General features: G+C 50.5%; 51 protein-coding genes and 1 pseudogene (1 of these 52 running past the window's edge). 33 read left to right on the top strand and 19 right to left on the bottom strand.

The window, feature by feature from the left end:
* From VFS25_RS20115 to VFS25_RS20100, 4 genes are all read right to left on the bottom strand, one after another.
* The coding region annotated (locus tag VFS25_RS20115; RefSeq protein ID WP_326463972.1) for a class I SAM-dependent methyltransferase crosses the window boundary (this coding region is incomplete at its 3' end): on the bottom strand, positions 1–170 show 170 of its 409 nt. Its footprint begins 239 nt before the window's first position.
* A 104-nt stretch (positions 171–274) separates the two neighbouring features.
* Positions 275–952, bottom strand: a complete 678-nt coding sequence (locus VFS25_RS20110) for a DUF3823 domain-containing protein (RefSeq protein ID WP_326463971.1) — start codon at positions 950–952, stop codon at positions 275–277.
* Between the two features lie 6 nt (positions 953–958).
* The gene (locus VFS25_RS20105; protein WP_326463970.1) at positions 959–2,845 is read right to left on the bottom strand and encodes a RagB/SusD family nutrient uptake outer membrane protein; all 1,887 of its coding nucleotides are present in this window, start codon (positions 2,843–2,845) and stop codon (positions 959–961) included.
* 11 nt (positions 2,846–2,856) lie between these two features.
* Positions 2,857–6,051 carry a TonB-dependent receptor gene (locus VFS25_RS20100; RefSeq protein WP_326463969.1) on the bottom strand — a complete coding sequence of 1,065 codons (3,195 nt, stop codon included), beginning with the start codon at positions 6,049–6,051 and terminating at the stop codon, positions 2,857–2,859.
* Between the two features lie 359 nt (positions 6,052–6,410).
* Between VFS25_RS20100 and VFS25_RS20095 the strand changes: the two genes are divergently transcribed.
* Positions 6,411–7,475 (top strand): PLP-dependent aminotransferase family protein, encoded by a 1,065-nt coding sequence (locus tag VFS25_RS20095; protein WP_326463968.1) that lies wholly within the window; start codon positions 6,411–6,413, stop codon positions 7,473–7,475.
* Positions 7,476–7,535: 60 nt separating this feature from the next.
* Here the strand turns inward: VFS25_RS20095 and treA are convergent.
* Positions 7,536–9,062, bottom strand: a pseudogene (gene treA, locus VFS25_RS20090) (alpha,alpha-trehalase TreA); the annotation flags it as partial.
* A gap of 53 nt (positions 9,063–9,115) precedes the next feature.
* Positions 9,116–9,763 carry a response regulator transcription factor gene (locus VFS25_RS20085; protein WP_326463967.1) on the bottom strand — a complete coding sequence of 216 codons (648 nt, stop codon included), beginning with the start codon at positions 9,761–9,763 and terminating at the stop codon, positions 9,116–9,118.
* 384 nt (positions 9,764–10,147) lie between these two features.
* On the opposite strand from VFS25_RS20085, the gene VFS25_RS20080 reads away from it, so the two are divergent.
* A complete protein-coding gene (locus VFS25_RS20080; RefSeq protein ID WP_326463966.1) occupies positions 10,148–10,330 on the top strand; it encodes a hypothetical protein in 183 nt (60 codons plus the stop codon).
* Between the two features lie 106 nt (positions 10,331–10,436).
* Here VFS25_RS20080 and VFS25_RS20075 read toward each other — a convergent pair whose 3' ends face one another.
* From VFS25_RS20075 to VFS25_RS20065, 3 genes are all read right to left on the bottom strand, one after another.
* Positions 10,437–11,174, bottom strand: a complete 738-nt coding sequence (locus VFS25_RS20075) for a sensor histidine kinase (RefSeq protein ID WP_326463965.1) — start codon at positions 11,172–11,174, stop codon at positions 10,437–10,439.
* Between the two features lie 133 nt (positions 11,175–11,307).
* Entirely contained in the window at positions 11,308–11,916 is a 609-nt protein-coding gene (locus tag VFS25_RS20070; protein WP_326463964.1) for a hypothetical protein, read from the bottom strand.
* Between the two features lie 82 nt (positions 11,917–11,998).
* Positions 11,999–12,529: a hypothetical protein gene (locus VFS25_RS20065; RefSeq protein ID WP_326463963.1), complete on the bottom strand. Its 531-nt coding sequence runs from the start codon at positions 12,527–12,529 to the stop codon at positions 11,999–12,001.
* An 814-nt stretch (positions 12,530–13,343) separates the two neighbouring features.
* Here VFS25_RS20065 and VFS25_RS20060 point away from each other — a divergent pair.
* The 7 genes from VFS25_RS20060 (at position 13,344) to VFS25_RS20030 (ending at position 20,407) form a co-directional block, all read left to right on the top strand.
* Positions 13,344–13,952, top strand: a complete 609-nt coding sequence (locus VFS25_RS20060; protein WP_326463962.1) for a TetR/AcrR family transcriptional regulator — start codon at positions 13,344–13,346, stop codon at positions 13,950–13,952.
* Positions 13,953–13,999: 47 nt separating this feature from the next.
* Positions 14,000–15,262, top strand: coding sequence for a TolC family protein (locus VFS25_RS20055; RefSeq protein ID WP_326463961.1), 1,263 nt, complete (start codon positions 14,000–14,002; stop codon positions 15,260–15,262).
* Positions 15,263–15,296: 34 nt separating this feature from the next.
* Positions 15,297–16,196 carry an HlyD family secretion protein gene (locus VFS25_RS20050; protein ID WP_326463960.1) on the top strand — a complete coding sequence of 300 codons (900 nt, stop codon included), beginning with the start codon at positions 15,297–15,299 and terminating at the stop codon, positions 16,194–16,196.
* Positions 16,197–16,199: 3 nt separating this feature from the next.
* Entirely contained in the window at positions 16,200–17,132 is a 933-nt protein-coding gene (locus VFS25_RS20045; protein ID WP_326463959.1) for an ABC transporter ATP-binding protein, read from the top strand.
* A 3-nt stretch (positions 17,133–17,135) separates the two neighbouring features.
* The gene (locus VFS25_RS20040; RefSeq protein WP_326463958.1) at positions 17,136–17,876 is read left to right on the top strand and encodes an ABC transporter ATP-binding protein; all 741 of its coding nucleotides are present in this window, start codon (positions 17,136–17,138) and stop codon (positions 17,874–17,876) included.
* A gap of 306 nt (positions 17,877–18,182) precedes the next feature.
* The gene (locus VFS25_RS20035; protein ID WP_326463957.1) at positions 18,183–19,289 is read left to right on the top strand and encodes an ABC transporter permease; all 1,107 of its coding nucleotides are present in this window, start codon (positions 18,183–18,185) and stop codon (positions 19,287–19,289) included.
* Positions 19,289–20,407 (top strand): ABC transporter permease, encoded by a 1,119-nt coding sequence (locus VFS25_RS20030; protein ID WP_326463956.1) that lies wholly within the window; start codon positions 19,289–19,291, stop codon positions 20,405–20,407. The genes VFS25_RS20035 and VFS25_RS20030 overlap by 1 nt, the downstream gene beginning before the upstream one ends.
* 128 nt (positions 20,408–20,535) lie before the next feature.
* Here the strand turns inward: VFS25_RS20030 and VFS25_RS20025 are convergent, their stop codons facing one another.
* A complete protein-coding gene (locus VFS25_RS20025; protein WP_326463955.1) occupies positions 20,536–21,138 on the bottom strand; it encodes an RNA polymerase sigma factor in 603 nt (200 codons plus the stop codon).
* Between the two features lie 135 nt (positions 21,139–21,273).
* Here VFS25_RS20025 and VFS25_RS20020 point away from each other — a divergent pair, with 135 nt between their 5' ends.
* The 4 genes from VFS25_RS20020 to VFS25_RS20005 all read left to right on the top strand — a co-directional run bounded on the left by VFS25_RS20020 (position 21,274) and on the right by VFS25_RS20005 (position 28,707).
* Positions 21,274–22,425 carry a FecR family protein gene (locus VFS25_RS20020; RefSeq protein WP_326463954.1) on the top strand — a complete coding sequence of 384 codons (1,152 nt, stop codon included), beginning with the start codon at positions 21,274–21,276 and terminating at the stop codon, positions 22,423–22,425.
* Between the two features lie 178 nt (positions 22,426–22,603).
* Positions 22,604–25,975: a TonB-dependent receptor gene (locus VFS25_RS20015; RefSeq protein WP_326463953.1), complete on the top strand. Its 3,372-nt coding sequence runs from the start codon at positions 22,604–22,606 to the stop codon at positions 25,973–25,975.
* An 11-nt stretch (positions 25,976–25,986) separates the two neighbouring features.
* Entirely contained in the window at positions 25,987–27,927 is a 1,941-nt protein-coding gene (locus VFS25_RS20010; RefSeq protein ID WP_326463952.1) for a RagB/SusD family nutrient uptake outer membrane protein, read from the top strand.
* A 27-nt stretch (positions 27,928–27,954) separates the two neighbouring features.
* The gene (locus tag VFS25_RS20005) at positions 27,955–28,707 is read left to right on the top strand and encodes a DUF3823 domain-containing protein (protein ID WP_326463951.1); all 753 of its coding nucleotides are present in this window, start codon (positions 27,955–27,957) and stop codon (positions 28,705–28,707) included.
* Between the two features lie 11 nt (positions 28,708–28,718).
* On the opposite strand, the gene VFS25_RS20000 is transcribed toward VFS25_RS20005, so the two are convergent.
* Positions 28,719–30,149 carry a PLP-dependent aminotransferase family protein gene (locus VFS25_RS20000; protein WP_326463950.1) on the bottom strand — a complete coding sequence of 477 codons (1,431 nt, stop codon included), beginning with the start codon at positions 30,147–30,149 and terminating at the stop codon, positions 28,719–28,721.
* A gap of 102 nt (positions 30,150–30,251) precedes the next feature.
* On the opposite strand from VFS25_RS20000, the gene VFS25_RS19995 reads away from it, so the two are divergent.
* Complete coding sequence (locus tag VFS25_RS19995) at positions 30,252–30,722, top strand: DinB family protein (RefSeq protein ID WP_326463949.1); 471 nt, start codon at positions 30,252–30,254, stop codon at positions 30,720–30,722.
* A 92-nt stretch (positions 30,723–30,814) separates the two neighbouring features.
* Here the strand turns inward: VFS25_RS19995 and VFS25_RS19990 are convergent, their stop codons facing one another.
* Complete coding sequence (locus tag VFS25_RS19990; RefSeq protein WP_326463948.1) at positions 30,815–32,245, bottom strand: PLP-dependent aminotransferase family protein; 1,431 nt, start codon at positions 32,243–32,245, stop codon at positions 30,815–30,817.
* A gap of 94 nt (positions 32,246–32,339) precedes the next feature.
* On the opposite strand from VFS25_RS19990, the gene VFS25_RS19985 reads away from it, so the two are divergent.
* The 11 genes from VFS25_RS19985 (at position 32,340) to VFS25_RS19935 (ending at position 40,846) form a co-directional block, all read left to right on the top strand.
* A complete protein-coding gene (locus tag VFS25_RS19985; RefSeq protein WP_326463947.1) occupies positions 32,340–32,783 on the top strand; it encodes a carboxymuconolactone decarboxylase family protein in 444 nt (147 codons plus the stop codon).
* Positions 32,784–32,980: 197 nt separating this feature from the next.
* Positions 32,981–33,511 (top strand): metalloregulator ArsR/SmtB family transcription factor, encoded by a 531-nt coding sequence (locus tag VFS25_RS19980; RefSeq protein WP_326463946.1) that lies wholly within the window; start codon positions 32,981–32,983, stop codon positions 33,509–33,511.
* 4 nt (positions 33,512–33,515) lie between these two features.
* Entirely contained in the window at positions 33,516–34,415 is a 900-nt protein-coding gene (locus VFS25_RS19975) for a DNA-3-methyladenine glycosylase family protein (RefSeq protein ID WP_326463945.1), read from the top strand.
* A gap of 181 nt (positions 34,416–34,596) precedes the next feature.
* Entirely contained in the window at positions 34,597–35,082 is a 486-nt protein-coding gene (locus VFS25_RS19970; protein WP_326463944.1) for a methylated-DNA--[protein]-cysteine S-methyltransferase, read from the top strand.
* Positions 35,083–35,349: 267 nt separating this feature from the next.
* Positions 35,350–36,267 (top strand): EamA family transporter, encoded by a 918-nt coding sequence (locus VFS25_RS19965; protein ID WP_326463943.1) that lies wholly within the window; start codon positions 35,350–35,352, stop codon positions 36,265–36,267.
* Positions 36,254–36,727: a DinB family protein gene (locus VFS25_RS19960; protein WP_326463942.1), complete on the top strand. Its 474-nt coding sequence runs from the start codon at positions 36,254–36,256 to the stop codon at positions 36,725–36,727. Before VFS25_RS19965 ends, VFS25_RS19960 begins: the two co-directional genes overlap by 14 nt.
* Before the next feature lie 85 nt (positions 36,728–36,812).
* On the top strand, positions 36,813–37,253 hold the full coding sequence (locus VFS25_RS19955) for a GNAT family N-acetyltransferase (protein ID WP_326463941.1): 441 nt from the start codon (positions 36,813–36,815) through the stop codon (positions 37,251–37,253).
* A 12-nt stretch (positions 37,254–37,265) separates the two neighbouring features.
* Positions 37,266–37,826, top strand: a complete 561-nt coding sequence (locus VFS25_RS19950) for an NUDIX hydrolase (protein WP_326463940.1) — start codon at positions 37,266–37,268, stop codon at positions 37,824–37,826.
* 163 nt (positions 37,827–37,989) lie between these two features.
* Positions 37,990–38,769, top strand: coding sequence for a 23S rRNA (guanosine(2251)-2'-O)-methyltransferase RlmB (gene rlmB / locus VFS25_RS19945; protein ID WP_326463939.1), 780 nt, complete (start codon positions 37,990–37,992; stop codon positions 38,767–38,769).
* Positions 38,770–38,963: 194 nt separating this feature from the next.
* Positions 38,964–39,818: a hydroxymethylglutaryl-CoA lyase gene (locus tag VFS25_RS19940; protein ID WP_326463938.1), complete on the top strand. Its 855-nt coding sequence runs from the start codon at positions 38,964–38,966 to the stop codon at positions 39,816–39,818.
* 56 nt (positions 39,819–39,874) lie between these two features.
* Positions 39,875–40,846, top strand: coding sequence for a GSCFA domain-containing protein (locus tag VFS25_RS19935; protein ID WP_326463937.1), 972 nt, complete (start codon positions 39,875–39,877; stop codon positions 40,844–40,846).
* A 3-nt stretch (positions 40,847–40,849) separates the two neighbouring features.
* Here VFS25_RS19935 and VFS25_RS19930 read toward each other — a convergent pair whose 3' ends face one another.
* A complete protein-coding gene (locus tag VFS25_RS19930; RefSeq protein ID WP_326463936.1) occupies positions 40,850–42,328 on the bottom strand; it encodes an MFS transporter in 1,479 nt (492 codons plus the stop codon).
* 152 nt (positions 42,329–42,480) lie between these two features.
* On the opposite strand from VFS25_RS19930, the gene VFS25_RS19925 reads away from it, so the two are divergent.
* Positions 42,481–44,727 carry a patatin-like phospholipase family protein gene (locus tag VFS25_RS19925; RefSeq protein ID WP_326463935.1) on the top strand — a complete coding sequence of 749 codons (2,247 nt, stop codon included), beginning with the start codon at positions 42,481–42,483 and terminating at the stop codon, positions 44,725–44,727.
* A gap of 101 nt (positions 44,728–44,828) precedes the next feature.
* Here VFS25_RS19925 and VFS25_RS19920 read toward each other — a convergent pair whose 3' ends face one another.
* Positions 44,829–45,425, bottom strand: a complete 597-nt coding sequence (locus tag VFS25_RS19920) for a tRNA-(ms[2]io[6]A)-hydroxylase (RefSeq protein ID WP_326463934.1) — start codon at positions 45,423–45,425, stop codon at positions 44,829–44,831.
* Positions 45,426–45,665: 240 nt separating this feature from the next.
* On the opposite strand from VFS25_RS19920, the gene VFS25_RS19915 reads away from it, so the two are divergent.
* Entirely contained in the window at positions 45,666–46,775 is a 1,110-nt protein-coding gene (locus VFS25_RS19915) for a pyridoxal phosphate-dependent aminotransferase family protein (protein ID WP_326463933.1), read from the top strand.
* A 100-nt stretch (positions 46,776–46,875) separates the two neighbouring features.
* The gene (locus tag VFS25_RS19910) at positions 46,876–49,308 is read left to right on the top strand and encodes a penicillin acylase family protein (protein WP_326463932.1); all 2,433 of its coding nucleotides are present in this window, start codon (positions 46,876–46,878) and stop codon (positions 49,306–49,308) included.
* Here the strand turns inward: VFS25_RS19910 and VFS25_RS19905 are convergent.
* Complete coding sequence (locus VFS25_RS19905) at positions 49,305–49,739, bottom strand: ester cyclase (RefSeq protein ID WP_326463931.1); 435 nt, start codon at positions 49,737–49,739, stop codon at positions 49,305–49,307. The two genes, VFS25_RS19910 and VFS25_RS19905, sit on opposite strands and share 4 nt — an antisense overlap.
* 179 nt (positions 49,740–49,918) lie before the next feature.
* On the opposite strand from VFS25_RS19905, the gene VFS25_RS19900 reads away from it, so the two are divergent.
* Complete coding sequence (locus VFS25_RS19900) at positions 49,919–50,764, top strand: oxidoreductase (RefSeq protein WP_326463930.1); 846 nt, start codon at positions 49,919–49,921, stop codon at positions 50,762–50,764.
* A gap of 271 nt (positions 50,765–51,035) precedes the next feature.
* Here VFS25_RS19900 and VFS25_RS19895 read toward each other — a convergent pair whose 3' ends face one another.
* Positions 51,036–51,953: a sugar phosphate isomerase/epimerase family protein gene (locus VFS25_RS19895; protein ID WP_326463929.1), complete on the bottom strand. Its 918-nt coding sequence runs from the start codon at positions 51,951–51,953 to the stop codon at positions 51,036–51,038.
* 70 nt (positions 51,954–52,023) lie between these two features.
* Positions 52,024–52,404, bottom strand: coding sequence for a helix-turn-helix domain-containing protein (locus VFS25_RS19890; RefSeq protein WP_326463928.1), 381 nt, complete (start codon positions 52,402–52,404; stop codon positions 52,024–52,026).
* A gap of 98 nt (positions 52,405–52,502) precedes the next feature.
* Here VFS25_RS19890 and VFS25_RS19885 point away from each other — a divergent pair, with 98 nt between their 5' ends.
* The 3 genes from VFS25_RS19885 (at position 52,503) to VFS25_RS19875 (ending at position 55,509) form a co-directional block, all read left to right on the top strand.
* Positions 52,503–53,171, top strand: a complete 669-nt coding sequence (locus VFS25_RS19885; RefSeq protein WP_326463927.1) for an NAD(P)H-dependent oxidoreductase — start codon at positions 52,503–52,505, stop codon at positions 53,169–53,171.
* A 96-nt stretch (positions 53,172–53,267) separates the two neighbouring features.
* Positions 53,268–54,497: a BamA/TamA family outer membrane protein gene (locus VFS25_RS19880; protein WP_326463926.1), complete on the top strand. Its 1,230-nt coding sequence runs from the start codon at positions 53,268–53,270 to the stop codon at positions 54,495–54,497.
* Between the two features lie 31 nt (positions 54,498–54,528).
* On the top strand, positions 54,529–55,509 hold the full coding sequence (locus VFS25_RS19875) for a GlxA family transcriptional regulator (RefSeq protein ID WP_326463925.1): 981 nt from the start codon (positions 54,529–54,531) through the stop codon (positions 55,507–55,509).
* Between the two features lie 46 nt (positions 55,510–55,555).
* On the opposite strand, the gene VFS25_RS19870 is transcribed toward VFS25_RS19875, so the two are convergent.
* Together VFS25_RS19870 and VFS25_RS19865 are read right to left on the bottom strand one after the other, a co-directional pair.
* Positions 55,556–56,098 carry an SMI1/KNR4 family protein gene (locus tag VFS25_RS19870; protein ID WP_326463924.1) on the bottom strand — a complete coding sequence of 181 codons (543 nt, stop codon included), beginning with the start codon at positions 56,096–56,098 and terminating at the stop codon, positions 55,556–55,558.
* 137 nt (positions 56,099–56,235) lie between these two features.
* Positions 56,236–56,970 (bottom strand): DUF481 domain-containing protein, encoded by a 735-nt coding sequence (locus VFS25_RS19865; protein WP_326463923.1) that lies wholly within the window; start codon positions 56,968–56,970, stop codon positions 56,236–56,238.
* 232 nt (positions 56,971–57,202) lie between these two features.
* Here VFS25_RS19865 and VFS25_RS19860 point away from each other — a divergent pair.
* Positions 57,203–57,671, top strand: a 469-nt coding sequence (locus tag VFS25_RS19860; protein WP_326463922.1) for an ABC transporter permease, incomplete at its 3' end; no start/stop codon positions are given.

Here is a 57,671-nt window from a genome sequence, read left to right as displayed (position 1 = left end):
GCAGGGCCAATTTCCAGCACCGTATCATTTTCCCTGCATTGCAGCAGGTCAATGGTACGCTGTATAAGGCCGCCGTTATTCACCTTCATGTTAGCGGCTACCTTAATGCCTGTTTCACCCTGTGGATTGCTAAGCTGCCGGGCTATGCCCTGTAAATCTGTTTCGTTCATCCTGTAATTTTCCCGCGGTTTATTGCTATGCTGCACCGCCGGATCAGCGCTGCCGTTTACGGTAAGCGGCCCGCTGCCCGGCGGCTGCAGTATAGCAGCTGTTGTTATTGAAGATCTATTTTCTGTGGCTGGTTATATAACATCTCGGCTATGCCGGCTGTTTTTACGCCTACGCGGGCATATACATACCCTTTGGCGGAAAGAGACGGCGGTATGGCCACGGTTAAGGTAACCGGCTGTGTAATATCTGTAATGTCTGCGGCTGCCACAGTGGCGCCGGCCACGCTGTTCACCTGGTCTACAATAGTGGTGGAGCCCAGGTACACAGATACCGCATCCAGCGGAAGGCTGTTGTTCACCTGCTGTATGGTAACGGTGGCGGTTATATCAGACCCGTTCTGCGCCAGGCTGGCGTTGCTGATAACAAAGTAAGGCTCTACCGGCACCTCAATGCTGGTATGGCCGCTTACCGTAACATCCAGCGAATCTGAGTTATTTACCCAGGGGCCGTTACCCCTTAGCAGCACCAGCTTGTAGCTGCCGTCGAACAGGGAAACGGAAAAAGTGCCGTCCTGTGCAATATACACGGGTATTTTGGAAAACACCTCATAACCGTGCTGCCACAGCTCCAGCTGCACCCCGTTGGAGCGCAGGCCTACCGGCTGTTTATCGTACACCACCTGGCCGGTGAGGGTTGATTTGGGCTCCTCATAATTATCTTTCTTACATCCTGCTGTGATTAACAGCAGCAGGGCTATACCTGTGATAATGATCCGTTGCATAATAATTTATTGAAAAGGATTTTTAACAATTTTCGGGTTGTTGTTGATCACTGCCTGGTCTATGGACGAATAGTAATTCCCGAGCTGGAAGAACCTGGGCGCGCGGAAACGCGGCGCTATCATTTTTACGAATACGTATTTCCCGTTGCGGGCGGCATCGCCGGGGCGCACTACCCGGTAGGGGTACAGGGCATAGATCATGGCGTTGGGATTGCCTACGTTGCCGTTCCACAGCTTGTCTGCAATGCGCCAGCGTTTCAGGTCCCACAGGCGGTGGTTCTCAAAGGCCAGCTCTACGCGGCGCTCGTTTTGTATGCGCGCCAGGGTGAGCGTGGTAAGGCTGTTAGGGCCAAAACCTGCCCGTTCCCGGATGGCGTTAATGTAGGTGAGCGCTTCGCCGGTAAGGCCCAGCTCAAAGGCGGCTTCGCCGGCGTTCAGGTAAATTTCGCCCAGCCGGAACCATACCCACCATATATCGCTTTGTATGCCGCGGGTGCTGGTGCGTGCGCCGGGGTCAATATACTTGCGCAGGTAAAAGCCGGTGTTGGACACTTCCTGTATGGAACGGTGGGGGCCGGAGGCGCCGGTAAGCGTTTTCCCGTCTGTATAGGTGGTATTAAGGTCGCTGCCTTCTATTACATCGTAGGCATTGCGGCCGGCATTCCATGCCATTACACCTGCCTGTATGCCCACAGGCAGCCCCTTAAAGGTGGTGCCGGGGTAAATAACGGTGCCGTATAAACGGGCATCCTTATTGGTAAATATGTCCTGGATGTTGGTGTAGTAGATATAGTCGCTGTTATCGGCGTTGCGGGTTTTAAGCGCGCCGGCGCTGCCGTCAAGGTACTCATAGCTTTCCACCAGGTTCAGGGAAGGCGTTACGGACGATGAGCCCAGGTTGTCTTCCCGTATGCCGCGTACAATGTTGTCATAAGAGAACCAGTGCCGCTTTTGCGGGGTCAGGAAATCCTTTACAAATATCACTTCCCTGTTGCCGGATTTTTTGGTGATGGCTTCGTAGAAGTTCTCACCCGGGTCAGGGTTTACCTTATATAACGTGTATACGCCGCTGTTAATGATCTCGCGGGACGCTTCCAGCGCCTTGGTATAATATTCCGTGGCCCTGGAGGCAGGTATGCCTACCTCACCGCCGGGGGTGCTGATGGGGGCGGGCATCTGGTTATTATATTTTGCGATGGAGCCGGCATACAGCATGGCCCTGCTTTTCAGCGCCAGGGCAGTGTATTTGTTGGCGCGGGAAACGTTGCCGTCGTTGCCAAGATCGTCTTTGATGGCGTCTACTTCGCTGGCTATAAAATCATATACTTCCTCTTCCTTGGCGCGCGGCACCTGCAGGGGCGTTGCGTCGCCGCTGTAATCGTAAACAAGCTGCTGGGTTACCAGCGGTACGCCCCCCATTCTTTTTACCAGCTCAAAGTAATCGTATGCGCGCAGGAAGCGCAGCTCTGCGGTAAACTGTTTCTTTTGCTCATCGGTGAGCTTTACGGCATATTGCGCAATGTTGTCCAGCGCCAGGTTAATATCCCGTATAAAGGAATAGTTCCAGAGCCGCCAGCTGTCGAAGCCATACGCGGGAATGTTATTGCGCCCGTCCTCATTGGATTGGCCGGACCACATGGCGTCGTCAAAATTGGCCATGTCGCGCCATTGCGCTATGCGGCCGTCGGCGCCGTCATTAATATCCTGCAAGCCGGTTTGGGTAGGCAGGCGGTCATAGAAATTAGCAAGCAGGGCTACTATCTGCTTGGGATCGTTCCAAACCTGCTCTTCCAGCAGTATGGTGCGGGGCTGCCGCTCCAGCCAGTCTTTTTTACAGGCGCCGGCGGTAAGCAGGCAAAGGCCCATCAGCAGGTATTTATATGTCTTTTGCATAACGTTCATCATTAAAGGGAAAGATTAAAACCAAAATTGTACAGGCGCTGCTGCGGATATACCAGGCCGTTAGTGGCGCTGATTTCCGGGTCTATCTCATACTTTCTTACATTGTCTATAGAGAACAGGTTGGTGCCATTCACATACACGCGCAGCACATTAATGCCTACCTTTTGCAGCCAGGCTTTGGGAAGGTTATAACCCAGCTCCAGGTTTTTAAGCCGTATGTACCGCACATTGGTGATCCAGAAGTCGTTGGTCCGGTAGTTCACATGCGTGGTATTGTCTTTCCGGATAGCGGGATAGGTGCCGGCAATCCATTTGCTGTTGGGATCGTACGGGTCTTCGCGGTGCCACCGGTCGGTGAACATGTAGGCAGGGGAGGAGCCGTTGTTCTGGAAAGGATAGCGCAGCTCCCAGTCGCGCAGGTACGATTGCATGGTGGCGCCGGCAAAGTCAAAGCGCAGGGTAATGCCTTTGTAGGCCACGCTGCCGTTAATGCCAAAGCTTACATAAGGCTGTGCGCCCTGTGCATAGCCAATGGGCCGCTGGTCCATATCGTTGATGATTTTGTCGCCGTTCACATCCTGGTACTTGAAATCGCCGGGCAACTCGGTGCGGTTGCCCTGGCCGTCGTTATTGATCTCATAATTGTCAATTTCTTCCTGCGACTCAAAACGCCCTACCACATGGTAACCCCAGGTAATGTTAGACCAGCGGTCCTCTACGGAGTTACGGTACTTATCCCATACATTGCCAAAGCGCGGCTTGTAGGTGCTTACGCTTTTCAGGCGGGCATAAGTGGCGTTTACGCCAATGGAGTAGTTCACCTGCCCGGTTTCGCCGGTGTAGGTAACCATGCCTTCTATGCCGCGGGTGGCGTCTGCGTTCAGGTTCTCGTTAGGCAGGGTATAGCCTACTTCGCTTGGCAGCAGCACGTCATAGCGGGCAGCAGGCAGGCCGGTGCGTTTACGCTGGAACACATCTACCTGGCCGCTGAGCTTATTATCCAGCACCGTAAAGTCAAGGCCTATATTGGTGGAGCGGTTTTTTACCCATGACAGCTGGGTGATGGGCAGGCCGCGGGGCCGTATGCCTATCACATAAGCGCCGTTCAGCACAGAGCCGCCCTGGTTAAAGTTATAGCCGGCCAGGTAGCTGAAAGGAGTGGGAGGATCGCCGTTGGGGAAACCGATTTCGCTACCGGTTTCGCCGTAGGAGGCCCTTATTTTCAGGTCGTTCAGGAAGCCGAATTTGCCTTTCATAAACGGCTCTTCAGAAATACGCCAGCCCACGGACACGCCGGGGAAAAAGCCCCAGCGGTGGCCTTTGGCGTACAGGTAAGAACCATCATACCGGCCCAGTAACTCCAGCAGGTACTTTTGCTTGTAGTTATAGTTGATCCTGCCTATATAACCGGCACGGGCCTCCGTAGTCCATTCATCCGACAAATAATCCTGCTCGGATAAGTACTGCGTAGGAATGTAGTTGTTAGTAGGAATGGTATGCACCACGTAATAAGAGTTGTCATAATCAGACCGCTCATATGCCGCTACCACAGATAAGGCATGGGGGCCAAATTGTTTGTTATAGCTTAGCTGGAACTGCCCGAAGCGCGATATTACATTCCGTTTATGCCGCTCGCGCCAGGGGTTTTGGTTACCAAAGCCGGGCTGTGTAACATAGGTATCGGTATTGGGATCGTACTTGTAAGCATCCCAGGTATATTCAAACCCGTCGTAATCCTCATTCATATAGTTGTACGAATAAACACCTTTGGCGGTAAGGCCAAACTTAAAATCGTACTGCGCATTCAGGTTTACGTTAATGGCGCGCCACCAGTCGTCCAGGTACCCGGTTACATCATCTTTATAGGTGGCGGGATTTACGTTTACGTTATGCGTTTGATTAATATAATTGGGATTGTCATTGGCGTAAGGGCTTTCCGTGGGCCACATGCTGAAGATGCTCAGGAAAGGATTAAAGTAATCATCCAGCCCCGGCACGCCCACATTATGCGTTTTTTCGAGCCGTGCGCTTATTTGTGTGCCTACCTTTAAACCATCAGCCAGGCTGCTTTCCAGGTTGGCCTGCAGGTTAGTACGTTCAAAGCTGAAATCCCGTACAATCGCATCCTGCTTAACGCGGCTTACGGAAAGGTAGTAGGTAGAGCGTTCCCCGCCGCCGGAAGCATTTGCGCTCAGGTAGTACTGCGGTACATTGGGGCGCAATACCTCTTTATGATAATCATAGCTCTTATAGCCTTTTTCAGTGCCGGCTTCCCATTTGGCCAGCTCTTCCGGCGAGTAGAGCAGCGACGGGTCACGGCCCAGGTTCTGCTCCGACTCTACCAGCGCGCGCACATACTGGCCGGCGGTGGCGGGATGCGGGTAACGGGTAAAGTTCTGCAGGCCATAATAGCCGGAAATATTAATGTTTGGCTTGGCGCCGCGTTTTCCTTTTTTGGTGGTAACCAGCACCACGCCGTTGGCTGCACGTAAACCGTAAATAGACGCAGAAGCGTCTTTCAGGATGGTAATGCTTTCAATGTCCTCTATCCCCAGGCTGTTAAACACATCCTGCCCGGAACCTTGTGTAAAGCCAAAAGCCGTAATGTTTGAATTGCCGGTATAGGGCACACCGTCTATTACATACAGCGGGTTGCCCAGGTTGCGGATCTGTATATTGGTGCCGCGGCCGGGCCTTGCATCCGGCGCACGTGCGGTAAGCCCCGGCATTTTGCCTACCAGTGCAGCCGATACAGTAGTAGCAGGCGTACGCACCAGGTCTTCCGATTTTATGTCGCTTACGGCGCCGCTCACCGTGGCTTTGCGCTGGGTGCCGTAACCCACCACTACAATGTCTGTTAAGCTGTTGGCAACCTGGTTTAGTCGTATATGCAGGGTACTGCTGCCGCCTAATACCATTTGCCGGCGCTCGTAGCCGATGTTGGTAATAATAATAGTGTTGCCGGGAGCTGCCTGCAGGGTAAAGGCGCCATCCTGCCCCGTAATAGCGCCGCGGTTGGTGTTCTGTATTATTACAGAGGCGCCGGGTACCGGCTGCCCGGTTGAATCTGTAACAGTGCCGCGGTAAGTTTGCACATTGCCCTGTTGTGCATAGGCAGGCAGTATGCTGATGCAGGCCGCTACCAGTGCCCACGCCAGTAACCGCTTCCTGTGCAGGAAGTGTAATAGTAATTTCATAACGCTGGATTTAATTTAACAAGTAAAGGAAATACAATGCCTTTCGGGGTTGCTGCCCCGGTAGACAATCATTTTTGCTATGTAACTTTAAACTGTCAGGTGAAACATACAGGCGGAGGCTGCTTGTCATGAAGCACACACCTGGGTTCAACGGTTTGGTTGCGGAATGGACTTCTCATACGGGAATTTTTTGATGCTGATGAATAATATTAGCCCGGGCTGATAGTACTATATAACGTGGCTTTTATGGAGTTGCATCCATATATAGTAAAAGTAAAAAAAATAAATGTCAATTTTACACTTTTTATAAAAAATAAACGGGTTAGTCCAAATCTTTTATTTTTGAACAATTTTTGTTTATGCCAGACCTCAGATTAAACTACCCTTCGATAAAGCAGGAAGCCGATATTTTTCAGCAGTATGTAAGCGGGTTAACAGCACAGGAAAAATATGCCTTGTTATACCCTGCGCCAATGATCCCGGATGCGGCCTCCCTGGAGCGGCTGGGCGCCTGGCTGCATTTGCAGCCGGACATGCTGCATCAACAGCTGGATGTAACTACTACCTGCAGCGGCAACAGCGCGGGCCATTGCATACTTGCTGTTTTGAAGGACCGGGAACATACCGTAGCGATTGAAACTTTTACCTACAATAATTTTAAACTGGCGGGCCAGGCCCTGGGCTACCGGTTCCGCACGATTGATTGTGATGAGGAAGGGATGATGCCCGACGCGCTGGCGCAATACCTGCAAACCGGCAGCTGCCGGCTGGTATATGTGCAGCCTACGGTGCATAACCCTACCTGCAGCGTTATGAGCCTGCAACGGCGGGAGGCTATAGCTGCGGTGGTGCGGTCTTTTAACGATGTTTACCTGGTTGAGGACGATGCCTACCGTTTCCTGCATGCTTCGCCGCCGCCCACATTTTTAGCGCTGATGCCGGAGCGCACCATTCATGTTTGCAGCTTTTCCAAAATATTTAATCCCTTTTTGCGGATTGCATACATTCTTTACCCTAAAGGATTGCTGCAGGGGATTGATCCCATTATACGCATTACTACCAGCGGCAGCTCGGCCCTGTTCAATGCTTTTGTGCAGCACCTGCTGCAGCATGCACTGCTGCCGCCTATTGGCGCTGAAAAGCGGCGGATTGCCATAGCGCTGCATGAAAAGATCACTGCTATTTTTGAAGGACTTGACTACCGTTTATTTCCCGGCAGCTATCATATGTGGGTAAAGCTGCCGGCGCATTTGCCGGCCAACGTTTTTGTACCGCAGATGAAAGCAAAAGGCATTGATGTAATGAGCAGCGAAGATTTTTCCGTGCATGGCAACCAGGAGTACATCCGTATTGCGATGGGGGCTGCCTGGAGCTCGCCGGAGCTGATACCTGCTTTGGAAACGATTGCAAAGGGTTTGAGGTAGATGATGTTGTAAAAGCTCCGTCTTTAGCGCGCTTTCATCTTCCGGCAGCTTATACATATGCAATAGTTTCAGCAGCACTCCGTTGGTCCAGCCAAAGCCGTCCTGCGTGGGATATTCCCCGCCGCCGGCCACCAGGCTGGTATCGGTTACATTGTACTTTTCCATAAGCTTTCCGGTAGTCTTATACACCCGTATATTCAGGGCGGCCCACCGCTGCGCAATTTCCCGGGCCAGGGCAGCGGCGCCATAGTTTTCAAGTCCCGCAATGGTGATCCATTGCAGCGGCGCCCACCCGTTGGGCGCATCCCACTGCTGCCCGGAGTTTACCAACGTGGTTGTTACGCCGCCGTTTTTCAATAAGCGCTTGCTGATGACCTGCTGTATGGCAGCAATATGCCCGGGAGAGGCTGCTTTTGTAAACAGCGGGTACATGCCGGCCAGGGTAATGGCGGTGGAAGGACGGTGCTTTTCCAGGTCATAATCTACATACCAGCCCGCGCCGGCCGACCAGCAGTATTTTTCTATGCCGGCTTTGCGCTTTTGCGCCGCCTGTTTATACTGTGCTGCTTTTTGCGGGTTGCCGGCCAGCTGCTGCGCTTTGGCCAGGGTTAGCTCCAGGTGGTACAGCAGTGCGTTCAGGTCAACCGGCACAAACTGCGTTACGCGAATGGTGGAGAGGTCTTTACCATTACTGAACCAGCGGCTGCTGAAATCCCACCCGCTTTCCGCGCCGGAGCGCAGCTCCCGGTAAATGTATTTATTGCTGCTGCGGGCAGCTACAGCCACATCCTCCTTATAAGCTTCCTGGCGGGGAATATTATCCTGGTCGTAATAGCGGTTCAATAAGCTGCCGTCCGGCATTTTTACCACATGTTTGGTGGGAGCTGTTTTATCCATCCAGTAGGCATATTCCTTTTCCAGTTCAGGCAGGTAGGTGGTATAAATACTGTCGCCCTTATGTTTGGCCAGTATACCCAGCATCAGGGAAAAGAAGGGGGGCTGCGAGCGGCTCAGGAAATAGGTGCGGTTGCCATTGGGAATATGGCCGTAACGGGTAAGCAGGTACGCAAAGTTTTTGATCATGTTTTCGATAATGGTAATGCGGTTGCTTTCCTCCAGTCCCAGCATCGTAAAGTAGCTATCCCAGTAATAGATTTCCCGGAAACGTCCGCCGGGTACAATGTACGGATAAGGCAGGCTTAGCAGTGAGCTGTAAGGCAGCGCATGCGTGGTATCGCGCTGCAATACGTTCCACAAGCGGTTTATATGGGCGGTAACAGCTATTTCCTGCGTGCTGAAAGGAGCGGGGGTGTTAATGGAGTCCGGCAGCAGGAAATGTTCCATTACAAAGGCGCGGAGCGGAGCGCTTTTGGTGGGTTGCCCCGCTGCCTCATAGGCGGCCATTACCTGTGCGGGGCTTTCCCTGGGCACGGCATCTACAAATGTTTTATTGTCGGGGAAAATACCGGACAGCTGTACGGCTTTAAAAAGCGGCCCGTAAAGCTGGTCCGGCGGCTGCGGGGTTTGGGCGGTTAAGGTGGCTGCACAGCTCCATAAAGCAAGGAGTAAGCTTAATGTTTTACGCATAGCATATGGTTAGTTGATCCTGAATGTACAGATGGCGCCCGGGGGGCAAATATTCAAAGCAGCTCCTCTTCCCGTATGAGGTTGTGCTTTAAGGCAAATACCACTACACCGGCGGTATTTTTTACGTTCATCTTTTCAAGAATACGGGTGCGGTGCCCTTCCACGGTGCGTTTGCTCAGGAATATCTTTTCACCGATCTGCTGCGCGGTATATTGCAGGCAAATGAGCCGGATGATCTCTTTTTCACGGTCGGTAAAGGTAACCTGTTCTTTATTGCGCACCGGGTTGAACCGGCTTTTTACGATCATGGCGGCCAGCTTGGCCGATGTTTGTTTGCAGTAAAATATATTATCGGCGTACACCTGGGCAATGGCTTCCAGTATCTCCTGCTTGTCGGCATTTTTAAGCAGGTAGCCTTTTGCGCCGGCTTCCAGCATTTCCACAATCAGGTCTTCCTCATCAAACATGGAAAGCGCAATGATCTTCAGCGAAGGGTGTTTTTGCAGCAGCAGGCGCGTAGCGGTAACGCCATCCATGCGGGGCATTTTAAGGTCGGTCATTACAATATCGGCAGGTATATTTTCCAGCATGTCTACCAGCTCCTGCCCGTCGGCGGCCTGGCCTACCAGCTGGATATCGGGCTGCCTGGAAAGCATCAGCGCCAGTCCGTCCCTGAATATCTCGTGATCATCTGCTATCAATAATCTGATTTTTTGGCCCATTGTTTTCCGGAGTAGGTATTATGCTGCGTTGAAAATTTACGGCCCCAAGCAATAATCAACAGCAGGCAATTGGCAGTACGTAAAAATGCAGGTTGAACCGGGAACTGCATACTGTGAACTATCAGGGTATTGGGGTAATATCAATGCCGTTTTTGCGGTGATAAATATACAAATTTCCGGTAGTTTTTAGTGCCTGTGGGGCTTTTTTCCTCACGCTGAGGAAACGGGGCTTTCAACGTACCGCTGCTGAGGGAAGTGGTTAGATTGGTGTGGATTGCAAATAGTAAAATGTGGAATATAGATTATATTCGTGACATGCCTGTGATAACATTGCCCGTTGATGAAAGAATACACTGATTATCTATGAAGAACTTCCGTGAAAAATATCTATCCAGCATTTATTCCGGTGCTTTTATGACCGTTTTTATGATTGTAGCAACGGTTGCATTCAAACACGCTTTTTCCGGCGGCCTGGTGATAAAAAGCATTATTGCGGGCATTTTGTTCGGTATATTTGCCCATTATTTTCTACATAGGCGTCAATAGCTGCCGGAACACTCCTTTTTACCAGTCTGTCTTTCAACTGCGGAAGATCCGCTGAATTCTTCCGAACACAACGTGTAATGTCACCGTAAAGCCTATCGGGCAGTACTCACGCGGGTATTTTTATCAGGTAGTTGGTGCCCTGCCCCGGAGCCGACTCAATAGCCAGTGACCCGTGCATAATATCTGTTCTGATTTCCAGGCTTTTCATGCCCAGGCCCGTGGAGTTGGCTTTTGCCTTTTTTACATCAAACCCGGCGCCGTCTTCCCGTATCAGCAGCAGCAGCAGGTCGTCTTCCCGGTTCAGGGATATTTGCAGCTGCCGGGCCTGCGCGTGTTTAAGGGTGTTTTGTATTATTTCCTGTACAATGCGGAATATGTGGATGGCCTTTTCCGGCTGCACCTGTATGTCGCCGCCGGTGCGCAGCTCAATATGCAGGGGCTGCTTTTCGCTGATCTGCTGTATAAACTCGCGGATGGCTTCTGTAAGTCCTTTGCGCTCCAGGGCATTGGGCAGCAGGTTATGGGATATTTGCCGCAGGTTGGCGATGGTTTCATCAATGTACTTGCTGGAACGGGCTATGATTTGCCGGTCATTTTCCGTTTGCACCTCAATGCTGTTAATGAACAGCTTTACGGTGGAGAGGAGGGGACCGGCGCTGTCGTGCAGGTCGGTGGCAATGCGTTTACGTTCGTTTTCCAGTATAGTGATCTCCGCGGTAATACGCTCCCGCTGCAGCTTTATATAGCGCCGGTGGTATAGTATGATAGATACTACAAAAAAAATGATGATGATTGCAATGAGCAAAGAAACAAAAACGGTCGTATAAAAGATCTTATCTCCCATTGTTTTGCAGTTGTAGAGAGTAAGCGTTCATAATTAATAATGAAGAATTAATAATGAAGGACTGGCACAGGTACTGTAGCGCATTTTACAGCTGCTTCTTAATCTTTTCTGCTTTTTCTTTTTTACTTTTTACTTACTCAAAATGCCTGTTAAAATAAAGATCGTTCTTTTTTTCGGGGATTAAAAGGGCGGCCACGCCAAAAAGCAGGTTTACCGTAGCGTTCATATAGTTGAACAGGTCTATTATTTTAGTGGCGGCTGCCGAATTGTTCTTCCCAATAAAGTAAGCGGCATCGTAAATGATCTCATATACACAATAAATAATCAGGCTGATGCAGATCAGGAATTTGGCATTAACGAAAAGCGACTTTCCATCCTGCTGTACAATCATGTAGTTGATCTGGTTAATGCAAAGCAATGTTACCACAAAGCAATATGAAACCCTGAATACCAGCGCAAAATCCTCTATTTTCCCGAAGATGATGTTCTCTGTGATCCAGGTAAGGGTGAAAAAGGCCAGCAGCAGGTAAAACCAGCGTTTTCTATGCCGGAGAAACCCCCAGGTATGAAATTGAAAAAGTAATATGATACACTCAATCAAACCGTAAATGTTAATGGGAACATCTGTTCTGGCATGAAAGCCCATTCTGCAAATAAAGCTGATGGCTTCAGCAGTGAAGCCCATCAGCAATAGTAAAATAAAAGGATAGTAGGTGCTATCGATTTTAGGAAAACGTATCACCCCTATTATTAAGGGGATCAATATGGTTTGACTGATCAAAAAACTAACTATCGGGTGCATGGATAGATATTGGTTATTAGGGTTATCTGGATAGCTTGCTGGCATTACATGGCGGCGGATCGCATTGCTGGCCTTTTTCCATGGCTTGTGCGCCATCCTGGGCGCCTGCCGTGGCGGTAGCAATACCGGGTATGGCGGCTACCCTGTCTTTGCCGTTATCTACCAGCCGCGTAATAATATCGTTGCCCCTGGAGTCAATAGGCACCAGTACCAGCCGGGCAACGCCTGCTGCATCTGTACCATAGTAAATGCGGATGCCCTGGGCATCTTTCTGGTTTAATAAAACAGCAATGGCATCCCGGTTAAAAGATTCTGCGCTGGGCAGCCTGAGTATGCGGTTAAGGCTGTCGCCGCTTTTGGCTACAATTGCGGCCAGCCTGGTGCGGGTAGCCCGGAAATTCCTGGTAAGGCCGGCTGCTTCGTCAATTGGAATAGTATGTAAAGCGGCCTTTTGCGGATCAAAGGGAATGGGACCTTTTTGAGGCGGCCGGCAGGCATTTAACAGGATAATAGCCACCAGCGCGGCATGGTAAGCAAAGCGGTGTTGTTTCATGAGTATTGAGGTTTTTTGGTGAACTGAGCTGCAAAATAGCCGATATGCCCTACAAACCCTTTGGTAAAAGTGCCTGAAAAAAACAGGTATAAATACGTAATCTTTTCAGGAGTTATTTCGCTTGTCCCCGGGGCCGGCCATTAATAATTTTGTGATGGTAAAGGCGATTGTACTCTTCTCTGCATATAGCGTTTAACCCCAAAATGCGAAGGCTGCAAGCGATAGAAGCTGCCGCACCTTGTTTGTTAACCTTTTTAACAAGATAACAAAAAAAAGGTTTAGAAAGCACACAGCCCGGTTATAGTTAGCCGGGCTGTATTTGTTTAGAGCCCAGGGCTTGTGCACTTTGCCCAAACGCGGCAATTGTAATTGTGGGCGTTTATTTTAATATGCTTTGTTCAATGCATAGTTTTTCGCCCTTTATTTTGATGCTCCTTGTCCAAAGTTCCAATTCCGGCCTGCACCCGCCTGTTTGAATGGCTATGGGGCGGTATCAGGCGTATGGGCTTTGGTTAATAATTATACGTTACCTGTCGCATCACGCCGGGCAAAGGGCCGTCATCTGGAACTTTGGGACAGCGGGGTGCAGGCATGGCGGTGTGGCGGCAGGGTGTCTGCAGGCGCTGGAATGTTAGTACGCTTGCCATACCATTCAACCGGATTTTTTATCTATAAGCCCTTATTAAAAGCAATACCTGGCAATACTTAAGCAATACAATGCTTACCCTTAAAACCAACCTTCCCCAAAAAAAATTTTGCAGGCTCCAATCTTTTTATACCTTTGCATTAACCAAATGGTTGAACCAGTTAGTTTATGTCCCAGGAAAGGAATACAGAAGAGCAGATTATTGCGGCGGCCAAAAAAATATTTTCAGCAAAAGGACTGGCTGGCGCGCGTATGCAGGACATTGCAGATGAAGCGGGCATTAACAAGGCCATGCTGCATTACTACTACCGCAGTAAGGAAAAGCTGTTTGAAATGGTGTTTAACGAAGCCCTGGACCGCCTGCTGCAGCGGCTAAGCAATGCCATTAACACTAACCTGCCCTTAACGGAAAAGATCCGTGAAATTGTGCGCAGCTATATTGAAGGGTTAATGGAAAACCCGCATGTGCCTTTATTTGTGCTGAACGAGCTGCAGCAGCAGCCGGAGCTGCTGATCAAACAGTTCAGGTCCAAACCCAGCTTCCCGAACATCCAGCAGTTCCTGATGGAAATAGCCGTGGCGGGAGAGAAAGGGCTGATTAAAAAAGTGAGCCCCATACAGCTGATGCTCAACATCCTTTCTATGTGCGTATTTCCCTTTGTAGCTAAGCCACTGGTAAAAGGCGTTACAGGTATAGACGAAGTGCAGTTTAAACTGCTGGTAGAGGAAAGGAAACAGTTTGTAGCCGATTTTATTTTGACTGCCATTCAGCCATAGTTTTTTTGCTTCTGAATTAACCAAATAGTTAAATAAAATAGTTAACAATGAAGTACATCGTTTGGGTGTGGTTGTTTATTCCCATGCAGCTCTTTGCACAGGATAGCACGCTGCTTACCCTGGAACAATGCCAGCAGATGGCCCGGGAGCATTATCCCCTGTTGCGCCAAAAGCAGGTGCTCGACAGCATTTTACAGCTGCAGGTAAAGAATACCAACACCGCCTACCTGCCACAGGCAGCACTGAACGGACAGGCCACTTACCAGAGTGATGTGACGGAGATACCTTTCAAAGTGCCGGGTGTGAACATACCGGAGTTTTCCAAAGACCAGTACCGCGCTACCATTGATGTAAACCAGCTGTTGTATGATGGCGGGGCCACCCGCCGGCAGCGGGAGCTGCAAACCATCCAGCAGCAAACCGCGCAGCAGCAGGTGGAGGTAGAGCTGTACAAGGTAAAGCAGCAGGTAACCCAGGCCTATTTCAGCGCGCTGCTGGCGGCAGAATATATACAGGCGGCGCGGCTAACGCAGACGGACCTGCAGCAGCGCATTGATAAGCTGAACGCCGGGGTGCAGAATGGTACGGTGCTGCCTTCCAACGTAGATATGCTGAAGGCGGAGCAGCTGAGAGCCGGCCAGCAGGAAATTTCCGCAACGGCCTCCCGCAACGCCAGCCTGGCCGTATTACAGCTGCTCACCGGCTACCCCGCCGCCGGCGCTGTAAAGCTTACCCTGCCCGGGGCAGCGGTAAATACGGACACGGATACACTGGCGCGGCCTGAGCTGCAGCTGTACCGCCTGCAGGCCGCCACGCTGGAACAGCAGGCCAGGCTAACGGCCACACGCCCCCTGCCAAAGATCAGCGCCTTTGTACAGGGCGGCTATGGCCGGCCGGGGCTGAACATGCTGAAAAATGATTTTGCCGCATTTTACCTGGGCGGCATCCGGCTAAACTGGACCCTCTGGAACTGGCGCTATAACCGCACGGAACAAAATATCCTGCGGCTGCAGCAGCAGAACATTAACCGGCAAACGGAAACCTTTACCCTTAATACCCGCGTACAGCTTGCACAGCAGCAAACAGAAATAGACCGGCTGGAGCAAACGCTGGAAAAAGATAACGATATACTAGCCCTGCGCACACGGGTAAAAGAAGCCAGCGCCGCGCAGCTGGATAACGGCGTAATTACCGTGCATGACTACATTACCGACCTGAATGCCGTGATGCAGGCCCGGGTTGATAAAAGCACCCACCAGGTGCAGCTGGCCCTGGCTCATATCAGCTACCAACTTATAAAAGGATATTAAACATATGCTTCCAGTACTTAAAAACACCGTTAACATGCGTATTACACTGAATGCTGTCATACTGGCCCTTACATTATTTTCCTGCCGTTCCGGCGATGATAACGCAGACGCCTATGGGAATTTTGAAGCTGTGGAAACAATCGTTTCTGCAGAAGGCACCGGCAAGCTGTTGGCCTTTGGGATAGAGGAGGGTATGACCCTGCCGGCCGATACAGTGGTTGGCTGGATAGACTCCACCCAGCTGTCGCTCAAAAAAACACAGGTAAAAGCCAACATTAAAGCAGTGCTGAGCAAAATACCGGAAGCAGCGCCGCAGCTGGCCGTGATCCGTGAGCAGATAGCCGCACAGAAACGGGAGCAGCTGCGCATACAAAACCTGGTAAAGGCCAGCGCCGCCACCACCAAGCAGCTGGATGACATTAATGCGCAGGTAGCTGTGCTGGAAAAGCAGTACCGCTCCCTGGCATCCACCCTTAACACACAGGTGAGCGGCTATAGCAGCGAAACACAGCCGCTGGAAGCGCAGGTGCTGCAGCTGAACGACCAGCTGCGCCAGTCGCGCATTGTAAACCCCGTGTCCGGCACCGTGCTTACCAAGTATGCGGAAAAAGGAGAGGTAGTGAACTATGGCAAACCGCTGTATAAAATAGCAGACCTTTCCTCCCTGCTGCTGCGGGCTTACATAGGCGAGGAGCAGCTGGGACAGGTAAAGATCGGCCAGCAGGTAACTGTGCGCACCGATCTGCCGGAAGGTAAATACCAGGAGTGGCCGGGCACCGTTACCTGGGTATCGGCCGAAGCGGAGTTTACACCCAAGGAAATACAAACCAAAGAGGAAAGAACCAACCTGGTATATGCCATTAAAGTAAAGGTGCAGAACAACGGCAGCCTGAAAATAGGTATGCCTGCCGAGTTGAAACTGCCAAAACCCTGATACATGAACACACCCATTGTAGTACAGGACGTACACAAACATTTCGGGGATGTAGCTGCCCTGCAAAACATTTCCTTTGAGGTGAAGGCCGGGGAGCTGTTTGGGCTGATAGGGCCGGATGGCGCCGGGAAATCAACGCTGTTCCGCATTCTTACCACCCTGCTGCTGGCCGACAAAGGACAGGCCAGCGTGAACGGGCTGGATGTAGTAAAGGACTACAGGGCCATCCGGAAAATAGTAGGTTATATGCCCGGCCGCTTTTCGCTGTACCAGGATCTTACCGTACAGGAGAACCTGGATTTTTTTGCCACCATTTTTAACACCACTGTAAAGGATAACTACGGGCTGATAGAAGATATATATGTGCAGATAGCGCCTTTTAAAGACCGGCCGGCCGGCAAGCTTTCGGGCGGTATGAAGCAGAAGCTGGCGCTTTGCTGCGCCCTGGTGCATAAACCTGTTGTACTGTTCCTGGATGAGCCTACCACCGGTGTAGATCCTGTTTCCCGCAAGGAGTTCTGGGAAATGCTGCAACGCCTGCGGAAGAAGGGGATTGCCATACTGGTGTCTACCCCGTACATGGATGAAGCCATGCTTTGCGAGCGCGTGGCGCTTATACAGAACGGCAGCCTGTTAAAGATTGATACGCCGCAGCATATTATTGAGCAATACCATAAATCCATGTGGGCTGTACGCGCCAAACGCATGTACCCGCTGATACAGGACCTGCGCGCCTTCCCGGAAACAGATACCTGCTACGCCTTTGGCGAGTACCTGCACCTGACGCTGAAGCATGGGGAGGCCGACCTGGACAAGCTGCATGCTTACCTGGCGCCCAAAGGTCATGAGGACTTTGCCATGCATCCCATACAGGCCGGTATTGAAGATTGTTTTATGGAGCTGATGCAGGGCGCCGCAAAAAAAGAAAATCATTAAGCCATGCAACCCATCGTAACCAAAGCGCTTACAAAGAAATTCGGTGATTTCATCGCCACCAACGCCATTACGTTTGAGGTAAACGAAGGAGAGGTGTTTGGTTTCCTGGGCGCTAACGGCGCCGGTAAAACCACTGCCATGCGCATGCTCTGCGGCCTGCTGCGGCCCACCAGCGGATCGGCAACAGTAGCGGGCTTTGATGTGTACACACAGGCCGACAAGGTAAAGCAGCACATCGGATATATGAGCCAGCGGTTTTCACTATACGAAGACCTGAAGGTGAAGGAGAACATTCGCTTTTACGGCGGCATTTACGGCCTGCGTACCAGTGTGATTAAGGAAAAGACCCAACAGCTGCTGCAAAAGCTGGAAATGGAAAAGGAAGCCGACCTGCTGGTGAGCGAGCTGCCCCTGGGCTGGAAACAGAAGCTGGCTTTTTCCGTTGCCATCCTGCACGACCCGTCTATCGTGTTCCTGGACGAGCCTACCGGCGGGGTAGACCCGGTAACGCGCCGCCAGTTCTGGGACCTCATTTATGAAGCTGCCAGCCGCGGGGTAACGGTATTTGTAACTACCCACTATATGGATGAAGCCGAGTATTGCGACCGTATATCCATTATGGTAGACGGCCGCATACAGGCCCTGGGCACTCCGCGTGAGCTGAAAGCGCAGTTCCATGCACAATCTATGGATGAGGTGTTTTTGCAGCTGGCACGCGGCAAAATAATTAATAATGAAGAATGAATAATTAATAAGGATGGAGGAGATAAAAATGTAAAATCTAAAATGTTGAATGTAAAATGTGAAAGGAGGAAGGCCGGGTGTAAAAGGTAGGATATAAGAAGTAAAAGGTAAGATGTAAGATGTAAGAAGAGAAAGTAAATAGATATAAAGATAGTAAGTAAGATATAACCAATGAATTAATAAAGGCAGTATGCTTCCAAAGTAACACCGCATTTTTAATTCGTAAATATTCGCATTCATGATAATTTTCAAAGGCACTCATGAATGTTTCACATTTCGTAATTGATAATTCGTAATTGTATTCCCGTGCGTCAATTCATTGTATTTGCAAAAAAAGAGTTCTATCACATTTTTCGTGATAAGCGTACCTTATTGATCCTGTTTGGGATGCCGATAGTACAGATTGTGCTGTTTGGCTTTGCCATTACCAACGAGATCAAAAACGCCGAAATAGCAGTGCTGGACCAGTCCGGCGATTATTACAGCACCCGCCTGGTGCAAAAGCTGCAGGCAGGCAGCTATTTTAAGGTGGATAAAATGCTGCAAAGCGCCAAAGCGATTGACGCGGCTTTCCGGGAAGGACATATTAAAATGGCTGTGGTGATACCGCCGAAGTTCAGCGATGCATTCTTTCACCTGAAGAAAGCGCAGGTGCAGCTGCTGGCCGATGCCGGCGATCCCAACACCGCTACCACGCTTATCAACTACGCACGCAGCATTATTGGCAGCTACCAGCAGGAGCTGAACGGCCCGCAACAGCTGCCGCTGACCATTAACACCACGGTGCGCATGCAGTATAATTCTGCATTAAAAAGCGTATTCCTGTTTGTTCCGGGTGTAATGACGCTGATATTGCTGCTGGTTTCCGCCATGATGACCTCCATTACCATTGCGCGGGAAAAGGAGCTGGGTACTATGGAAATACTGCTGGTATCGCCGCTGCCGCCGCCGCTGATCGTAGTGGGCAAAGTGGTGCCTTACATTGCGCTATCGTTCATTAATGCGCTGGTGATATTGGGCATGGGCGTATGGCTGTTTGGTATGCCTATCAGGGGCAGCATTGCATTGCTGCTGCTGGAGTGCGCGTTATTTGTGCTTACCTCCCTGGCGTTAGGCATCCTGATCTCTACCGTTACCGATAAGCAGCAAACCGCTATGATGGCATCTATGATGGGTTTGCTGATGCCAACCACGTTGCTGTCGGGCTTTATTTTTCCTATTGAGAGCATGCCATGGCCATTACAGTGGCTGTCTAACCTTATGCCGGCCAAGTGGTTCATCATAATACTGAAAGATATTATGCTCAAAGGCTCCGGCCTGCGCGAAGTATGGCCGCAAAGCCTGGTGCTGTGCGGCATGACGCTGCTGTTTGTGGTAATAAGCATACGTAAATTCAAAATCCGTTTAGGCTGATGCGTACCATCTACTTCATATTGCAAAAGGAGTTCCTGCAGATATTCCGCAACAAGGGCATGCTGCGCATCATTCTGCTGATACCCATTATACAGCTGCTGGTGCTGGCCAATGCCGCCAACTACGAAGTAAAGAACCTGGCCATTGACGTAGTGGATCATGACCACTCCGCCTGGTCGCTGCGGCTGGTGAACAAGCTGGTGGCCAGCGGCTATTTTAAGCTGCACCGCCAAACTTTTAATGAGAAAGCCGCCTTTGAGGACCTGCAGCTCGATAAAGCGGATATTGTGCTGATGATACCCCGCCATTTTGAGCGTGACCTGGTGCGGGAAGACAAGGCCAGCCTGCAGCTGCTGGTGAATGCCATTAACGGCAGCAAAGCCGGTTTGGCCAACGGCTACGCCAATACAATTATCCGCAGCTTTAACGCAAACATCCGCGCCGAATGGCTGGCGCTGGACAAACGTAATGCGCCTGCCTCCATTGAGGTTACCTATTCCAACTGGTTCAATACCCGGCTGGATTACAAGGTGTTTATGGTGCCGGGCATCATTGTAGTGCTGGTAACAATGATCGGCGCCTTTTTATCCGGTATGAATATCGTAAAGGAAAAGGAGATCGGTACTATTGAGCAGCTGAATGTAACGCCTATACGCAAGCACCACTTTATATTGGGAAAGCTGATCCCATTCTGGATCCTGGCGCTGTTTGAAATGGCCCTGGGGCTGCTGATAGGCAAGCTGGTATTTCATTTGCCCATGGCAGGCAGCCTGTGGCTGGTATTCCTGTTTGCAGCCGTGTACCTGTGGGTAATGCTGGGCATGGGACTGCTGATCTCTACCTTTACAGAAACACAGCAGCAGGCCATGTTCATTGCCTGGTTCTTTGTGATCATTTTTATTCTTATGAGCGGGTTGTTTACGCCGGTAGAGAATATGCCGCACTGGGCGCAGGTAATCACCTGGTTTAACCCTATTGCCTATTTTGTAAAGGTGATACGCATGGTGCTGCTGAAAGGCAGCGGTTGGGTGAACATCCAGCTGTACCTGTTAATAATGCTGGTGTATGCGCTGGTCATGAATGGGATTGCCATCTGGAATTACAGGAAAACAACGTAAATTCTTTATCGCATATTGCTTTTCAGCATTAATTATAACGATACACTTTGCCTTTGGCTGTATTCATTAGGTATGTACGGGTTGAAAAACATTGCGCAACAGGGCTTCCATATGGTTCTCAAGCCTGTTTATAAGTAATTCTTAATAAATGAAATCAGCAGCCCTATAAATGCCCCTATCGAAATATCTTTCAGCAATCCTCTCAAATGATGCAACGCATGCGTTAACTGGTTTTCCACTGTGCGCTTTGAAATGCCCAGTTTGCCTGCTATCTGGTCGTTGGTTAAATGCTGCTGCCTGCTTAAGAAATAAACCTCCCGGCAGCGCTTGGGCAGTCCCATTAAATGTTCGTCAATGCTGTTTTTAAGCTCCAGGTAGCTCAGGTTTTCGGCACCCTGGTTGTGGCAAACATGATCCGCTGATTCCTCCAGTTCGGGGCTGTAGGTAACCGGCTGCGCTTTTGACTGCTTCATGTATTTGTATACGTGATACCGGCCTGCGGCTTTGAGATAGGCAGGGAATGAGAGTATTTGCAGCTGCTTCCGCTTCATCCAGATGTTCAGGAAAATATCGTGGGTGATCTCCATGCTCGCGGCTTCGTCTTTCAGGTAGCTGTATGCAGTTGTATAAACAGGGGTCCAGTATCTGTCAAAAAGTATTGCGAAGGCGTTATCATCGCCGTTCAGAATGGAAGTCCATAGCTCGTGATCAGATAATGTACGTGGAAACATAGGTTCTACTGAAATAAAGGTAAAAACTTTGGATTAGATTATATATTCCCCGGCAGCAAAATTTTTTTTTAAAATTTATGTGTGTGCCGGCTGAAAATGGGCTCTTATTAATTAGAAGATCTATAAACTACCCGAATGACAACGGAGGAATACCTTTTACTGTACGAGAAGTTTTTAGCCGGGAATTGTACTGAGCAGGAAAAGGAATTGCTTACCGGTTACCTTGACGGGTTTGAGCTGAAGGAGCATCCCTGGCAAGCGGGGATGGGCGATAAGGAACAGATCAGAACAGCAATATATAAAAGACTGCAGGCCGAAATGAAACCCCGCAGGGGATTTTTATGGGCGCCTGTAGCCAGGATCGCAGCGGTTGCCGCTGTGGTGCTGATAGTGGTAACTGCCTGCATATACAGGTTCTTCTTTCATCCATCTTCACATACACCTGTTGAAAAAAAAATAGCGCAGCGCCATGATAACAGCATCAAACCCGGCAGCAACCAGGCTGTGCTGACACTGGCTGATGGTTCGGAGATTGTATTGGACAGTACAAAGAATGGTATTCTTGCCAGTAAAAACGGGGTGGAGGTTAAACAAACAAAGCAGGGACAGGTGCTGTACACCAGCTTACTGCCTGCGCCGGGGACGGGTGTTTCCTGGAATACTATTTCAACACCAACCGGGGGGCAGTACCAGATTGTATTGGAAGATGGTACCAGGGTTTGGCTCAACGCCGCATCCTCACTACGGTTTCCGGTAGCTTTTAAAGGAGGAGAAAGGGCAGTGGAGGTAACCGGTGAAGTATATTTTGAAGTAGCAAAAGATGAAGCAAGGCCCTTTAAAGTGTCGTTTAACGGCAACACGGTAACGGTGCTGGGCACGCACTTTAATGTGATGGCTTATAGTGATGAGGCAAAGAGTAAAGTGACCCTGCTGGAAGGGTCCGTAAGCATAAATAATCACGCTGAACAAAAACTGCTCAGGCCTGGCATGCAGGCGCTCGTTGGCGATTCCAACAGTGCAATAACTACCCGCAGGGCCAATCTAGAGGAAGCAGTGGCCTGGAAGAACGGATATTTTGTATTTGACAATGAAAACATACACAGTATTATGCGCAAAGTAGCGCGCTGGTATAATGTAACAGTGGCTTACCAGGGGAATATGACAGGTAAGGAATTTTCAGGATCTATTTCACGTTTTGAGAATGTTTCAGAGGTGCTTGGCATGCTTGAGCTAACAGGAACTATTCATTTTAACATACAGGGAAAGAACATAAACGTAATACCCTGAGTTTGCAATAATAACCAGGCTGGGTCAAATATATACCGGGTAACCACGGCTCCGGGAAGGAGCGCTGTACAACCAAAAGAGTGGCCACGTGCTCGTAACCGATAATTACAAATCCAAAATTGAACAATGTATGCAATTCTACCTCCACTTAAGGGAAGAATGGAAATTCCACATCCCATTGAAACTACCGCTTAAGCTAAAGCTCACGCTCACCTTTTTTATGGCGGTCTTTATGCAGGTAAGCGCATCAGGTTTTGCGCAAAACATTACGCTAACGGAAAATAACGCATCGCTCGAAAAGATCCTGGTAGAGCTGAAGGAGCAGAGCGGGTATAATTTCCTGTATAATACGCCTATGCTGGCCGATGCCCGGCCAATAAGCATTTCAGTTGCCAATGCGCCGCTGGAAGAAGTGCTGGAGCTTTGCTTTAAAGACCAGCCGCTGGATTATATTATCAGGAAGAAAACGATCATCATAAAGCGGAAAGCAGCCGCACCCGCACCTGTTCTACAGGCTATCACCGTAAAAGGGAAGGTTACCAATGAAAATAATGAACCTTTGCCCGGCGTGAGCATAGGCATTAAGGGAACAGCCAAAGGCACCACCACAGATGCAGGCGGCAGCTATATCCTGAGCGTTCCCGACGCCAGTGCAACATTGGTGTTCACCTTCATCGGGTACACCACGCAGGAGGTGCCTGTAAATAACCGTACCACAATTAATGTACAGCTAACAACAGAAAACAAAGCATTGAGCGAAGTAGTAGTAGTCGGTTACGGCCAGCAAACCAAGGCAACGGTGACCGGCGCTGTTACTTCAATAAAGAGTGCCGACATCATCGTTACCAAAAACGAGAATGTAATGAATATGCTCACCGGTAAGCTTGCCGGCGTGCGTATTGTACAAAAGTCGTCTGAACCCGGCACGTTCAATAATACATTTGACATCCGCGGCCTGGGCGATGCATTGGTTATTATTGACGGTATTCCCCGTGATAATATGTCGAGGTTAAACCCGGAAGATATAGAAAGCATCTCTGTGTTAAAAGACGCAGCCGCATCTGTATACGGTGTTCGCGCTGCCAACGGCGTAGTGCTGATCACCACCAAACGCGGTAAAGTAGGCGCCACCAGGATCACCTACAGCGCTAACTTTGGGTTGCAAACGCCTATTGGCTCTCCCAAAAGCACCAACGCAGCCGATTGGATGACGCTTGCAAATGAAAAATCCATGCACAATCAAAGCGGGGGAACGCTGCGTTATTCGCTGGACGAGATTGAAGCATACAGGAACGGTACCAAAAAAGGCTCGGACTGGTATGATGCCGTTATGAGGAAAACCGCTCCGCAAATGCAGCATACCATCAGCACCAGCGGGGGATCGGACAGGGTGCAGTACTATGCTTCCATGGGCTACCTTTCCCAGGAATCCTTTATCCGCAGTAACAGCAACGACTATAAACGGTATAATTTACGGTCAAATGTTACCGGGCAAATTTCAAACAGGCTCAAAGTTGATGTACAGCTGAACGGCATTTATGACGAGTCGGACAAAAACTACGAAGCTACCGACTGGATCATCCGTTCTATGGAAAGATCGGCCGCCATCCAGCCTATTTATGCAAATGATAATCCCGAATATTTGCAGAACGGTTTTGTTGACGGCTCCAATCCTGTTGCCATGGCCGATGCCGATGTAAGCGGCTACCGGAAGTTCACCAATAAATGGTTCCAGTCGTCTGTTAGCCTGGAATATGAAGTTCCCTTTATCCCCGGCTTAAGGGCAAAAGGAATGTTCGGCTATGACTACCAGAACCTGGACAATAAAGCTTATAAAAAGACCTATGACCTGTATGATTATGACGATGCTGCCGGCAACTACAAGCCGGTAACCAACCAAAGCCCGAGCACCATCCGCCGGGAGTATTATACAAAGCAGTCGATGCTCACCCAGTTCTCGCTGAACTACAGCCGCACCTTCAACAACATACATAACGTAAGCGCGCTGCTGTTATATGAAGGACAATCCCGCAAGGGCGATAACCTGTATGCCCAAAGGGAACTGGCGCTGCCGCTCGATCAGCTGTCTGCAGGAAACAGCGGTAACCAGCTGGGCAGCATGTCAACCAATGCGGCCGATCTGTATGACTATGCAAACATCGGCTACGTGGGCAGGCTTGCCTATAATTTTAAAGGCAAGTACCTGGCCGAGTTCAGCTTCCGCTATGACGGGTCATCCAAATTTGATCCTTCCCATCGCTGGGGCTTTTTCCCGTCGGGCTTCCTGGGATGGCGTTTTTCCGATGAAAATTTCTGGAAGGCGTTAAACATCACGTTTATCGACAACGCAAAACTCAGGGTTTCATACGGGGTGCTGGGTGACGACAATGCCTCTACCTACCAATACTTAAATGGCTATACTTACCCGGCGAACGGTGACAACAATAAATTGCCCGGCGGTACGCATTTCGACGGCACTTTTGTGAACGCATCCGCCAGCACAGGAATAGCCAATAAAAATATTACATGGTACACTGCTAAAACGTTTAACGTAGGCCTTGACCTGAACACGAAGAACGGCGTGCTGGGATTGGTGATAGACTATTTCCAGCGCAACCGCGAAGGGTTGCTGGCTACACGCAGCGTAAGCCTGCCCTCTGTGGTGGGAGCAGCGTTGCCCCAGGAAAACCTGAACGGTGACCTTACCCGGGGCATTGACCTGGAAATAAACCATCACTACCATATTGGCCAGGTAGATTATTCATTGAGAGGCACCTTCGGGTATACCCACACCAAATTCACCCACCGTGAAGTAGGCGTGTTTGGCAGCGGTTATGATGAATGGCGGAACAACGGCAACGACCGTTATTCAGATATTGTATGGGGCTTTAAAGGCATCGGGCAGTTCCAGTCTTACGAGGAAATTGCCAACAGCCCGGTGAAGTATGATCAGAACACCCTGCCGGGGGATTATAAATATGAAGACACCAATGGCGATGGCATGATCTCCGACCTGGACCTGCAGCCCATCAGCTACAGCGGCCGTCCGCAAATGACCTTTGGCTTAACCATGAATGCCGCCTGGAAAGGCTTTGATGTTAGCCTGCTGTTCCAGGGCGCTGCAAGGGTTTGGGTAAATTATGTGGAGATACTGGCTGAGCCCATATGGGGGTCCAACTACTCCAATGCGCTGGAAATGTTCATGGACCGCTGGCACCCGGTTGATCCCACCGCCAACCCTTATGATCCCAATACAAAATGGGTGAAAGGGAAGTACGCTTATACGGGCACGGTGGCCAGGGGCAACTCCACCTTTGCCTATAATAACGCCAGCTACCTGCGCCTCAAAACAGTTGAGCTGGGATATACCATTCCCGCAGCTGTGATGAAAAGGATAGGCATCCAGGGCGCACGCATATACGTGAACGCATACAATGTGCAAACATGGTCCGGTATGAAATTTATTGACCCGGAACATCCTAACGACAGCTATGGCAACGTATATCCCCTGAACAGGACCTATAACGTGGGCTTTAACATCGACCTTTAATAACACTGATCATGAAAACGTTCAAATATATCATCTTATTCATAGCGGGGCTTTCGGTGATTTCATGTACCAAGCTGGATATTTCGCCAACCAATATCATACAGGATAAAACCATTTTTGGCTCTGAAGCAGGCCTTAAATCGTATATGGCCAGGATATACAGCGAAATGCCCATGGAAGACTTCCGTTACGGGCCTGAGCGGCTTTTCAATTTCTTTTGGGTATTAAGAGTGCCTTCTTCCATGACAGGTGAGGCAATATGCCGCGAAGTAAACGGCTCCATCACGGAAGCCACATCCACCGATTATGGTGATACCTGGAGTGATTTTTATGGGCTGATAAGGGAGTGCAACTATTTCCTGCAAAACATTGGCAACTATGCCAGCCTGTATTCGCCGGAGGATGTGAACATGTACAAAGGCGAATGCTATTTCATCCGCGCATTTACCTATTACGCGCTGGCAAAGCGCTACGGCGGCGTGCCGCTGGTAACACGCGTGCTCAACTATCCTGATGAATCCATCAAGGATATTGATATTGCCCGTTCATCTGAAGAAGATACCTGGAAACAGGTTGCTAACGACTTTGACAGCGCTATAGCGCTGCTGCCGGTAAAAAACCAGGTAGGCCGCGCCAATAAATATGCGGCGTATGCTTTTAAAGCCCGCGCCATGCTGCATGCAGGCTCAATAGCCAAATACAATACCACTAACTTAACCAGCGGCGGCATACGTTTATGCGGCATGAACGCCAGCCTTGCGCAGAATTTCTTTACCCAGGCATATGAAGCATCTGTTGCGGTAGACGGGGGCGGATATTCGCTGTACATGAACGAATGGGCGGCAAATGATCTTGAGGCGCAGTACAAGAACTACCTGAACCTGTTTTCCAAACCAACCAGCTCCGAAGCCATTTTCGTAAGGGAATACGGTTATCCCGAATCAGTGCACGGCTACGACGCCTACAATGTGCCTGCGCAGTATAAGGGCGCTAACGGGTACTCATCCGAAACCAACCCTACACTGAACTTTGTTGAAATGTTCGACGGGATGGATAAGGATGCCAACGGCCATTTGAATGTATATAATCCCGACGGAACGTATAGGCTGTATAACAACACAATGGACTTCTTTGCTACGGCAGAACCAAGGTTAAGAGCCACCGTGATACTGCCGGGCGACCTGTTTAAAGGCGTACCCTGCCAGATCTGGAGGGGAATTTATAAGGGAACTTCCACTACCTCCATTAGCCGGCTTATTCCGGAAGGGAGCACGGTGAAATATGAAAATTCCGGCAGCGCCAATGCGCTGGTTACTTCTTCAAGCGGCAGCCAAACCGCTTACACGCTTCATGACGGTACAAAGATGAACCCTGCAGGCGCAAGCGGTGTTTTTTACGGCGACAGAACCTGTGCAATGTCAGGTTTTTCCATCAGGAAGTGGCTGAATGAAAGCATGACCCAGGACCAGGTGCTGGAGAACAGGTCAGATCAGCCCTGGCTTGAAATGCGTTATGCAGAGGTGTTGCTGACGCGCGCTGAAGCAGCGGCCGAGTTGGCATCCTTAGGTAATTCCACCTTCCTGGGCGTTGCGTATGATTGTATAGATAAGATAAGAACAAGGGCCGGCGCAACGCTGCTTACCGGGGAGGAAAAATCTTCCGTAAGTACTTTCATCAATGCCGTGCGTAAGGAACGCCGTAAAGAGCTGGCCTTTGAAAATAAGACCTGGTGGGACCTGAAACGCTGGAGGATCATAGCCAATGAGCAATCAAACACCCGCTGGCGTACATTAATGCCTTTTTATGCTGATTATGCAGGAAAGTACTTTTTTGACGCGCGCTACGACGAAACCGGGAATACCTACACCTTTGATACAAGGTGGTATTACCAGGAAATACCGGGTGCAGCTATTTCAACAAGCACCAAGATGGTGCAGAATCCAGGGTATTGATCTTTTTTATTCATTCAATTCAGGAAGATGAAACTACATTATATCATTTTTAGCATACTGGGCCTGCTATCTTTTGCGGCCTGCACGAAATATGACAATTACGACAAACCCGGTATGACGCTGAAAGGGAGCATTACAGACTCCATTACCGGGCAGGGCCTGCAAACGCAGATCGGCGATAACGGCGTGCGTTTCAGAATGCTGGACATCAGCTACAAGGCCAGTCCCACCCCCTGGTATTTTACCTGCAACCAGGATGGCGTGTTTGCATGTAACATGGTGCCGCCGGGCACCTACAATGTAACGCCGCTGGGACCTTTTGTTCCGCTTGTTTTAACAGACAGTAACGGCGATACTACCCGCAACGGGAGTGTTACGGTTAATATGAACGGTACTGTAACGCAAAACTTTACGGTGGTGCCGTTCCTGGTTATATCATGGATCGGCAAGCCTGTTGTTAACAGCGATCATACCATAACAGTGCAGTTCAAGGTGGAAAGAGGCACTACAGATCCTGCTTTTCAGCAGGAATGTACCAATATTTACCTGTATGTAAACTCTTCAAGCTTTAATGTAGGCGATAATAACTACGACTCCCGGTATACGGTTGCGGTTAATAATCCAAATGACGCATTGGGGCAAACGCTTACCGTAACAACGCCGGCATTGCCTTACACGAATGCAACGTATTATCTCCGTGCAGGCGCCCGCATTAATTACAGCGTGGAGGGTACCAACAGGTATAATTATAATGAGGCGATTGCAGTTACTGTTCCATAAAAAGAAGGTCTTTATCCCCTGAGTTTACGGATCAGCTTTCCCAGTGTTTTAATGCCTTCTTCTACCTGTTTGCTCCACGGGTTGCCGTAGCTCAGGCGCATGCAGTTACGGTAACGGTCCTGCAGGGAGAAGATGCGGCCTGGCGCAAAGCTGATCCTGTTTTTCAGGGCCAGCTCATACAGCTCGTAGGTATTAATGTTCTCATTCAGGGCCAGCCATAATACAAAGCCGCCCATGGGCCTTGTTACCAGGGTGTCTTCAGGAAAATAATCGGCTACGGCCTGCAGGTAGCGCAGGCTTTGGGTGTGCAGCTGTTTGCGCATGCTGCGCAGGTGGTGCTCATAACGCCCGTTTTCCAGGAAATGCGCTACCGCTGCGTGGGGAAGGGAGGCGCAGGCAATGGAGTGGTTGCGTTTAAGGCGCAGCACTTTTTCCTTATACCTGCCTGGCAGCGTCCAGCCTACACGATAGCCCGGCGCCAGGGATTTGGAGAAGGAGTTGCAGGCCAGCACAATGCCGCTTTCATCAAAGGTTTTGCACAGAGCGGGCCGTTCCCTGCCAAAGTAGATGTCGCCGTAAATATCATCCTCAATTAAAGGAATGCCATATTTTTCGTGTATACGTACCAGCTCGCGTTTATGCGTGTCTGGCATACAGGAACCCAGCGGGTTATTAAAGTTGGTTACAAACAGGCAGGCCTTAATGTTGTGGCGGGGAATGGCTTTATCCAGGTAATCCAGGTCTACGCCGGTAACCGGGTTTGTTGGCACCTCCAGTACCTTTAAGCCCAGGCTGGCGGCCAGCTGAAGGGAGCCGTAGTAGGAGGGGCTTTCCAGCGCAATGGTATCGCCGGGCTGTGTTACCGCGCAAAGGCTTAAGGTGAGCGCATCGGTACAGCCGTTGGTGGTTACCACATCTTCCTCACTCACAACGCCGCCCCACAGTATGCTCATGCGGGCAATCTGCCGCCTTAGCTGCAGGTTTCCCTGTATAGACTCATACCCGATGCCATTACCAGGCATATTGCGCAGCGCCTGTACCATTGATTTGGATATTTTGGCGGCCGGCAGCAGGCTATCTGCAGCAGCGGCAATGGAAAACTTCAGCACATTATCTGCCGCCATATGCGCAAACACGCGGTCTATCATTTCATGTACCGTTACTTCAGCGGCTTTTTTCACCGGCTCGCAGGTTTTGGGAATGTCGCGCAGCTTACGGGGGCTAAACCGTACGTAGTAGCCCGATTTGGGCCTTGGCTCTATCAGCCCCTTGGCTTCCAGGTGGTAGTAGGCCTGGAAAGCGGTGCTGAGGCTTACACCCTGCTCTTTACTGAGCATGCGCACAGAAGGCAGCTTGTCGCCTATTTTCAGCACCTCTTTTTCTATCAGCTGTTCTATACGGTCTGCTATCTGCAGGTATAAATGTTCCGCGGTCTTTAACATGGCGTAAAAATCTGATCTGGTCAAAATTACTAAAACTGTATCTGTTTTGGCATCGCGTAAACCACTTATTTTGTAGTCATATTTTTAACTCCTTTCGCCAATATGTTCTATCCATCGTTACTGGAACGCCTGTTGAACCAGCACCAGGCATTATCACCCATGATAGCTGCTTTAACGCAGGAGCAGCTGTTAGCGCAGCCGCAGCCCGGCAAATGGTCGGTGCAGGAGCAGGTAGCGCACCTGGTAAGCTATCAGCCGGCGTTCCTGGACCGGGTGTACCGCATACTGGACACGCCGGAGCCGCTGTTTGAGCCGTATGTAGGCGATGATGATCCGGTATTCCTGTACTGGCGCCGGCAATCCATCAATACCCTGCTGGAAGAGCTGGAAACCGACCGGCAAAAGATCATACAGCTGCTGCAAAGCCTTACAGAAGCGCAGCTGCAGCGGGTAGGCGTGCACAAAAGCTACGGCCGCCTGAACATACAGGACTGGGTGGAGTTTTTCCTGCTGCATGAAGCGCATCACCAGTTTGCTATTTTTAAACTGTCGCACCGCCGCGCTAATAATTAATAATTAAGAATGAATAATGAATAATAAAGGGCGCTGGTGCCTGGAAGCACCGGCGCCCTTTTTGAACCATGCCGGCTATTAATTATTCATTATTAATTATTAATTCTCCGGATCAGCTTTCCGACTGTCTGCACAGCCCTTGCCAGGTCATCGTTCCAGGGCAGGGCGGCGCTGATGCGCATACAATGCTTGTATTGCTGCCGGCTGGTGAATAAGGTGCCGGGCATAATGCTGATGCGGTGCGCTTCTGCCTGCCGGTGCAGCTCCCAGGTATCGGTTTTTTTGCTGCACACCACCCACATATTAAAAGCGCCTTCGGGGCAGGTAAGCTGCGTATCGGCCGGAAAATATTGTTGAATGGCCTGCGCCATTTGCTGCGTTTGCAATGCCAGGGCCTGCCGCAGCTGTTTCAGGTGCAGGTCGGGGCGCTGCTGCTCCAGGTAGCTGTGTACGGCCAGCTGCGGCAGCAGGCCGGTAGAAAAGGTGGTCATGAATTTCAGCTGTTCAACCCTGGCAAAGTAACGCCCCGGCATTACCCATCCCAGGCGGTAGCCGGGCGCCAGCCATTTGGAAAAGGAGGAGCAGTGCAATACCCAGCCATCACGGTCAAACGCTTTTATGGTAGCAGGCCTGTCGGGACCGTGATGCAGCTCGCCAAAAGCATCATCTTCTATTAATGGTAGCTGGTATTTGTGCAGCAGCTGCGCCAGCGCTTTTTTGGCGGCGGCGGGCATGCAGCTGCCTAAAGGATTATTATAATTGCTGATGAGCAGGCAGGCTTTTACCTGCTTTTTGCGGAAGGCCTGCTCCAGCTTTTCCAGCGAAATGCCGCTTACCGGGTCGGTAGGTATTTCCAGCGCTTTCATGCCCAGGCTTTCAATGGTCATTAACAGGCCGAAAAAAGTGGGCGACTCTATGGCAATGGTATCGCCCGGTTTGGCCACGGCCCGCAGGCACAGGCTGATGGCTTCCATGCAGCCGTTGGTAATAATAATATCTGCAGGGTTAATGGTTTGTTTCCAGCTGAGCGTACTGCGGGCAATCACCTTGCGCAGCGGCTCATAACCATTGAGATCACTGTAATTCACGCATAGCGACCGGTGGGCGCGTACCGAATGCAGCAGCGCTTTATGCAGCTTGTTCAACGGGAACAGCTCATTCGGCGGCGCGGCTGCATCCAGCGGTATCACATTTTTGTAACGGCGCCCGTCGCGGATGCGCTGTACTTTTTCATTCACCTGCACGGTGGAAGGAGCGGAGCCAGGTGTGCTGATGGCGGGCAGCTGCAACCGCCGCTGCTGCGGGTACTGCACATAATAACCGGAGCGTTCGCGGGCGGTTATCCATCCTTTTTTCTCCAGCTGCATATATACCTGTAATGCAGTACTGATGCTTACATGATGTTCCAGGTGCAGCTCCCGTACAGAGGGCAGTTTATCGCCAACGGCATATATTCCTTTTTCAATCAGCTTTTCCAGCTTGCCGGCCAGCTGCTGGTACAGGAAATCATCGGTTTTAGGCATAAGCTTATCTGTTATGCTTAAAAATAACAAATTCTGTATCTGTTTTGGTGATGTAGTTTGCTGTTATTTTGCATACATACAAAATCAGGAACAAATGGAAACAAGAATGCAATGGAAAACCGTTGACCCGGAAGCCTATAAGGCAATGAGCGCTTTAGAAACCTATGTACGTAACAGTGACCTGGACAAGAAGCTGATGGAGCTGGTGAAGATACGGGCATCGCAGATCAACGGCTGTGCTTTTTGCCTGGATATGCACGCCTTTGACGCCCGCAAACATGGGGAAACAGAGCAGCGCCTGTACACCCTGGCCGGCTGGCGGGATGCGCCCTTCTTTACCGACAGGGAACGGGCTGCCCTGGCGCTTACAGAAGCTATGACATTAGTGTCGGCTACCCATGTGCCGGATGATGTGTACAATGAAGCCGCCCGGCATTTTTCTGAAAAAGAGCTGCTGCAGCTGATAATGCTGATAGTAACTATCAACGGCTGGAACCGGATTGTGATCACGACAAGAACGCTGCCGCAGCCGCGCTGATATAATTTTTGCATTGAACCGGTTGAACGTTCTAAATAATGTTCAACCGGTTCTGTGTTTATCAATGAAACCAGTAATTCCATCAGCAGCCGCATCATTCATACCAAGGGGCGATAACATCCAATAGCAATAACATCAAAAATAATTTGCGCAATTTAAAAGTTGCATTAATTTAGAGCAACCGTAAAGTTGCGCAAATGGATGAATTGTTTAAAGGTCTTGCTGATCCCGTGCGCCGGCAAATACTGGAGCTGCTATTGCAGCAGCCGCTGAATGTAAACCAGATCAACGAGCATTTCAGCCATATCAGCCGGCAGGCAGTATCAAAGCACATAGGTGTGCTGGAAGACTGCGGCTGGATAAAGATTTACCAGGCCGGCCGGGAACGCTACGGTTACCTGAATAAAGCCGCCTTTTACCAGCTGAAAAACTGGCTGAAGGACTACCTGGATAAAGACCAGCACTCACTGAAAAACGACCATGGCGTTTTCCTGGAGCGCGCTACCTATAAAAAAGGCGCGCCGCTTACTTATCCTGTGATGCTGCAGGCCATGCTCAGCAAGGATAAAGCGTTTGATACCATTTTTTACAATGCGGTAAAAACAACCGGCATTTTCTGCCGGCCATCCTGTGCTGCCAACCCGCGGCCCGATAACGTTATTTTTTATGCTACCCGGGAGGAAGCCCTGAAGAATGGTTTCCGCGCCTGCAAGCGTTGTAAACCATAAGTACATGATCACTGTTCCCATTGCATATCCTGAGCAGTTTTCCTTTGCAGAGTGCCTGGTGTTCCTGGGCCGCTCCGACAGGGAATGCCTGCATTTTGTAAAAGACGGCTGCCTGCATCGCATGCTGGTGCAGGATGGCGCCCCGCTGCTGCTAACAGTGCGGGAGGCCGCCGGTAAACAGGCGCTGGAAGTAATGGTAACCAATCCATGGCAGGTGCCGGTTAATGAGGCAGGGGTACAGCAGTTCCTCACGCACTGGCTGCACCTGGATGCCGACCTGCGGCACTTTTACAGCTTTGCCGCAAAGGACGCCGTGCTGGCGCCGCTGGTACAGCATTATCCGGGCCTGCGCCTGATAGGCATACCGGACCTGTTTGAATCCATTACCTGGACCATCACAGGGCAGCAGATCAGCTTACCGTTTGCGTATACGCTGCGCCGCCGTTTTGTGGAGGCGTTCGGGTATCATGCACAGATAAACGGCACGGACTATTACACCTATCCGCATCCGGCTGTAGTGGCGGGGCTGCGGCCGGAAGACCTGCTGCCTATGCAGTTCTCGCGCAGCAAAGCGCATTATATTATTGGTATAGCCACAGCCATGGCAGAAGGCCGTTTAAGCGCAGCGCAGCTGCGGCAAATGGAGTACAGCGCTGCCAGGGAATACCTGTTGCAGTGGAAAGGAATCGGCAACTGGTCGGCCAATTATGTGCTGATGAAGTACAGCCGTTTCCCGGAAGCTTTGCCCCTGGAAGATGCCGGCCTGCACAACGCCCTGCGGCGCCAGCTGCAGCTGCCGGCCAAACCGTCGCTTGCGGCGGTAAAGGACTATACGGCGCACTGGCGGCAGCACGCGGCATATGCCACGTTCTATCTGTGGAGAAGCCTTACCGCTGGCGCGTAATTACGAATTGCTCAATTACGAATTGGGTGGTGCGTAATAGTGGCAATGTCTGTTAATGAATAACGCTGTTGTAATTCGTAAATGGTAATGCGTAGCTTATAGCAGGGAACACTTTGTATTTCACAGTTGAACACCTGTAACTGATAATTCGTAATTCGTAATTAATAATTCGTAATTGACTATGGATCTCTATCATCACACTTATCAGTCGCCCGTTGGCCCGTTAGGCCTTACTGGTACGGATGATCATATTATTGAAATCCTCTTTGAGCCGCGCACGCTGGTTACCATGCAAACGCTGCCCGATATTTTCAGGCAGTGCATCGAAGAGCTGGATGCGTATTTTGCGGGCAGCAGCCGTACTTTTGGCTTTCATATGCAGCAAAGCGGAACGCCCTTTCAGCAAACAGTATGGCAGCAGCTGCTCACCATTCCTTACGGCACCACTATTTCGTATATGCAGCTGGCAAAGCAGATCAATAATCCTAAAAGCATACGTGCAGTAGGCGCAGCTAACGGCAGCAATCATTTGCCGATTGTAGTGCCCTGCCACCGGGTAATTGGCAGCAATGGCTCCCTTACCGGTTTTGGAGGCGGTATATGGCGGAAGAAATGGCTGCTGGAGCATGAGTGGAAGCATAAATATGGCACACAGGAGCTGTTCTGAACGACGGTGCTTTACAAACCTCAAAAAATATCCGTGATGATGTGATTTAACCCATTCGTTTGATAATCCGCCGTAATATTCTCCTTATTTTGTTGGCGCTATATTCCCGTTGGCAAATCTGTAAAAACGGGCGTTGTGTGAATGTAATAACCGTATATAGTTGGTTCAACAGGTATCTGATATGGTCAGTTTTTTGAAAACTGCATCTGTTTTGGATTGATTTTTTGTGTCAATTTTGCTATCTCAAATCGGGATAGCATCACCATCATGACACAGTCCAAAAACACAAAAGCATACCTGGCCCTGGCCATTGTAAGCATTTTCTGGGGCACAACCTACCTGGCTGCCAGGATAGGCGTGCGGCATATGCACGGCATTATGCTGTCCGGAATACGGCAGGGCGCGGCGGGCATGCTGCTGGTTGGTTTTTTTTTATTGAAAGGGTATAAGCTGCCGGGTAAGGCGGTGCTGTCGCGTTTATTCATGATAGGGATGCTTATGCTGGTAGGGGCTAACGGCCTGCTTACCTGGGCGCTGCAATACATTCCCAGCGGGCTGGGAGCCATTATTGCAGCCACGGTACCCATCTGGATGACCATCTTCAGCTTTTTCCTGGTGCAGCAGAAGAGCCGGGTTTCTCCCTTGCTGGTGGCCGGTATGCTGATCGGGTTTATTGGCGTGGCAGGCATTTTTTCGGATTACCTGGCCGACCTGGTGAATCCTGATTTCCGCTTCGGTATCATGCTGGTGCTGATAAGCTGCCTGTCGTGGTCCATGGGGTCTGTATTAACCGCCAAGTGGGCGCTGGAAGTGAACTATTTGTACGGAGCCGGTTTTGAAATGCTGTTCAGCGGCATTACCATGCTGGTGATCTCTTTTATTACAGGCGAGTTTCACCGTGCGGAATTTACCGGGGAGCTATGGGGCAGCCTGCTGTACCTGATCTTCTTCGGATCTATACTGGGTTATTCCGCCTACGTATATACGCTGAACAACCTGCCGCCTTCGCTGGCATCGGTATATGCCTACATTAATCCCATTGTAGCAGTGCTGCTGGGATGGCTGATATTGAACGAGCAGCTGAACTGGATCACGGCCTTATCCTGCCTGGTAACGCTGCTGGGGGTTTATATGGTGAATACGGCAGTGAATAAAAATAAAGCGCAATGTTATGAACTCAGTTGAGCAAAACGCAGCGCAGGCCGCTGCCCGCGGACTGGAAAAAACATTAACCATTGCCGTACCGGAGCTGCGCAGGTTTACGGAGGCCGAAGCAGCCGCCAAACCGTTGCCCGGCAAATGGAGTAAAAAGGAGATACTGGGACACCTGGTAGACTCGGCGCTCAACAACCACCAGCGTTTTATACGCGCACAACAGGGGCCGCTGGAGCTGCCCGGGTATGAGCAGGATTTTTGGGTAGCGGCACAAGGCTACCAGGACACGGAGTGGGAAACGCTCATCCTGCTATGGGCAGTAGTAAACCGGCACCTGGTAAGGGTGTTGCAGCGCATGCCTGCAGCCGCTTTGCAGCAAACCTGCAAAATAGGCAACCATGCACCGGTAACGCTTGGGTATATCGTGGAGGATTACCTGGTGCATTTACATCATCACCTGCAGCAGGCGCAGGTGAGCTATTCAATCTGAACGATTTAGATAGAAGTATGACACATGCCCGTTGGTATTTACCTGACCGGGCATCTTTTTTTTGTATTAAACCTTAAATTTAGACATGATAGTACGAGAAGCCACCTTACAGGATGTTGCCGCCGTAGCCGTGCTGTTCGACGCCTACCGCATTCACTACGAGCAGGCGCCGGACCTGCCGGGTGCAGCAGCGTTCCTGGCAGACCGCGTTCGCAATAAGGAAAGCGTTATTTACCTGGCAGAGGAAGGAGCGGAGCTGCTAGGCTTCGTGCAGCTTTACCCGTTGTTCACCTCTGTTGGCATGCAGCGCGCCTGGCTGCTGAACGACCTGTATGTTTGGGAACCGCACCGCAACAAGGGAATAGGCCGCGCGCTCATTGACGCCGCCAAATCCCTGGCAAGGGCTACCGGGGCCAAATGGATCATGCTGCAAACCCATAGCCATAACATAAACGCGCAGGCACTGTACGAAAAAACAGGCTTTGAAAAAGATGACAGCTACTATTATTATTATCTGAGCCTTTGATACTTTTACAGTATGGAAACAGTGCATAATAACCCCTGGAAAATACTATCCAGCCAGGTACAGTATGATAATAAATGGATAAGGCTTACGGAGCACCAGGTTATTAACCCCAATGGCGGCGCAGGCATTTACGGCGTGGTGCATTTCAAGAACCTGGCCATTGGCGTGGTGGCGCTGGATGAGGAAGGGGGCATTTACCTGGTAGGGCAATACCGCTTTCCGCTGGAGCAGTTTTCCTGGGAAATACCCGAAGGCGGCGGCCCCCTGGACCAGGAGCCTCTGCAATCCGCACAGCGCGAGCTGCTGGAAGAAACCGGCCTGGTAGCGCGCGAGTGGACGGAGATCGTTCACATGCACCTTTCCAACTCCGTATCAGACGAAAAAGGGATCGTGTACCTGGCCCGCGGCCTGGAGCAGCATGCCCCGCAGCCGGAGGAAACAGAGCAGCTTACAGTGCAGCGCATACCCTTTGAGCAGGCTTACCAGATGGTGAAACGGCATGAGATTACAGACTCACTTTCCATTGCCGCCATACAGAAAATAAAGCTCATGCAGCTGGAAGGGGAGATCTGACGCGCCCTGCGCTGTACAACAGCAGCAATCATCTGCACATCCGTTCATTCGTTCATTCGTTCATTCGCTCATCCGTTCATTCGTTCATCCGCCCATTCGCTCATCCTTCCATCTGCATATCTGCACATCCGCACATCTGCACATTTAATTTGTAACTTGCAGCATGGATTTCAGAAAACATGGCGTTCGCCGGCCCGCAGCCCCCAGGCCCAAAGCATCTTCTATGGTGATAGGGCGGCAGCCGGTGATAGAAGCAATACAGTCGGGCAAGGCCATTGAGCGCATTTACATGCTGCGCAACGCTACCGGCGATATTATTCCGCAGATAAAACAGCTGGCCGCACAATATCACATTCCCATAAACGGCGTTCCGGTAGAGAAGCTGAACAGCCTGACCCAGGCTAACCACCAGGGGGTTATTGCCATTACAGGCCAGATCAGCTACCTGGATTTGCAGGATGTGATTTCCCACACCACCGACCAGGGCCTTACGCCGCTGTTCCTGGTACTGGACGGCATTACCGATGTACGCAACATAGGCGCCATTGCCCGCAGCGCAGTGTGCTGCGGCGCGCAGGCCATTATTATACCGGATAAAGGCATTGCTGCATTAAACGAAGAAGCCATTAAATCTTCTGCGGGCGCGCTGGAAAAAATAGCGGTATGCCGGGTGAACAGCCTGTTAAAGGCCATTGACACACTGCACCTGAACGGCATTAAGGTAATGGCCAGCGAAATGGAAGCCGCAACCAAACTATACGACTGTGACCTGAAAGAGCCGGTGGCCGTGATCATGGGTTCGGAAGACAAAGGCGTATACCCGGCCCTGTTAAAAGCAGCGGATATGCTTTTTCATATACCCATGAGCGGTAATTTTGAGTCATTCAATGTATCTGTTGCCGCAGGTATTATTTTATACGAAGCTATGAAGCAACGGAGTTAAAAAAGTTAAAAATAAAAAGTAAAAAATTAAAAATTAAAAGTGCGAAGCATCAGTTGGGAGTATGAAGTATAAAGTGGGAGGTATAAGATAGGAAGTATGAGTAAGCAGTGAGATGTATGATGTAAGAAAGACGAGTAAATATATAGCACACAAGTTTTTACTTTTTTACTTTTTACTTTTCAAATAATCGTTTTATGAAGCTCATCGAATGTCCGCGCGACGCTATGCAGGGATGGCATCATCCCATTTCCACGGCCGATAAGATCAGCTACCTTAATACCCTGCTGCGGGTAGGGTTTGATACTATTGACTTTGGCAGCTTTGTATCGCCCAAAGTCATTCCGCAAATGGCCGATACCGCTGAAGTGCTGGCCAGCCTGGATATACCGGCCAACAGCAGCAAACTGCTGGCCATTGTGGCTAACCAGCGCGGGGCAGAGGAAGCAGTGATGCATGAGGCAATCACTTACCTGGGCTACCCTTTTTCCATATCAGAAACCTTTCAGCTGCGCAATACCAACAAAACCATTGCCGAATCAATAGAGCTGGTGCAAACCCTCCAGGAGCTGTGCATCAAGAACAGCAAACAGCTGGTAGTATACATCTCTATGGGGTTTGGCAATCCCTATGGCGATCCGTATAACGCGGGCGTAGCCATGCAATGGGTAGATGAGCTTATCCAAATGGATATATCCATTATTTCGCTGGCCGACACAGTAGGGGTGGCGGATCCGCACACCATTACGCAGCTGTTCTCCACCCTGGTACCGGCATACCCGCAGGTGGAATTTGGCGCGCACTTTCACGCTGCCCCGCATAATTGGGAAGAGAAGGTAGCAGCAGCTTATGCCCAGGGGTGCCGCCGGTTCGACAGCACCATTAAAGGCATTGGCGGCTGCCCTATGGCCAAGGACGACCTGGTGGGCAACCTGGCTACGGAAAATCTGCTGCAGTTCTGCAACAATCATGGAGAGGCGCTTACCCTGCATCAACCGGCCCTGCAACAGGCGCAGCGGCTGGCAGAGAAAATATTTGATCGTGGTCTTTAGGTTAGCCTTCCGCCCTTGCTGAAAGTTGCTGCCAATCATCTATAAATCATCTTAAAATGAACTTCCGCCTTACTTTTCCCATTGCTCCCCTGGAACAGGCCATCGGTTATCAAGACCGGCTTTTGCTGATGGGGTCCTGCTTTGCGGAGGAAATGGGCGAACAGCTGCAGCAGCACCTGTTCAGGGCAATGGTAAACCCGCACGGCATCCTGTATAACCCGGTAAGCATTACTAAAGCCATACACAGTTACCTGGACGGCAGGCAGTATACAACCGCAGATCTTTTCCAGCACGATGACCTGTGGCATAGCTGGGACCATCACAGCCGCTTTTCGGCCTTAACACCCGCCGCTGTGCTGGAAAACATCAATACAATGCAGGCAGCAGCGGCCAGCTGCCTTGAAGAAGCCCGCTGGCTGGTGATCACGCTGGGCGCTGCGCACGCCTATGTGTTAAAAGAAACCGGGCAGCTGGTAGCCAACTGCCATAAGGTGCCCATGGCCACTTTTTACAAAAAGCTGCTCACGGTGGACGAGATCATCAGCGCGCTGGATAATATGATGCACCGGTTGTTTTTCCGTAACAGGCAAATTAATATCATATTCACGGTAAGCCCTGTACGTTATGTAAGGGATGGCGTGGTGGAAAATAACCTCAGCAAGGCCATCCTGCTGCAGGCGGTGCACCAGCTGGTGAACAAGTTTGACCGCCTGTTCTACTTCCCGGCCTATGAGCTGGTAATCGATGACCTGCGCGATTACCGTTTTTATAAAGATGACCTGGTGCATCCCAACGAAACAGCCATTCAATATGTATGGGAGCAGTTTGTGCAACATTGCATTCACCCCGGTAGCCGGCAGCTGTTAAAGGCCATACAGGACCTGCTTCGCGCCCGCAGTCACAAGCCCTTTAACCCGGACAGTCCCCGCCACCGGCAGTTCCTGCAAACCTATGCCCGTAAGGTGCAGCAGCTGCGCCGGCAACACCCCGGGCTGGACTGGAGCCGGCTGGAAACGCACTTTGGGTGAATTTTAGGGCGTGTAAACATTCAGCCCTCTCTCTTTTATAAACACGACGCCTACTGCAAAGCAGATCAGCGCTATGCCGATAGGATATATCAGTCCTGCCAGGTGGTTGCCGGTTTGCGTAACCAGCAGGGTAGATATAGTAGGTAGCAGCCCGCCAAACACGCCATTGCCCAGGTGATAGGGCAGCGACATGGAGGTATACCGGATGCGCGTAGGGAACAGCTCTACCAGGAAAGCTGCAATCGGCGCATAGGCCATGGTTACAAACACCACCTGCACAAATACCAGTATCACCAGCCAGATGATGGCGTTGTAATTCAGGATAATCTCCTTTTTTGTTTCTGTTTTACCCTGTTTAACAGTCGTGGTTTCCTTTACCCGCGTACCGTCGTCATAGCTGCGTATGCGGGAGGTGACCTCTGTGGTAATGCCGTTATTGTTTTGCAGGCTGCTTTCAATGCGGTAGGCCGCTGTCTGCTCCTTTTTCTGCTGCAGGTTAACCGTGTTATCCATTGCTTTGTAAATAGGGTAGTAGGCCAGCGCTGCCAGCAGCAAGCCGCCCATCATGATCTTTTTACGCCCTATCTTATCAGACAATCCGCCAAAGTAAATGAAGAAGGGCGTGCCCAGTACCAATGCAATGGCAATAATTACGTTGGATTGCACAAACTCTACCTGCATGGTTTTTTGCAGGAAGGAAAGCGCATAAAACTGCCCGGTGTACCATACCACACCTTGCCCCATAGTGGCGCCGAATAAGGCCAGCAGCACCATGCGCAGGTTTTCTTTTTTGCCAAAGCTTTCTTTCAGCGGGTTGCGGGAGGTTTTGCCTTCGGCCTTCAGCTGTGCAAACAGCGGCGACTCCTGCAGGCGCATACGGATGTAGTACGACATGATCACCAGCACAACAGACAGCAGGAAAGGAATACGCCATCCCCAGCTGTTAAAGTCATCCGGTTTCATAACATTGCGGGTAATCAGTATTACGGCCAGTGATACAAACAGACCCAGTGTAGCCGTGGTTTGTATAAAGCTGGTGTAGTAGCCGCGCCGGTTATCGGGCGCATGTTCGGCCACATAGGTAGCAGCGCCGCCGTATTCACCGCCCAGGGCCAGGCCCTGTAACAGGCGTAGCAGCAGCACAATAATGGGCGCCAGCAGGCCAATGCGGCTGTAATCCGGCACCAGGCCAATAGCAAAGGTAGAGCCGCCCATGATCAGCAGCGTAAGCAGGAAAGTGTATTTACGGCCGGCCAGGTCGCCCAGGCGCCCGAATATAACCGCGCCGAAAGGCCGTACCACAAAGCCCACGGCAAAGGTGGCCAGGGTGGCTATGTAAGCCAGGTCAGGATTACTGGGCGGAAAGAACTTTTCGGATATAATGGCCGACAGGCTGCCGAAGATGTAAAAGTCGTACCACTCTATAAGGGTACCGGCAGACGACGCAAAGATCACCTGCCAGATGTTTTTCGTGTTTTTCATTCGTAGGATTTATAAAACAGGGTAGAAGATATAAAAAAATATTACAGTATTAATATCATTTATAGGGGAAATAAACCAGGTGCCCGTCTTTACTGTCAGATGAATACTTTAACTTTAGAACATTACATTTTTTGCGTCGGCGGACAGTCACTATGAGGTTTTTAAGCGTAATACCAGTCGTTATATTCTTTGCAGTTTGTAGCATCCCTGCCGCCGTACTGGCCCAGCAGGTCAAAGGCCGCCCTAAGATCGGGCTTGCGCTCAGCGGGGGCGGCGCCAGGGGGCTGGCTCACATAGGCATCCTGGAAGCTATTGACAGCGCCGGTTTAAAAATAGACTATCTTGCCGGCACCAGCATGGGCGGCATTGTTGGTTCGCTGTATGCCATGGGCTATTCAGGCGATACCATTGAAACCCTGGCCCATAAGCTGGACTGGGACAACCTGTTTGCCAACCAGCCTTCGCTGCAGGAAATTTCCTACGAAGAGAAAAGCGAATACGGTAAGTATATAATTGAGATACCGTTTGAATACGGCAAGCCCAAGCTGGCATCCGGTGTGATTACCGGCGAGCAGCTATGGCTGGAGCTGGCCCGCCTGTGCTGGCCCGCACGCGATATACACGACTTTTCAAAGTTCAGCATTCCCTTTAAATGTATTGCCACAGATGTAGCTACCGGCGAAATTGTAACGCTGGACACAGGGCAGATCACTTCCTGCATACGGGCCAGCATGGCCATTCCCTCTGTTTTTACCGCTGTAAAAATAGGCGACCGCAAGCTGGTAGACGGCGGCGTGGTACGCAATTTTCCCGTGCTCACTACCAAGGAAATGGGCGCCGATATTGTAATAGGCTCCAACGTAAGCGGAGGGCTGCGTAAAGCCGACGAGCTAACCAACCCGCTGGACATTATTTACCAGCTGGGGTTTTACAAAGATGCCATGGACTTTAAGCAGGCCCGCAAAGCCTGCGATATATACATCCGCCACGACCTGGAAGATTATTCTGTTGCCAGCTTTGGCAGTGTAGACTCCATTATAGCAATGGGCAAGCGCAAAGGCCGTGAAATGTACCCGGTGTTCAAGCACCTGGCCGACTCGCTGAATGCCCTGTACCCGCCTGCCGAACCGTTTCAGAAGAACCGCCTGCCTTTTGTGCCTGACATAGAGCTGACCGGTATTACCATAAACGGGTTAGTGCATTCAGATGAAAAGTTCTTCCGGGGCCGCCTGGGCCTGAAACCCGGCGGCTGCTACAATCCCGACCAGCTAAAGGCGGCTGTGCAGAATGTGTTTGGCACCCGCTTTTACAAAGAGATCACCTACAGCATCATATCCGATGGCCCCGCATTGGCCCATATGGATATACAGGTAGAGGAAAATGCCCTTACCTACGTAAAGTTTGCGCTGCAATACAATACATTTACCAATGCCAGCGCCATCGTAAATATTACCCAAAGGAATTTTATAGTACCCAATTCCCGTTCATTCGTAACCGTTGCCATCAGCGACAATCCAAGAGTAGAAGCGGAGTATTTCAAATACCTGGGCTGGAACCGCAGGTTTGGTTTTGGGATGGGGTTATACTTTGAGAATAACGGGCAAAATGTGTACCGCGACTTTATACGCCAGCAGCAGTACCGTACCAAGTATGGAAATGCCAACATACATATGCAGTATGGGCTTACACAAACGATGACCCTGGGTGTAGGCACACGTTGGGAATATTTTAACTTCCGCCCTGCTTTTGAAGCGGAAGAAGAGCTAAGAGGCAGCAGCAACCAGATGAACAGCTACCTGTATTATGGTGTTAACTCGCTGGACCGTAAGGTTTATCCCCGCAGTGGTATGGACCTGCAGCTGGAGGCCGGCTGGGTGTTTAACCAGCACCCCGATTACCGCCTGTACCACAATAGTGTAGAAGTGCCGGCAGACAGCACCGGGCTGCATTTTCCCAACTACCAGCATGCGATGATGCAGATGAAGTATTATTTTCCGTTCAGCCGCAGAAGCGCTTTGGAGATAGGCCTGGGCGGTGGAATGAACTTCAATTATGATCAGCCTTTAATAAACGGGTACCTGTTGGGCGGTTTAAACAAGGTAGCGCATAACCAGCTGATGTTCCCGGGGCTGTATGAAGGAGAGGTGATTACCTCCAGCGCTGCCCTTGTGCAAATGGCTTACCAGCATGAGCTGTTCCGGAATATTTTTGTGCTGCCCCGTATTGGTGTGGGTTTGTATGATTTCAAAGGGAATGTGGATGCGCGCTATAAATATTTAAGCGGCTATGCCCTTACGGCAGGCTACGACTCCCGCCTGGGGCCAATGGAGGTGTCGCTCATGTACAACGACCAGGATGGAAGGCTGAAGTTTTATGTGAACATAGGGTTCAATTTCTGATGAACAGGTGATAATGTGCAGATGGGCAGATGTGCAAATAAATGCCGGACATTGTACATACATCATCTGCACATCTGCATATTCGCACATCTGCACATCTACTAATGCATCCTATCTCCCCGTACTTCCATCTGTTTTAATATAGCCGCTTCCGTTTGCAGCCAGTACTGCCAGCGTGGATCAACCTTTTCTTCAGGAATATATTCATATGCCAGATCAATGAACAGGCGATAATGCCCTGCTTCAGAGATCATGAACCTGCGGTAAAAATCGCGCAGGTAGGCGTCTTCCAGCCCTTCGCTCAGCAGGCGGAAGCGTTCACAGCTGCGGGCTTCTATCAGTGCGCATATCAGCAGCTTATCCAGCAGCTGGTCTTCGGCAGTGCCGCCTTTTACCTGGTGCTGCATCAGCTCATTTACATATACATCTTTACGTTGTTTGCCCAGTGGAAAACCTCTTTTTTTCATTTCAGCCAGCACCTGCCGGAAGTGGCCCCATTCTTCCGTTACAATAGGCGCCAGGTCCTGCACCAGCCGGTCTTTTTCGGGATAGCGCTGTATCAGGGATATGCAGGCGGTAGCTGCTTTTTGTTCGCAAAAAGCATGATCGGTCAGCACGGCCTCCAGCGATATGGAGGCGAGATCTACCCAGCGCGGGTCTGTAGGCAGCTGCAGGCCAAGAACAGATACTTTGGACATATGAAAAGCTAAAATTTACAGGTAGCCGGCCGTTGCCATACAGGCATCTTTATTGCCAGCGCGGCAAGTTACAAAGTTATTGTAAATAGGAGTGCTGTAAACTGGTGCAGCTGCATGCCAGGCATTTGCAGGCCCTGCTGCAGGCAACCGTCCGAACGGTCTTTTTGTTTCACACACATCGGGCATTTGCATCCGGCATTGCTGCAACCGCCCGAACGATCTTTTCCTTAGCTTTGAAGCATGAAGGAAGATTTTCTTTTGTCACAGCTGGAGCAGCGCCGCGCACAGCATGCCTTGCGGGAGCTGAAGCTGCCGGCGCCGCACATGGTGGATTTTTGTTCAAACGATTACCTGGGCCTTGCCCGCAGCGCCGCTATGCAGGAAGCTGTGCATACCCTGCTGGGAGAAAGGCCTTACATGCATGGTAGCACCGGATCGCGCCTGCTGGCCGGCAACTATGCCTGGATAGAGGAAGCAGAAAGCAACCTGGCCGCCTTTCATGCCGCAGCAGCGGGCCTTATCTTTAACTCGGGCTACGATGCCAATGTGGGCGTTTTTTCCTGCATACCACAAAAAGACGATACCGTTATTTATGACCAGCTGATACATGCCTCTATCCGCGACGGCATTCGCCTGGGCAGGGCGCAGTCTTTCTCCTTTTTCCATAACGATGTGCACGACCTGGAAAAAAAGCTGGGCCGTGCCAAAGGCAACGTGTTTGTAGCTGTAGAGTCAGTGTACTCCATGGACGGGGATAAAGCGCCGTTGACAGAAATAGCTGCTGCCTGCGAAAAGGCCGGCGCACATTTAATAGTAGATGAGGCCCATGCTACCGGTGTTATAGGCCCGCAGGGCGAAGGCTTAGTACAGGCGTTGGGGTTAGCCGGCAGCTGCTTTGCCCGCGTGCACACCTTTGGCAAGGCAGTAGGCTGCCACGGCGCTATTGTGCTGGGATCAGCCACGTTGCGAAGTTACCTGGTCAATTTTTCAAGATCTTTCATATATACTACAGCGTTACCTCCAACAGCTGTTGCCGCCATTATGGCCAGCTATAACCTCTTCCCCTATATGACGGAAGCCCGCGCGCACCTGTCGGCCCTTATCAGCCGCTTCAGGGAAGCCACCAGTATGCTGCAGGTGCTGCCAGGCGATACCCCCATACAAATTGTGCTTACGCCGGGCAATGAGGTTACCCGCCGCCAGGCGGCTGCCTTACAGGCCGCGGGGCTGGATGTAAGGGCCATCCTGCATCCTACTGTACCCAAAGGGCAGGAGCGCCTGCGTATTGTGCTGCATAGCTTTAATACCTTTGAGGAAGTAGATACATGCATAAAGGTGCTGCTGCAATAAGTCGCTCCTTATCTGCATATTTGCACATCTGCACATCCTCCCGTTTGTTTCATTTTTTTGCATTAATTTCATTTGCATATTTGCATATCCGCGCATTCTTATGAGATTTATACCCTTTGTTATTTCCGCCGTTATTACGCTGGCCTTAATAGGAGCCCTGAACCGCAAATGGGGCAGCATACCGCCCCTGGGAAAGTTTTTGAGCCCGCAGGAAGGTTTCTGGCAGAATGCGGAACCTATCAGCAAAGACTATAACGAAACGCTGTCGCTGCCCGGCCTTAGAGGCAAGGTAGAGGTATGGCTGGATGACCGTATGGTGCCGCACATTTTTGCGGAGCAGGAGGCCGATGCCTATTATGCAGAAGGCTACCTGCACGCGCGCGACCGCCTTTGGCAAATGGAGCTGCAGGTAATGGCCGCGCAGGGCCGCCTGTCGGAAATACTGGGGCCTAAGCTGCTGGCGTACGACCGCCGCCAGCGCCGCCTGGGCATGGGATATGCCGCAGAAGTAGCCGCTGCCGCCATGTTAAAAGACAGCACCACCAAAGTTGCACTGGAAGCCTATTCCGCCGGTATCAACGCCTATATTAATACCTTATCTTACAACGACCTGGCGGTAGAATACAAGCTGCTCGACTACCGCCCCGAGCCCTGGAGCCCGCTGAAATGCGCCGCATTGCTCAAGTATATGTCGTACGACCTTACCGGCGGCGCCGACGACCTGGAATATACCAATGCCCGCCGCATCTTTAGCCAGGCAGATTTTGATAACATGTACCCCGACCGTAATGACAGCATTGACCCCGTAATACCCAAAGGCACTGCTTTTGACAAGCCGGTGAAAAATGCGGTAATACCCACGGACAGCGTACTTGCGCAGGCGGCCGTTACCCTGCATTTTAAGCAAAACAAACCTGACCCCGACAATGGCAGTAACAACTGGGCCGTAAGCGGCAGCAAAACCCGCAGCGGCGCACCTATACTTTGTAATGATCCGCACCTGGGCCTGAGCCTGCCCTCTTTATGGTATGAGGTGCAGCTGCACACGCCCCGCATGAATGTATATGGCGCCAGCCTGCCCGGCGCCCCCGGCGTTATTATTGGCTTTAACGACTACATAGCCTGGGGCGTAACAAACGGTTCGGAAGATGTGATGGACTATTATGCGGTGCAGTGCCGCAACGGGCATAAGCAGTATTTGTACAATGGCCAATACCGGGATGCTACCCTGCGGGTAGAGGAGATTAAGATCCGCGGGCAAAAGCCTTATTATGATACCGTGGCCTATACCGTATGGGGCCCGGTAATGTTTGACGAAAGCTTTCATAGCAATGTGCCCGGCCAGCCCTGCGTGGCCCTCCGCTGGAAAGCGCATGATGCCTCCAATGAGCTGCTCACCTTTAATATGCTGAACCATGCGCGTAATTATGATGATTACCTGGCTGCATTAAAATATTATACCTGCCCTGCGCAGAACTTCGTATTTGCTTCCAAAAACGGCGATATTGCCCTGTGGCACAACGGCCAGTTTCCCCTGCGCTGGAAGAATCAGGGTAAGTGGATAATGCCCGGCAGCGACAGCACCTTTGCCTGGCAGGGATTTATACCCTGGCAGGAAGTGCCGCACATCAAAAACCCCGAACGCGGTTTTGTAAGCTCTGCCAACCAGCAGCCGACAGACAGTACCTACCCTTATTATTACTTCGGCTATTATGACCTGTACCGCGGCAAGCGCATTAATGAACGCCTGGGCGCCATGAACCAGATCACGGTACAGGATATGATGCAGCTGCAAAACGATAATGCCAACCTGTTTGCACGGGCAGCCGTGCCTTTGCTCACAGCGCACCTGCCGCAGGAGCGCCTTACCCCCGCACAGCAGCCGTATTACCAGCTGCTGAAAGTGTGGGACCAGCAGAACAGTCCTGCCAGCAAAGGCGCTACTGTATTTTACCTGTTGTGGGAAGGGCTGAAGCACCGCATATGGGATGATGAGCTGATGGCGCGGCCCGATAGCCTGGAGATGGTGTACCCGCAGGATAATGCCGCGCTCTTATGGCTTATCCGTGACTCTACCATGCACTTTGTAGATGACATACATACCCCGCAGAAAGAAACCTTAACAGACCTGGTGCTGCAGACCTTTGCACAGGTGGCCGACTCTGTGCAAAAGCTGGATGCGCAGCAGCAGCTGGAGTGGGGGCGTTTCCGTGGTACGGACATCCGTCATCTTACCCGCAGCCTGCCTGCCTTTAGCCGTATGCACCTGTATACCGGCGGTGGCACGCATGTAGTAAACGCCACCAAGCAAACGCATGGCCCTTCCTGGCGCATGGTAGTGCAGCTGAGCGCCACCACAGAGGCTTACGGCATTTATCCCGGCGGGCAAAGCGGTAACCCCGGCAGCCCGTATTATGATAACGCAGTGGCAGACTGGGTGCAGGGTAAATATTACCAGCTGCACATTTTTACGCCGCAGCAACGTGATGATCCGGGAGTGCGGTTCCGTATGATAATGCAGCCTAAAAGCTAAGGCTGCATCCCGGATGAAGCGCTACCGGTAATGGCATATAGCAGCGCCAGGTTATCTGCCACGCCATACTCTTTTATCACCTGTTCTCCTTCCAGCTCCAGCACGGTTAAGCCCTTCACCTGCACAAACCTGCCGGTGGCCTCTTTGCCGAAAAGGTTACCGGCCATATGCGTGCCCGTGTATTCCCAGTACACGGTTACAGCCTTGTCAGAAGGGATCACGTTCATCAGCTCAATCTTAATATCAGGGAAAAAAGAGTAGGTGGCCTGCAGCATTTTACGGTATTCCTCTGCGCCGCGGAAGGTTTGCGGGTAATGGGAATAATACACCGTAAGATCGGGGTGGGCATAGGTGAGCAGGCGCTCATCTTCCCCGGCATTCCAGATACCCATATAATGACGGGCCAGCTCAATTTTATCAGTATTGTCCATGACAAAAGGTATTGATCCGCAGGAAAACTGCAATACATGTACCAGGCCTATACATACTGAACAAAAAAGCCATTCACCTTTGAAGTTCAGGCGCAGCTTAATTTAAGAAAGCATACTGCATGCGAATGTTTTTTTATACCTTTTGCAGTAACCTTGTACTACAGCAAAAAAAAACGATCATGGAAAAAACATCAAAAGTTTGGTTTATCACCGGCGCATCTTCGGGATTTGGGAAAGCATTTGCAGAATACGCGCTCAGCCAGGGTTATAAAGTAGTTATTACAGCAAGACGGCTTGATAAGTTGGAAAGCATCAAAGATGTGATGCCTGAACAGGTAGCAGCAATAAAGATGGATGTAAATAACAGCCGGGAGGTAGAGCAGGCCGTGAAGCAGGCCATAGACCGCTTTGGCAGGATTGATGTGCTGATCAACAATGCGGGATTTGGCATAGTAGGCGCCGTGGAGGAAACCCCTGAGAGCGAGCTGCGCGCGCAGATGGAAACAAATTTCTTCGGCGCTGTTAGCGTAACCCGCGCCTTATTACCCATATTCAGGCAGCAGGCATCCGGCGCTATTGTAAACATGAGCAGTTTGGGCGGCCAGCTTTCCTACCCGGGGTTTGGGGCGTATTCCGCATCCAAGTTTGCGCTGGAAGGGCTTTCAGAAGCACTGGCTGCAGAAGTGGCGCCGCTGGGCATTAAGGTGCTGATTGTAGAACCGGGGCAGTTCCGGACAGACCTGGCCGGGGCAGCCATGAAATACATGCCGGAAATTCCTGCGTATAAAGATACCGTAGGGCCAACAAGAAATTTTGCCGCTAACATGCACGGCACCCAGGAGGGCGACCCGCTGAAAGCTGCCGCAGCTATAGACCGTGCTTTGGCGGATGCCAACACGCCGCTGCGTTTACAACTGGGCGAAGATGCGGTAAACGCCATCCGTCAGCACAGCGAACAACTGCTGAAAGACCTGTTGGCCTGGGAGGCGGTAGCGGCGGGTACAAAGTTTAACAGCGGGCAGTGATAATAATGAATAATTAATAATGAATAGGATTGCGTTTTGCGCTTAAAAAGAGCAGCGTACTGCATGTGCGGTACGCTGCTCTTTTATGGAGGAAGGTATTTATTATTTATAAAAACACCTGGTAAATACAAATGCTTCATTCCGGTAATTTACAAATCACAATTAGCTGCTGCACCTTGGCTTTGTCATCAAACATTGAATGCTAAACCACACCACCCCAATTCGTAATTCGTAATTGACAATTCGTAATTCCGCGCGCGCTGCGCGCGGTCTAGTATTTCCATTTCTTCATCTGCTCATAATCCAGCTTCGCGCTTTCCAGCGGTGTTTTATCCTGGTACGACTCCTGTTCAATAATAAAGTATTTGGTGCCGCCGGATTTTTTGCCCAGGTCTATTACTTCCTTCACCGGAATAATGCCGGTGCCCAGTACAGTGCTTTCATACTGGCCGCCCATTTCACCGCCCTTGGCCGACTTTATCTCGTCTTTTACATGCATCAGCTCAAAACGGCCCGGGTATTGCTTTACAATGTCCAGCGCAATGCCGCCTGCATGGTACATGTTGCCAATATCCAGCTGCTGTGCTACCAGTGAAGGATCGGTGTTTTGCAGTATCAGGTCAAACAGTTTTTGCCCGTTCAGCTTTGTGCTGAACTCAAAATCGTGGTTGTGGTAGCCGAACTTCATGCCCGACTTTTTACACAGCTGCCCGCTTTTGTTAAACACATCCATATAGGCTTTAAAGTCGTCGTAGGTTTTGCGCAGGCTTTCATCCAACCAGGGGCTTATCACATAATGCTGGCCTACGGTAGCGGCATCTTCTACAGTGTACTTCCACTCATCTGTAAAATCCTTTTTGGCAGCGTCCCAGTGGTGGGGCGCCATTACGGTATGGCCGCTGGGCATGGAAAGGCCCAGGTCTGCCAGCAGCTTTTTAAATTCCGTGGCGGAATAGCCGTAAAATTTACGGTTCACATAGTTCGCATGCTCCACGTATTTATAACCCATACCGGACAGCTGTTTTAATGTGCCGGCAGGATCTTTTTTCATATCGTCACGTACAGAGTACAGCTGTATACCCATAACCTCCTTAAAGCGGGGAGCTGCAAATAATTCGTTTTTTAATAACGTGGTGCCTGCAACGGCTAAGGCGCCGTTCCGCAGGAAATTCCTTCTTGAGATGTGCATAATGTATTTGTTTAGGGCCTGAAATAACGTTCATAAAAGTGCACCTGAATATACTCAATTTACGGCAATATTATACGGCGGCAGCATGCGCCTGCTCCTGTATGCCGCGGTGCGCGTCGCCCCAGTGCTCCAGCTGTTTCCAGATGGGTACCAGCGCCCGGGCGCTGTCTGTCAGGCGGTATTCAACCCGCGGCGGCACTTCAGCATGTATCTCCCGTATAACCAGGCCATCGCGTTCCAGCTCCCGCAGCTGCAGGGTAAGCATACGGTCTGAAATATCAGGTATCTTTTTTTTGATCTCTGCAAAACGCAGGGTTTTATGTTCCAGCTTATACAGGATATATAGTTTCCAGCGCCCGCCCAGTATATCAATAGCGTAGGTTACGCCACAGGTTTCATGCATGTGCCGGCGGTTCAGGCTGTTGGTGGATGCAGGTTTACGTTTGGCCATTACTAACATTTTTGTGTGCATCGAACAATAGGCTGCAGGTGCACAAATGTAAACAGCAGGAAATAATTTTGCCGGCGTTAAGTTAAATAAATCTTTTTATGAACGTATTGATTGTATATGCGCATCCTGAGCCCAAAAGTATGAATGGCGCCATGTTCCGGGCCGCGGTAGCTGCATTGGAAGCTGCCGGCCACCAGGTAAAAACGTCTGATTTGTATGAAATGCAGCTCAACCCGGTATCAGGGCGTTCCAATTTTACAAGCGTGCACAATGCAGACTTTTTTAAACAGCAGCTGGAAGAAGTACACGCCACTGCAGTAAATGGTTTTGCCCCGGATATAAATGCAGAGCAGGAAAAAGTAGAGTGGTGTGACCTCATGATCTGGCAGTTTCCCCTGTGGTGGTTTGGTATGCACGGCATCCTCAAAGGATGGGTTGACCGTGTTTTTGCCATGGGACGTACATATGGGGCGGGCCATCTTTATGAAACAGGTAAATTCAGCGGGAAAAAAGCGGTACTGTCTATCACCACCGGGGGGCCTGAAACCCATTATGTGGAAGGCGGCTTTAACGGCAGCCTGGCCGGCATATTACGGCCCATACACCGCGGCGTGCTGCAGTTCACCGGCTTTACCGTTTTAGCGCCGCAGGTTATTTACGGGCCGGCAAGAATGACATATGAGGAACGGGCGCAGGCATTGGCCGCATGGGGCGCACGCCTGCAGCATATTTATAACGAAATGCCCTTTAACGTAGGCAACTATTAAACATCAGCCGGGTAATGGCACAATATTTTGTTTACACTGGTAGCGTATTGTGTTATAAACGGGCAATTACCGCCCTTAAAAAGACGAATTACCCGGATGAGAAAACAGTGGTTGATCATATGCTTACTATTGCCCTGCATGGTTTGGGCGCAGGGCAAAAAACTGGACTCGCTGCAAAAACAGCATTACTACCCGGATGAGGACACCGTGCCACGCCTGGACATGATTGACCTGTTCAGCGATTTATTCCACATAAAGTCCAGGAATGTCCCCAAAAGAAGAGGCAAGGTGTATTATTCACTGATACCCGTGCCATCTACCATACCTGGTGGCGGTAATGCGCTGATCACCACTACCAATGCCGCCTTTTACCTGGGGCCGCGGCGTACCACCCGTTTATCCAATGTATCGTTTTCCCCGTCTTTTTCCTTTAGCGGGCGGTTTTCGTTCGCCTTCCATTCCAACGTGTGGCTGGAGGGCAACAACCGCAACATAGTAGGCGACATGCGCTTTATGGTGAACCCGCAGTACACCTGGGGCCTGGGCAAGGGTGGCGAAGGCAGTAAACGCGAGCTGATGGACAATAACTATTTCAGGTTTTACCAGACCTTTATGCGCAGGATCCGCCCGGGGCTGCTGGCGGGGCTGGGCTATCACCTGGACTGGCATTCCTCTATCAGCCTGCCCAATAACGACTCCGTAACCCTGCCTTCTTACGTGAAGTATGATTACGGTACTATGCCGCACAAGCAATCGGTTTCTTCCGGCGTTTCGCTGAACGTGCTGAATGATACACGCGCCAACCAGGTGAACCCGCAGTCAGGATATTATGTAAACGCTGTTTTCCGTTTAAATCCTACCTTCCTGGGCAGTAACAACAACTGGGCGTCGTTGTACGTAGATTACCGGCGTTACTTTCATTTTGGCGATGAGAGAAAACAGAACGTGCTGGCGCTGTGGGGCTTTTACTGGACATCGCTCAGCAGCAAAACACCTTACCTGGACCTACCCAGCATCGGGTGGGACCCTAATAATAACAGCGGCCGCGGTATAAACCAGAACCGTTTCCGGGGCAAAGGGCTTATTGACCTGGAGGCCGAGTACCGGCGCGATATACTGCCCAACGGCTTCCTGGGCTTTACCGTATTTGCCAATATGAATACCGTAACAGATGCGGAACACTACCGGTTTACCGGCTTTCACCCGGCCGGCGGCGTGGGCCTGCGCATTAAGTTCAATAAAAAGTCCAACACCAACATAGCGCTCGACTGGGGTTTCAGTAAATACACCAACATTGTTTACATTGGCCTGGGCGAAGCATTTTAAACATTTGCGCATCCATTGTTATCTTTATAGCATGAAACACGTGTCTGTTTTAATCCCGGAAGGCGACATCAGCATCAGTAATGTAGAAGGCATTTATCATATTTTTACAGAAGTTAACAAGCTGCTGCAAAGGGAAGGCAAGCCGTCTGCTTTTCACCTGCAGCTGGTGGGCAAATGCAGTCACAATCTTTCAAAAGAAAATTGCTTCAGTGTACACGCCGGGCGTTTGATCTCGGAAGAGTTCACCACCGACCTGGTAATTATACCCGCCCTGCATACAGATGTTATAAAGGGCCTGGAGCTTAATACAGACCTGTTGCCCTGGATAACAGCGCAGTATAACAAAGGGGCCGAGATCGTTGGTCTTTGCACCGGCACTTTTCTGCTGGCGGCCACGGGGCTGCTGAATGGTAAAAAAAGCACCACGCACTGGATCCATGCCGACGAGTTCCGCGACCTGTTCCCTGAAGTGCAGCTGGTAAAAGACGAGATCATGACTCACGAAAAAGGTATTTATACCAGCGGCGCTGCCTACTCTTACCTTAACCTGATCCTGTACATTATTGAAAAATATACCAGCCGTGATGTAATGTTATGGATAGCCAAAGTATTTGCGATAGATGTAGACCGGCAAAAGCAGTCGCACTTTATTATTTTCCAGGGATATAAAGCACACCGGGATGAAAGCATTTTAAAAGCGCAGGAGTTTATTGAAAATAATTATGATCAGCGCATTACCGTAGATCAGCTGGCGGCAATGGCTGTCCTGGGCCGCCGCAATTTCGAGCGCCGTTTTAAAACAGCTACCAGCAGCTCTGTAGTGGAGTATGTGCAAATGGTAAAGGTGGAAGCTGCCAGGAAGCTGCTGGAAAGAGGCGCTCATACCATTAGCGAGGTAATGTATACCATCGGCTATAACGATACCAAATCATTCCGCGATGTGTTCAAACGCATTACCGGTATGTCGCCGGTAGAATACCGTAACCGCTTTAGCCGGGAGGTAATGGTGTAGCAGCTGCCTGGCTTTGTACGGGATACGGCCTATGAGCATACGGCATTCAATTATTCCTTTCCGCCCTTTTACGTATAATCCATTTATCCAGCTGTACGTTCAGTATTTCAAACAGCGCCCTGAAATTATCTGCCAGGTGCCGGGGTTGGGTATAATTATCCGCATGATCCAGCCACACGATAGCATATTCTATGCTGGGCATTTCGGAGCTGTGGCTGTCAAAGCATACCACGCCGTAATCGTTGTAATCTGCTATAGGCAGGTAGCCACGGTCCATCAGGTCGGCGGGGTAGCCAATGATCCCTTCCTTCATGCTATCCAGCCAGTCGCCGGGAATGCTTTTAAAAAAAGAGATGCGGGGCAGACCCAAAGGCAGTTCCACAAAATACAGGTATTGCAGGAATGCTTTGTAGGAGGGCGGCAACCGGTGGCCCAGGAACTCTTCCAGTAAATAAAGCTGCGTATCGCTCACTGTGCTGGGCAGGGGTTTCCAGTAAACGGTTTCGTTGTTTGCGGAAAGATAACGGTGATCTGTCATAATTTCAGGTACTTCTTCTGCTATGTATTGGTTTCCGCGAATTTCTTCCATGAAATCAAAATACTTGTCTATCACTTGCTTGACTATACCAAATAGGTGTTTACGACTCATAAGATAGTTGTCATCATTGTTCTGCGGAACAAATTAGTAAAAATATATATGATTGTACCCGGGGCTGCCAGGGTGGCTTAAAAATATTTCTCAACAGTGATACCGTAGTTAAAGAGCAGGCTTTCCCGGTCGGTGCGGTTTAGCTTATTGTAGTTTAGTGCCGCGGTAAGGGCCAGCCAGGAGCGCAGCTTAATAGAAAGGGAAGTGGCGCTTTTAATAATGTAATCATCCCCATTGGTAAACGACTGTTGCAGGAAGTGAGCGCCTTCCAGCACAATAATGCCTTTAATGGTCCATTTATAAGTAATGCGGAACGAGTTACGGAAGGTTTGATATACATCCGGTATGGTATCTTTAAGAAACAGGTCACTGTTCTCAAACAGGATGCCGTTGCTTAATGTAAGAGAAGCATTGGGTTTGCTGATTATTTCATACGCGGCGCCCAGGCCACCCTGGAAACGGTTGTTGATCTTCAGCGACACGCTTTTATCGTAGCTGGCAAGGCCCCAGTAGAAAAAGCGGTGGCTTAGCCGGTACAGGTTAAAATCCAATGCCGCTGTTACATCATTATTGGTCACCGCCCGGTCCTGCTGTCCGTAAACATAGCTGGCCCCTGCATTCAGCACCACCTTCTTCTTGCTGATCTTAAATGCGGCCATATTATTCAACAGGTAAGAGTTACCGTCTTCCGTGCGGTTAATAGAGCCGGTAGAAGCATATTTTACGTAGTAATGGGTTGAATCGCTGAATTGTGCAAAAGCCGCCAGGCGGAGAAACAGCAGGAAGAACAATATAACAATTCGCTTCGTCATCAGGTGCTTATATTTGCCGGTAACGGCACAGCACGCGCAATTAGCGTGCCGTGAAGTGCCCGGCTTTGTCCGTTTACGGACAGGGCTGTTCGCAGCCGGACGGGCGCTTGTATGAGAACAGGCGCAAAACCCGCCGTGGCAGCGGCAAATCTATATTGGCAGGTTTGTTGTAAAACCAAACGTCTAAAGCGAACCTATGCTTAAAAACTACCTCAAAATTGCGCTTCGGAATTTGTGGAAGCATAAAGTGTTCTCCATCATTAACATTACCGGCCTTGCAGTGGGTATGACGGCCTGTTTCCTTATTTTCCTGTATGTACATTTTGAATTGAGCTATGATAATTTCCATACAAAGGCCAACCGTATTTACCGCCTGGCTACAGATGTAAAAACGCCTACGGAAACCCTGCATAATGGTATTACCAACATACCTGTTGTACCGGCTATTAAGAACGATTTCCCGGAAGTGGAGTCCTGCGTGCGGGTAATTAATATGGGCGCACTGGTAAAAAAGGGAGCGCTGAAGTTCCAGGAAGATAATATAAGCGCAGTTGATTCTACCTTTTTCCGCGTGTTTGATTTCAGGCTGCTGAAAGGAGATGCCGACAAAGCCCTGCAGGCCCCTTTAAGTGTGGTGCTCACAAAAACCACTGCTGAAAAATATTTCGGTAGCAGTAATCCGGTAGGCCAGACACTTACCT

It is taken from the genome of Chitinophaga sp. (assembly GCF_035761305.1).
In the GTDB taxonomy this organism is placed as follows: domain Bacteria; phylum Bacteroidota; class Bacteroidia; order Chitinophagales; family Chitinophagaceae; genus Chitinophaga.
The sequence above is the reverse complement of the archived record's forward strand: the minus strand, read 5'-3'. Positions and strand labels throughout refer to the sequence as shown.

What these genes read in the sequence shown, in the direction of transcription:
- VFS25_RS19970 (WP_326463944.1), top strand. Translation starts at nt 34,597, where the DNA reads ATGGATCTCTATCATCACACTTATCAGTCGCCCGTTGGCCCGTTAGGC.
- VFS25_RS19960 (WP_326463942.1), top strand. Translation starts at nt 36,254, where the DNA reads ATGAACTCAGTTGAGCAAAACGCAGCGCAGGCCGCTGCCCGCGGACTG.
- VFS25_RS19910 (WP_326463932.1), top strand. Translation starts at nt 46,876, where the DNA reads ATGAGATTTATACCCTTTGTTATTTCCGCCGTTATTACGCTGGCCTTA.
- VFS25_RS20105 (WP_326463970.1), bottom strand. Translation starts at nt 2,845, where the DNA reads ATGCAAAAGACATATAAATACCTGCTGATGGGCCTTTGCCTGCTTACC.
- VFS25_RS20010 (WP_326463952.1), top strand. Translation starts at nt 25,987, where the DNA reads ATGAAAACGTTCAAATATATCATCTTATTCATAGCGGGGCTTTCGGTG.
- VFS25_RS19930 (WP_326463936.1), bottom strand. Translation starts at nt 42,328, where the DNA reads ATGAAAAACACGAAAAACATCTGGCAGGTGATCTTTGCGTCGTCTGCC.
- VFS25_RS20005 (WP_326463951.1), top strand. Translation starts at nt 27,955, where the DNA reads ATGAAACTACATTATATCATTTTTAGCATACTGGGCCTGCTATCTTTT.
- VFS25_RS20040 (WP_326463958.1), top strand. Translation starts at nt 17,136, where the DNA reads ATGCAACCCATCGTAACCAAAGCGCTTACAAAGAAATTCGGTGATTTC.
- VFS25_RS19995 (WP_326463949.1), top strand. Translation starts at nt 30,252, where the DNA reads ATGTTCTATCCATCGTTACTGGAACGCCTGTTGAACCAGCACCAGGCA.
- VFS25_RS19905 (WP_326463931.1), bottom strand. Translation starts at nt 49,739, where the DNA reads ATGGACAATACTGATAAAATTGAGCTGGCCCGTCATTATATGGGTATC.
- VFS25_RS20020 (WP_326463954.1), top strand. Translation starts at nt 21,274, where the DNA reads ATGACAACGGAGGAATACCTTTTACTGTACGAGAAGTTTTTAGCCGGG.
- VFS25_RS20045 (WP_326463959.1), top strand. Translation starts at nt 16,200, where the DNA reads ATGAACACACCCATTGTAGTACAGGACGTACACAAACATTTCGGGGAT.
- VFS25_RS19895 (WP_326463929.1), bottom strand. Translation starts at nt 51,953, where the DNA reads ATGCACATCTCAAGAAGGAATTTCCTGCGGAACGGCGCCTTAGCCGTT.
- VFS25_RS19880 (WP_326463926.1), top strand. Translation starts at nt 53,268, where the DNA reads ATGAGAAAACAGTGGTTGATCATATGCTTACTATTGCCCTGCATGGTT.
- VFS25_RS19965 (WP_326463943.1), top strand. Translation starts at nt 35,350, where the DNA reads ATGACACAGTCCAAAAACACAAAAGCATACCTGGCCCTGGCCATTGTA.
- VFS25_RS19990 (WP_326463948.1), bottom strand. Translation starts at nt 32,245, where the DNA reads ATGCCTAAAACCGATGATTTCCTGTACCAGCAGCTGGCCGGCAAGCTG.
- VFS25_RS19975 (WP_326463945.1), top strand. Translation starts at nt 33,516, where the DNA reads ATGATCACTGTTCCCATTGCATATCCTGAGCAGTTTTCCTTTGCAGAG.
- VFS25_RS20095 (WP_326463968.1), top strand. Translation starts at nt 6,411, where the DNA reads ATGCCAGACCTCAGATTAAACTACCCTTCGATAAAGCAGGAAGCCGAT.
- VFS25_RS19865 (WP_326463923.1), bottom strand. Translation starts at nt 56,970, where the DNA reads ATGACGAAGCGAATTGTTATATTGTTCTTCCTGCTGTTTCTCCGCCTG.
- VFS25_RS19985 (WP_326463947.1), top strand. Translation starts at nt 32,340, where the DNA reads ATGGAAACAAGAATGCAATGGAAAACCGTTGACCCGGAAGCCTATAAG.
- VFS25_RS20065 (WP_326463963.1), bottom strand. Translation starts at nt 12,529, where the DNA reads ATGAAACAACACCGCTTTGCTTACCATGCCGCGCTGGTGGCTATTATC.
- VFS25_RS19955 (WP_326463941.1), top strand. Translation starts at nt 36,813, where the DNA reads ATGATAGTACGAGAAGCCACCTTACAGGATGTTGCCGCCGTAGCCGTG.
- VFS25_RS19920 (WP_326463934.1), bottom strand. Translation starts at nt 45,425, where the DNA reads ATGTCCAAAGTATCTGTTCTTGGCCTGCAGCTGCCTACAGACCCGCGC.
- VFS25_RS19935 (WP_326463937.1), top strand. Translation starts at nt 39,875, where the DNA reads ATGAACTTCCGCCTTACTTTTCCCATTGCTCCCCTGGAACAGGCCATC.
- rlmB (WP_326463939.1), top strand. Translation starts at nt 37,990, where the DNA reads ATGGATTTCAGAAAACATGGCGTTCGCCGGCCCGCAGCCCCCAGGCCC.
- VFS25_RS19900 (WP_326463930.1), top strand. Translation starts at nt 49,919, where the DNA reads ATGGAAAAAACATCAAAAGTTTGGTTTATCACCGGCGCATCTTCGGGA.
- VFS25_RS20100 (WP_326463969.1), bottom strand. Translation starts at nt 6,051, where the DNA reads ATGAAATTACTATTACACTTCCTGCACAGGAAGCGGTTACTGGCGTGG.
- VFS25_RS20030 (WP_326463956.1), top strand. Translation starts at nt 19,289, where the DNA reads ATGCGTACCATCTACTTCATATTGCAAAAGGAGTTCCTGCAGATATTC.
- VFS25_RS20050 (WP_326463960.1), top strand. Translation starts at nt 15,297, where the DNA reads ATGCGTATTACACTGAATGCTGTCATACTGGCCCTTACATTATTTTCC.
- VFS25_RS20060 (WP_326463962.1), top strand. Translation starts at nt 13,344, where the DNA reads ATGTCCCAGGAAAGGAATACAGAAGAGCAGATTATTGCGGCGGCCAAA.
- VFS25_RS20075 (WP_326463965.1), bottom strand. Translation starts at nt 11,174, where the DNA reads ATGGGAGATAAGATCTTTTATACGACCGTTTTTGTTTCTTTGCTCATT.
- VFS25_RS20025 (WP_326463955.1), bottom strand. Translation starts at nt 21,138, where the DNA reads ATGTTTCCACGTACATTATCTGATCACGAGCTATGGACTTCCATTCTG.
- VFS25_RS19890 (WP_326463928.1), bottom strand. Translation starts at nt 52,404, where the DNA reads ATGGCCAAACGTAAACCTGCATCCACCAACAGCCTGAACCGCCGGCAC.
- VFS25_RS19885 (WP_326463927.1), top strand. Translation starts at nt 52,503, where the DNA reads ATGAACGTATTGATTGTATATGCGCATCCTGAGCCCAAAAGTATGAAT.
- VFS25_RS20110 (WP_326463971.1), bottom strand. Translation starts at nt 952, where the DNA reads ATGCAACGGATCATTATCACAGGTATAGCCCTGCTGCTGTTAATCACA.
- VFS25_RS19980 (WP_326463946.1), top strand. Translation starts at nt 32,981, where the DNA reads ATGGATGAATTGTTTAAAGGTCTTGCTGATCCCGTGCGCCGGCAAATA.
- VFS25_RS19940 (WP_326463938.1), top strand. Translation starts at nt 38,964, where the DNA reads ATGAAGCTCATCGAATGTCCGCGCGACGCTATGCAGGGATGGCATCAT.
- VFS25_RS19925 (WP_326463935.1), top strand. Translation starts at nt 42,481, where the DNA reads ATGAGGTTTTTAAGCGTAATACCAGTCGTTATATTCTTTGCAGTTTGT.
- VFS25_RS20055 (WP_326463961.1), top strand. Translation starts at nt 14,000, where the DNA reads ATGAAGTACATCGTTTGGGTGTGGTTGTTTATTCCCATGCAGCTCTTT.
- VFS25_RS19915 (WP_326463933.1), top strand. Translation starts at nt 45,666, where the DNA reads ATGAAGGAAGATTTTCTTTTGTCACAGCTGGAGCAGCGCCGCGCACAG.
- VFS25_RS19950 (WP_326463940.1), top strand. Translation starts at nt 37,266, where the DNA reads ATGGAAACAGTGCATAATAACCCCTGGAAAATACTATCCAGCCAGGTA.
- VFS25_RS19870 (WP_326463924.1), bottom strand. Translation starts at nt 56,098, where the DNA reads ATGGAAGAAATTCGCGGAAACCAATACATAGCAGAAGAAGTACCTGAA.
- VFS25_RS19875 (WP_326463925.1), top strand. Translation starts at nt 54,529, where the DNA reads ATGAAACACGTGTCTGTTTTAATCCCGGAAGGCGACATCAGCATCAGT.
- VFS25_RS20000 (WP_326463950.1), bottom strand. Translation starts at nt 30,149, where the DNA reads ATGTTAAAGACCGCGGAACATTTATACCTGCAGATAGCAGACCGTATA.
- VFS25_RS20080 (WP_326463966.1), top strand. Translation starts at nt 10,148, where the DNA reads ATGAAGAACTTCCGTGAAAAATATCTATCCAGCATTTATTCCGGTGCT.